This is a genomic window from Candidatus Methanoperedens nitratireducens (assembly GCF_900196725.1).
In the GTDB taxonomy this organism is placed as follows: Archaea; Halobacteriota; Methanosarcinia; order Methanosarcinales; family Methanoperedenaceae; genus Methanoperedens; species Methanoperedens nitroreducens_A.
In genome coordinates this window covers 1-52,072 of record NZ_FZMP01000084.1, presented here as the reverse complement: position 1 = coordinate 52,072, position 52,072 = coordinate 1, and the positions used below count along the sequence as shown (strand labels likewise).

Below are 52,072 nucleotides of genomic sequence, written 5' to 3'. Positions count from 1 at the left end.
ATAAAGACCTGACAGGAAGTTTAATGGCGTCGGCTTTCGGAACTGAAACTTTTCTTATCCTTACAGATGTAGAAAAGGCAGCGCTGAATTACGGAAAAGAAAACCAGATAGACCTTGATGAAATAACTGTCTCAGAAGCGGAACGATATTTAAAAGAAGGACATTTCGGAAAAGGCAGCATGGAGCCAAAGGTGCTCTCAGCGATCAAATTCATAAGATCAGGCGGAAAAACAGCGATCATCTCAAGCCTTGAAAAGGCTGTGCCTGCGCTTGAAGGCGGAACAGGCACCAGGATCGTTGCGTGATGTATTTACTTTTTCCTGGATGAGGCGACTTTGTTCAGGTCGTCTACAAGAGCATCAACGTTAATCCCATGCGCCAATGCGCCTTCTTCGATAGTTTCAAATGCTGATATGTGGCATCCGACGCAATGCAGCCCGTGTCTTATGAACACATTTGTGGTACCTTCATACTTGGCGACTACTTCCTCTATTGTCATATCTTTTGTTATGGTCATAATACCTCTGATTATTCGTATATTTACGAACAGTAATAAAGCTTTCTAAAACTCTAAAGTAAAATTGTTTTCTCTGCACTTAAAATGTTCCTCTCAATGGTGCGTCCCTTCCACGACCTTCACGCCTTTTTTAAGGATCATCTGCTTGATTTCATCGATATGGGGGCATCTGGGATAACCCGTGTCCATCAGCATGCATGAGCTCAGGTGGATCGCATCAATACCGTGCTTCTGGAGGCTATCCACAAGCCTGAAAACCCTCCTTCCCGGGCATCCGCCGCAGGTGAAAAAACCAATGATCTCGGTATTCTTGCCGTACTCGCCAAAACACACCTTCCTTTTATTGAACGCTTTAAAGCACGCAACTCCGGGACAGGTCTCGCTTACGATATCGCACCTGACGACCGCGATCTTCGTGGTCTTTTCGTCTTTTTCCATCAGGGCGCCAACGCGCTCTACCGCTTCTTTAACATCCTCTGCAGTAACGGTGCTCCTGCCTTTTTTCTCTACTGATGTCTCTATACCCATTTTCGCCATTTTGCGAACACTATCCGGTATTTTTTCAAGTTCCTTTGCAGCTTCAGGTTTCCAGTCCATTATTATCACATTCATTTTGTAGAAATGGCATAAAGGTACCATACGAATCCGTCAGGGATTCAAGATTTCATTAAGGGTTCACACACTTTTCACAAATTTGTATATATGATAGTGTTTTCCTTTATTGATATATATTACTTATGTTCAGGGTACTAAAGGCTTTGGTTATAATCATATTAAAAAATATAACCCTGCAGCGGGGGCTGTATTGTCTGGCATTTCTTGCTTTCGGCATAGGTGATGGGATGGTGATGTTTAAGCTCTGGATCACTTTTATGATGCTGCTTGCGATATATGTAAAATCCTATAGCAACGGGTACTGGACCGTAAACGGCGTTCTTTTTGCTATCATAGCAGGCGGGTTTATGGGAATTTATTCCAATATGAGCGTTATTAACGGTGCCGTACCTCCGGAGCCGGGTGGAATACTTTTGATATTGCTTGCAAACATTGAGGCGTTAGGTGTATTATAGCATTTATAGCGCTACTTGAACCCGTATGTTGTAGCCTTCATGTCCGCATCCACAAGATAGTCAAAATCTATCAACTTATCCCATCCTGCTTTCTGGAAAACCCCACCAACGCAGACCCCAAGTATCTGCCTGTCGGAATGCCTGTCAGCTATTTCATCGATCAATCTTATCAAACCGTTCACATCCACTTCCATCTTAGGCATTGCAAGACCCCCGAGCAGTACGATCGTATCCGAGGCGGGGTCGGCTTTTCCACCAAGCTGCATCCCGTATTCTGTCATTTCGACCTTTGCAGCCAGCTCCTTTCTCAGGTTGGGGATAAAGACCATTTCCTTTCCTGCATCGCGCAGAACATAGCCCAGAAGCTCGGCAAACGGGTTGCACCAGCCGGGACAGCCGATGAAGGTTATCTTTTTCCTGCCGCGCGCAAGCTTGCGAAATGCGGTGAGCAAGCCGCCTATGCCTTCTGATGTTTCTATCGGTTTCATGGGATCACTGGGGTATGGATTGGCGGAAGGGGGATATAAGGGTTTATTATTTGGATGCTATGGTAGAGTTTTATCCTGTCAAATACATTTTTGCCGGTTCCTTTAACCTGGATCGCCATGGCAAATTTTAATCACAGGTTGCAGATTTGCTACAGGCTATTATAGATTACTATATCTAACTATAGCTGCACGGCATATCATAGCGAATTTAAATAATAGATATGAAATCACCAATTTTATTTAGTCTTATCTGACTCAATTCTGACCACATCACGGCTCAGGATTGATCGCTTTCGCTAATGCGCGAAACAGCCGTATCCAGGTTCCTGCGTATCTCCAGCCCGGGTCTGGGACTTTTCGGGATGGAACTACTTATCTTCTTAGGAACAGGTATTACTTTTTTAACAGGCTTGCGTTCTGCAAGGCGTGCATTAAGCTCGTCCAGGAGCTTGATAAGCCTTTTAACCATAGCGTCGCCCTTGTTTATTTTATACAGCCTGGCATTTCCGACCTGCCGCGTCATTGTGACCATGCCCAGCCTCTCAAGTAAAGGCAGCGCCTTCATGAGAGAGGTGTAATGGATGCCAGCCTTGTTCGCTATTTCCGTGAGCGTGAGGTCCGTCTTCTGGTTCTCCCAGAGGACATCTATTATTTTGGCGGTTGCAGAGCCGGTGAAGAGTTTTTCAAGTGGCATATCAGTTCCTAAGTTAAGATTTTGGTCTATTTGTTCGCTGCATTGTATTTTGACATACTTGTTATTACTCTATAGTATATATATATTTATTCATTAAATCAATGGATTTATAGTTTTAAAACTATAGATCAAAGGGAGAGGATCAAAATCTACCTCCTGATAACTTCTTCACCTTTTTCTCTATAGATTCTATGCTGACCTGCCGGAGTGGGCAGGTTTTCAATATTCCCAAAAAACAAAACTAATAAAACATATCAGAACAGTATAGGTATTATATAAAACATAGTTAAAGATACCGGGTGATACAAGATGATATTTAACGAAGCTGATGAATCCCAGAAGCTTTTAGTTTCAGTCAGCCAACTTCGCAGGATTAAAGGCTCTGAGTCTCTTGAATCTATGGTTGATATGATAGATACGGCACTTAATATATGCATAAGCTCAGTTAAATCAGAGCATCCGGGGATATCAGAAAAAGAACTGATTAAAAGTATTAAAAAAATATACGGAATTAGATTATGAGAAAATTCGAAGAAATAATAGAATTAACCGCCGATTTCTTAAACTTAGAAAAAATTCCGTATATGTTTGTCGGTGCGATAGCCATAGGCTACTATGGCATACCCAGAACAACTCAAGATATTGATGTTGTTATCGTGATTCCGCAGGATAAGATACAGAAATTTGCCGAGTACTTTAAGTCTAAAGATTTCTTTTGTCCTGCTGAGGATATTATAGCGGCTTTCAATGAAAAGAGCCATTTCGGGGTTTTTGATGACCAGTCGCCTTTCAGAATAGATGTTAAGGGGATTTATAATGAGTTCGATCAACAGTCTTTCTTAAGACGGACACAAGTTGAATTTTTTAATAGAAAAATCTGGTTATGTACGCCAGAAGATTCTATAATCTCAAAGCTTGCATATGGCAGTCCAAAGGATATTTTGGACGCAAAAGGGATCTTATTGAGGCAAAAAGAAAAACTGGATTATAATTATTTAACGAAGCATTCTAAAGTTTATAAAGTTAATGAGAGCTACAAGAAGGTCATAAAAGAAGTATCTAAAATTTGAAATTAAATTAAACAAGGATTTAAGAAAATATATAAAATCATGCTCACTTCAAACATTATCAATATCGCTCACCTCTCCACAGTCTACCATACATCCTTCATTTTAATGGGCACCGACTGGTTGGAAAAAGCAGGCATCCATGCAGACTGGAAGCTATTCGCATCCGGTCCCGATATCGTAAAAGCTTTCGCGAACAAGGAAACCGACATCGGATACATAGGTCTTCCCCCAGCTATCATCGGCATCGACCGCGGCGTTCCGATCATATGCGTAGCAGGCGGGCACGTTGAAGGAACGGTGCTGATAGCCCAAAAAGAGTATAGTACGCTTGATGAACTCGGAGACATTAAAGCCGTGCTGGCCCAGTTCAAGGGTGAGGTTATCGGCTCACCTCCCAGGGGCTCTATCCATGATGTCATCATCAACGACGCTATTTTGAAGGCAGGGCTTAGAATTAAAGTTAAGAACTTCGCCTGGACAGACTTTGTGCTGGAGGCGCTGGCGGACGGTGAGATCAGCGCTGCAGTCGGGACTCCAGCGCTTGCGGTGGCAGCTGCACGGGCATGCGGGGCAAAAATAATCGTTCCGCCGCACTCCCTGTGGCAGAACAACCCGAGCTACGGGATTGTTATCAGGGAGGAATTGATGCAGTACCCGGACGTTATCCTGGATTTCCTTGCGATGCACGAGAGAGCCAGCAATTTCATACGCACAAGACCGGAGGACGCGGCAGGGATAGTCTCAAGGCTGACGGGTATAGTGGATAAAGATTTTGTCCTGGATGCATACAGGGTCTCACCGAAATACTGTGCTGCATTATCCCCGGAGTTTATTGGCTCCACGATGGCTTTTGTGCCTGTGCTTCACAGGTTAGGGTATATCTCAAGGGACTTATCCGAAAACGAGATATTCAAGCGAAAGTTTATCGATGAGACCCATAAAGAACCGCCTCACTACAATCCAAGATTGTAGATTATCATGTTCTTTCTATCTCCATCAGCTGCCGGATAATCCGGATGGCGGCTGCCAGGGCTTCTCTCTCAAGCGGAGTGATATCTTTCTTCTCTGCCAGGTTGCTCAATAACACAACAGCTGAACTATAATCCAGACTGCCTGCTTCTCTGATAACAAATGAATCACATCCATTCGTATCCTGTACATATCTGCAATCCCTGGTCAATTCTGTTCTTTCAAATGTCAATTCCATAATTCACGCTCCTGTAGTACGGAAGATGATACCCTCTTATATATGGTTCATGCGAGCGGGGTGAAACTAAACAACAAGAACTCAGGTACAGAAGCTATTCGTTTAGAAAGCATTATTACTACATCCACATTTTAAGAGGATGAGGAAACCCTTTGAAAGCAACCACATTTACTATTGAGGATATCCCCCTGATCAAACCCGGAGACGATATCGGACGCATGATAGTTGAAAGAGCGGAATTGGAGGAGCACGACATTATCGTTATTTCTTCAACCATCGTATCAAAATCCGAGGACAGGATACTTTCGCTGGATAAAGTGAAAGTGAGCAGGAGAGCCGAAGCGATCGCAAAGAGTAACGACAATGACCCCAGGTTCGTGCAATCTGTTCTCGATCAGAGCAGCGAGGTACTTATCGAATCGCCCTTCCTGCTTGTGCGCATAAAGAGCGGCAGCATATGCGTTAACGCAGGCATAGACCGCTCGAACGTAAGCGGCTCCAGAAATGTTCTTTTACTCCCGGAATTCCCTGACGAGAGTGCAAAAAGAGTAAAAGATACAGTATTTAAACTGACCGGAAAAAAAGTGAGTGTTATCATCACCGACACCAATGGCAGGGCTTTCAGGATGGGGCAAACCGGTGCTGCCATCGGCATTGCAGGGATAATGCCCACGAGGGACTGGCGGGGCACAAAAGACCTTTTCGGAAGAGTCCTTGAGGTAAAAAACGAAGCTATTATAGATGAGTTCGCAGGATTTGCGAATATCCTGATGGGTGAGGGGAACGGCGGGACGCCTATTGTAATAATCCGGGGTTTGGACTTTTATCAGGAACCATGCAGCATAAAAGAGCTGTACAGACCCGAAGAAGAAGATATGGTACGACGGGCGCTCATATCTCGGTCAGTTTGAACTGCTTTACATCCTTTTTCACTTCAAAAAATTCCCTCGCAGCTTTGCCTACCTTTTCCCTGTATTCGGCAGGCGTGAAAACCCCGATGCGCCAATTATCAAGCTGCGCTTTCTCCAGCGTAGCTACAAGGCTTGAGGCTTTATCTATCGGTGTCATCTTACCGTTTATCATGACCCTTGCTTTCATTTCAATAATCCGGGGTTTTTCCGGGATATCAACAATTACATACTCCGGTTCCACACCGGCATTTTCGGCTATCTCATTCTCAACCCTTTTGATCTTTTTCCTGTGTTTTAATATATCCGTCTCAAAAGACTCAAAACCAGTATAGAGCGCCCTTTTGAACAACTTCCTTTCATCAAGCCGTTTTGCAATATCAGCCGGAAACCCCTTTGAGTTCCGTAACTCCATCATAAAAGTTACATCATCCATTCTCAGGAGCAATCCGGGTTTTAGCCCTTCATTCTCTATCATATACCCGGCTGCATGTGTGCACATCGACTCCGCAATCCTGCTGACATGGTGGAAGTAAACAGTAGGGTGCATCAGGAACCGCGAAACGAGCAGCGATTCGGCAGCCTGCAATCCCCCGACGCCCAGGACAAGTTTATTCTCATTGAACCTCAATTCGTGGATCAACCGTACGTGATCTATGAGACCGAAAGCCACACCTGTATAATGGGCATCGCGTACGAGGTAGTCCATCCTGTCCACATCTATTTCACTGTTAATTATCTGACCCGGGTATGTCTCGCCCTTTATGTGCTTCGCAATCGATGACGGAGATAATGAATGCTCGCTGAGCACATCGGCAACAGCTCCTTTTTTTAATAATCCACCTACTTCATCATGGCCTTTTTTTGTATATCGTTCAATCAGGTTTTCAGTCGCATGCGAGAAAGGCCCATGCCCGACATCATGGAGCAGTGCAGCAGCCTGCAGTTCATTTTGCTGGTGTTCGTCCACCTGTTTTGTTAAAGATATCGCAAGGTGATAGACGCCCAGCGAATGCTCAAACCGCGTGTGGTTCGCTCCCGGATAAACAAGGTTGGAGAAACCCAGCTGCCGTATTCTTCGAAGCCTCTGGACAAGAGGGGTATCTATCAGGGAGAGCGCCAGCTCGTCAAGCTCAATGTAATCATGTATAGGGTCTCTAATGACTTTCATGAATATTTCTCTTTATAAGCAAATATATTATAAAGAACTATTCTATTAGAGCAGCATGGATATTAAAATCAGAAAGGCGACTTCATCGGATATTAAGGACATAAAGAGAATCCTTTCTTTTTATTGCCTGGATACCGGAAGTGTAGAAAAAAACCTCCCTGAATTTATAGTGGCTGTCCAGGAAGAAAAGATCGTCGGCTGTGCCTGCCTGGATATAAGTGATATTGTGGAGCTGCGGTCGATTGCAGTATTGCCGAATTATCGCAATAAGGGCATCGGGTCAAAACTTGTTGATTCCATATTAACCCGCGCTGCCGAACTGACCGGAACGGTCTATCTACGTACGACATCGCCGGTCTTTTTGAAAAAAGGGGTTCCGGAGACTTAAGGATGATGAGAAAAAATCTATCTGGAAGGACTGCGCTGAGTGCGACAGGTTCGATATATGTAAACAGACATTGATGAGACATATAATTCCGAAGAAAAATCATAGTGGGCAGGTTGGATAGGAGGGATAAAAATAGTTTTACAAGCCCACTATTGGTTCGTATATACGCGAACAAAATACTTAAAGCTTACGGGTCTGTATTTTATCAGAGCAAAGAATTATGATGTATGAAACAAGATTGATATTTATGAATAAAGGGCGTGAGTGATTGTTCAGAAGATTTTTGGAAGCTTATGTCGATGTCTGTAATAATGTCGTAACGAATGCAGCGAACGCTGTTCTGATGTTCGAAGCCGGAGAGCAGGCTGCAATGGATATTAAAACATCAAAAATTGAGGATATCCAGCAGGAATTCGAGAAAGACGGGGTAAAAGTAACTTTCGAGATATCTGAAAAAAAATCCTGTTCAAGGTAAAAGGGCTGCCGTTAAAAGGGAAAAAATGCACGTACTGTGATATATTAAGAGGGTTTTTCGGAGGGATTGCCAGAAAACATATTGATAACAGGTTCTATTGTAAAAAAGGTGCGGAATGCGTCCTGGAAGGAGTTGAAGAATGCACTTTCGTTGCGGAGCTGATAGAATGAATCCAGGCATGGAAAACAGAAATCCGGGGCATTAGAATCCTCCCAGCGGTGAGCGATTATCTTTCGTTAAAGGTGTGAAATGCCAAAAAATCTGACTGTGACCCTCAGTGACATGGAATATGAGATCCTTAAACAGATAAAAGTCGTTGAGGGCGAGGATGGTGATAAGTTAAGGAATCTTCTGAGGCTCTATATATCCACTATCCCCGGATTAAAATCATCTGAGTATGCTTTGAAAAGGGTAGAAAATAAGGAGGAGATCGATAGCCTCCTGAGGGACGTCTGGGCAGCATATGAGCTTACGGATAATCCGACTGAAACCTGGAAAGAAGATAAAATCGATAAACTGACGAGCGATCTTGTTGAAATCAACGTTCTTGTAAAAACAGGAGAGAAACAGTTCATTCCCACCTCCAAGTTCAGGAACCTTTACAAAATGCTGCTTCATGATATTGCGACCGAATCAAAGGAGATGGATGAGTACAGTGCAGCATGCATCGCAACTATCCAGTTGCTGAAGGAGTTCAGCGGCGGTACGCTCGAAAAAGAGACGATAAGGGACGGGACTATTTTGCTTAACGAGGGATGGCTGTTCGCTTATGCCACAGCGATGAAGAAAGCCAGGGAATTCATGAGAACAAAAAAGTTGTTCCCGGAACCTGAAGAAGCAGCCGCTGAGATCTCATAGGAATGCCAGAACACCATTGGCATGGCATAACAGGGGGTCGGGAGCCAGTATCCCTTTATACTGCTTCGCCCTGAAGCGGCACCCTCCCCTGCAGTCTTTGATAACTTTGCAATTGTGGCAGTCCAGTTCATCAAGCTTCCAGAGATAATTTTTACAGAGTTTTGCCCAGGCTGCCTCAAGGTCAATTACATCCCCAACCGGCTCATCATCAAAAAACCCGCACTTACTTACTGCGCCATCGGGTGATACCGCGCACAGGTGAGAACCGCACGTATAATCGCCGGTGCTTTCATGCGCCCCGGCGCCGAAGCCATAATTTAAGAGCGGGGCTGCCTCTTCCAGGGAAAGCATATAGTCCTTGCTGGATCTCATGTTCCCGGCGGTGCACGGCACATCCACGCTCCACGAAAGTACTCCCAGCCCGGAGAAAAGCTTTTTCATAGCCCCGAACTCACCGGCGTTATATCTGTGCACCATTGTGGCAACAGAGACCGGAACACCCGAACCCCGGAGGGCAGAGATCCCTCGTATAGCCTTATCGTATGAACCTTTCCCGCGTAAAAGGTCATGCGACTTAATGCCATCGATACTGACCTGGACTTCATCGACGTACTTTGATAGTTTTTCCGCTTCTTTTTTATGTATCAGTGTCCCGTTAGACAAAACCACCATCCGAAGCTCGTAGGAAGGCAGGATATCCAGCAGTTCCCGGAATTTTGAATGAAGAAGAGGTTCGCCTCCCGAGATCATAAGCTTTAAACCGCCCATATCCTCGAATTGCGAAACTGCTTTTTCGAATGACCTTATTCCGACCTCTTTATCTCCTGATTCTCCAAGATAGCAGTGTTTGCATTTAAGATTACATTTGTTCGTTATATTCACCAAAAGATAGCGAAGCGATGGAACAGGTGAATGCAGCGCTTTGATTTTTCTCGAAGCTGCTTTTTCCTGCCGCCGGATTATACCTTCGTCCAGCATGTATTCGATTGATTCCCGGCTGTCTTCGCCAGTGTCCGGAACCAGGCTGGAAGAAGGAGTTGTTCCGTTGCATTTCTTTAAGAACTCAAACGCTTCATCGTCCAGCTCATATAACTGGTCATCGGATATATTATAGACATACGGTTTCTCAAGCTTACGGAGCACAAAATCGGGTGACAGTGCAGGAAAGAACTCAACCGAGGACATCTTTTATCTCTTCCGGCGTAATAACGCCTCTCTGGAGCATGCTTTTTAAGACCTTGAACGCAGCGCATTCAAGGTCTATATCGTCTTCCTTGAAGAACTCGCAATGTGTGCAGATAAGGGCTATGTATGGATCTTTTTTTGTCACGATACCACGTATTTAACATACCTTTGTTATTTTATAAGCCTTCTGGGGGGGGTAATTTTATTCAGCGCAGCAGCTCATCCTGCTGATATCTCTCCTGAATGACTGCGCCGCCAGCTTAACCGCTTCTGTCATTGTGGGGAAAACATGCACTGTGTCTATAATATCATCAATAGTCATACCAAATTTTACAGCAAGAACCCCTTCATGGATCATATCAGCAGCCAGTGAAGCCAGTATATGCACGCCGAGTATGCGTTCAGTTTCCGCATCAATCACCATTTTAACAAGCCCGCGCGTATCCTTTGCCAGCACAGCTTTTGGAACAGCCTCCATCGGAATGGTGCTGCATCTGCAGATAATGCCTTTTTCTTCTGCTTTCTTCTCAGTCAAGCCTACGCTGGCTACCTGCGGTATGGTGAATATTGCATGGGGCACTGCTGAGAAATCCATCTTTTTCCCTCTGCCAGTTAAGGCGTTATCGGCTGCGATTGAGCCTTCTTTACCTGCAACAGTCTCAAGCATCGGTTCCCCAAGAACATCGCCTGCTGCCCAGATATCAGGTGATGTGGTTCTAAATTCCCCATCTATGACTACTGCACCATTTTCATCGGTCTTAACACCTGCTTTTTCCAGGTGCAGATCCCTTGTATTGGGTTTCCTGCCTGTCGCCATCAATAGTTTTTCAGCCTTAAATTCTCTTTTTTCTTCTCCAAAAAGTGCGGTTACAACGACATTACCGTTCTCTTTCCTGACACTTCTCACGCCTGCCCCGGTCTGGATATTAATTCCTTCTTCTTCAAGATAGGCTTTGAGATAATCTGAGATCATGCTTTCCTCTTCAGGTATTATCCCGGGACTTCTCTGGAGTACGGTTACTTTTGTTCCAAAATGAGCGAACATCTGCGCAAATTCCAGACCAAGAGCTCTTCCACCCAGAACTATCATCGATTCGGGGAGTTCGGATAACTCCATGGCCTCTATGTTGGTCAGGTAATCTACACTGTCTATACCTTCTATTGGAAGGATATGTGAGGAAGAACCAGTGGCTATAACGAACTTATCGGCATGTAGAGTCCTGCCGTTCACCTTTACTTCGTTTTTGGAATCAAAAACAGCCTGCCCTCTTACCAGAGTTATCCCTAAAGCATCGATCACATCGATGTACCTGCCCTTCCTCAACCCTTCTACAATTTCTCTTTTATCGTTTATTGTGCCAGCAAAGTCAAGGGAAGAGGTAATGTCCAATCCGGTGTAACCATGATTTTTATAATAGCTGATTTCCCCGACCCTTAGCAGGTGCTTGCTTGGCACGCAACCGACATTAACGCAGGTGCCTCCGATCGTACCTTTCTCGATCATAGCCACCTTTGCTCCCAATTCCACTGCTTTTATCGCTGCCCCGAAAGCAGCAGAGCCGCTGCCGAGGATTATTAGATCATATTTATCCATACTCATACCTTACTTTTTCCCTGTATATTCGTTTATTTTTAATACTTCTGAGAATACATGAAAATGATTGAAGAGCAGAAACTATCCTGGTTCCTGCCCTTTACTTAAGAGGGCTTGAGAATATGTAATCGTTATCTTTTCTCTGCCCATGGCAGTTGATACAGTCTTCTACCCTTCCTTCTGCCTGCACCGTACCGTCGGGACCGTACTTTGCCCAGAACCAGTCATTGTTCAGCGGATCATAGCCTTTTTCCTTGTACATAACTGTAAGTGCCATGAGCGTCCTGTTAGAATCGTAGTTCTCTTTTACTACTATGCTCTCTTCAGGAAGTGTCCCTTTTTTGCCCTGGATTGCGGAAAAAGCATTACCTGATACATAGGTCGTAAGTAAATCACTGTGAGCGCTTCCCGGGCTTCTTGGATAAAACTCGCCCAGACCGGGCCACTTGTTCCAATTTTTATAGTTATTGCCTGCGGTTATGTAGTCGTAGAGTGCCTTACCTTCTGCCCTGGGTTCTAATCCTGCCTCTCTTTGACCAACACAGCCTAAAAGAACCGATACAAGGAATATAGCCAATATTGTATATACAACATTTTTTATTTTTACCATTCTTTAGCCTCCACTCTGGATACAACTGTTTGTATGTTGGTATATATAATTTTTTCAGTTGAACACAGAGATTAAAGTTAAGGTAGCTTTTGTTCCTCAGCCTCCGTGCGACTCGTTTATACGCTCAATATGCTCAGGTCGTATCAGATGTTGGAATTATTGTATGGTCTCGCGGTGAACAATAGAGATATATGCCATAACATGCAAAACATCAATACATGGGTATCGAGATGAAATTATCCGGCAAATTTTTACTGCTGGCTGGGATTGTTTTTATAGGCGGATGCATAGATCAGCAACCTGCCCAGACAACAACTCCTGTCGTGCCGGCAGGAGATGCTAAAGAATTCACAATAAGAGAAACTAATTTCAAATTAAGCCCGGCGAACATAACCGTGAATAAAGGAGATACTGTAAGGATAACTGTAATAAACGACCAGGGGACGCACAACCTGTTCATTGAAGGATATGATCAAAGAGTCAGGGTAGTATCCTCCGGAACTACCCAGGTTATGGAATTCGTTGCCGACAGAACAGGAATATTTAATATGTGGTGTGAGGTGCCAGGTCACAGGGACGCGGGTATGGAGGGACAATTCATAGTTAGGTGATCTGCACCTGCCCGAGAACTATGATGAGGGTCGCTCAGACTGATTTAAGATGTATAATAATTATTATAAAACAGGATCCCCAGGACCAGTGCCAGCGCCCATAAAAGAAAAACCGTCCTCATAGGGGCTTTAGTCTTTTTTATCAGCCTGTCAAATGCTAATAACACGCCCGCGAACAGTGCCACCGATCCAGTAATCACATGGGAAACAAGCAGAACCTCGACAGTGCCGAGAATTTGTAAATAGGATATCAGGGAATAGCCCATCCATATAAAAGATAAAACCCCTAAAAAGACGGTAATCCTTGTCATTCTGAAATGTTTTAAAAAATCCCTCCTTTTGACATATATAATGCCAGAAAGCAGTACAATAAAACCGATTGTTTGAATAATCAAGACTGTATCTGCAAACGAACTTGCGGCTGTTCCGAGAAAACCCATTTCAATTTCCCTCCTTGTTATACATCTAAATGGCGCCATGCCAAATCATATTACTTTATAACCTTATATATAGCATAACCTTACATTATTGCGTCTGTTGCCGACTGCACAACAGAGCGGAACTTGATGTCCGATTCTTGTAGAGCTTTTTCCAGTTTTGTCTTATCTGTTATTTTTGCTTTCCTCATATATTTGTATAAATTCAGGGGGAATTCTTTTAATACCCCATATTAATCCCAGTATCATTAGAATAAAACTGGCAGGTATTAGAAATTGCCTTACTTCAATAAAGAGAACTGTAAAGCTTGCCAGGGCGGGCCCCAGAGTGATCAGAAATGTCGGAACGCAGCATGTAAGACCGCTAAAGAGACTCGGTATAAAACCGAGTATTCCTTTATATCCGGGGCGGAGCTGGCACACTCTTGAGAGGGAATAGCTGTACACAGCAACAGCGATATTTAAGAGAACAAGGGAAGCGAGGAGAAATGCCAGTATAAGGTTAGGAACGGAAAGAAAGATCGTTAATCCCCTGTATACATAAAGAACCGCAATCGCTTCCCAGAGAAACGGGGCAATTGGTTTGAATATTTTATCCTGCCAGTCCTCAATGACCCTAAAAGACAGCATTTCGGGCATCTCTATAATGGTGATATTGCCTATACTGTACAGGTAAAAAAGGAAATAAATAATTCCCACCAGCAGACCTATCCTTTTTGCCTTTTTATCTTTCAATATTACGAAGATTTTTTCCATATTTACCTATCCGTAGAGTTCGGTTTGAGGGTAAAAAGAGAACCAGGCAAACCACATCACGTCAAATGAATTAATCGGTCTCAATTTAGTTCCCCGCATCTCTCCGCCTGTAGATTCGCCAAGCACTGACCACTCCGAATTGCTCTCCCTGTCAAATATTTTTCCACCTCTTGTTTCGAAATTCAAAATATCTGTCCCGATATGCCCCGAATAGATCCTAACTGTGTCCAAAGATTCGTCATAGAACGCAACGATGGACCTGTTATCCATACGTAAATTAGCGACCCTGGATTCTACAAGTTTATTTTTAACTATGGCAAGCGCAGAGTTATTTATCCTTATACCGATAACAACCTCTTTTGCAGCAAGCCTGCTGTCGGTCACCATAACAGGGAAAAACGGATCTCCGGAATCATAATATGTTCCTTTTTCCTGATAAGAGCCGTAAGGGTCCGTACCATACTGTCTGAGAAATCCCGTATCTGCAGATAAAACCAGGGCACCGGGGTATTTTGCTTTTGCCCTATCCCACGTTGTCCAGATAACAGGGAACTCTTCTAATGTTTTCCCCTTCTGGCTGCCTTTCACAGCCATACCGAGGATCTGAGGAAAGTAGCTGTCTGTGGCTCTGTCGTACATCACCAGGTTGCTGTTCAGTAATTTTCCCGATGTTCCAAAAGTGGTCTCGTTGCTGTCGAATTTACCCTTGAAACCTACAGTTGATCCCGTCAATGGACAGTACGTTATTGAAACCCTTTCTCCACCTATTACATCATTTACGATCTCATGCCAGACAAGTATCTTCTGGGGGTAGATTTTTTCCGTATCGATGTTCTCAACTACAAAAACCACATCCTTCTCATCCAGGAAGTTATCCGCATCCTGCACAGGAACATATTTTGGTCTGTCTACTGGAGGTATGCCGTCTTTCGGAGGTCCCCCGCTGACAATATTTTTTGCGAATTCGTTCAATCTGGATTCAAGCTCTTTATCCTTCAGTTCAGGCTCAATAACCTCCTTTTCCTGGACAAAATTCGAAAATACAAATAAGAGACTGATCAAAACAAGCAATGCAATACCCCAGGTTATCTTGCTTACCATACCGCTCCGCAAGTAATTATTTCGGTTTCGCCTTAATAAACCTTTGTCAATAATGCCGTCTCAATTTAATTTCGCCGCCTGCTGTGGAGAAACCCGCAGGTGAGTTCTCCTGGAATCAATCAGGGATAAACAACATTTTAATTTCATTCTCCCTCCAGAAGCAATGCGAAAATAACAACGAACTCAATACGAACTCGTACGAACTTCGAGGCAAGAGTTCGTTTCAGTTCGTACCAGTTCGTTGTTAATTTAAATGGCTACGCCATACTGTTTCTTTTACTTTCCCGATTGATCAGATAAAAACCCGCAGGTGCTCAAGAGGTTCACGAGATAATTTTTTATAGGGGTTTTAATAAACATGTCTATCGGGTTAGATGTGTTTTCACAGGGACTGCTTTAAATAATGCGGCAGAACCCATTTTGATGGCATCCTTCTAACCTTTTGATAAAAAGTGGAAGGTGAAAGATAGGGTCAGTAAACTAACATGCACTGTAGCAGTATTAATGGTGGCAGCTTTGGGCTCTACTCTTGTGTCTGCCGCCCCGGAAGACAAAAAAGTACCTGCGGGATTCGTCCACGGTATTGTAATCAATGTGGACGGAGTGGACTATTATCTTGAAGGTCCTCCGGATGGACCGGGAGGAGCCAGGGATATTCCCGGGCACTACTGGGTGATAGCGGGTCAAGACAGGATGGTAGGACGGCACTATAATACCGGACCTTTCGGTGCACCGAACTGGTGGTCATCGGATGCCGGAGACGGTGAGCTTATCTATATTGTGCAGGCGGTTATCGACACATGGTCGCAAGAAAAGGCTGAGACGTACGCTTTAAGGGGATATGTCCACTATCACGAACTGGTTTCGGCTGACAGCGGAACGCTGCACCCCAGTAAGGTGGTGTGGCTCAAGCACATCGCAAGGACGAGTTTTACACTGGATGGAGGTCCGCATCCTGAATTTGCCCACGATGTTACGCCGGGGATAGATTACGAGTTCATCCCGAACGGTTTGACTCCTTATCCCTCTGGTGGATAGTAAGCTTTCAGAGAATAAGGTCCTGCCTGCGGGCAGGATTTTTATTTTTGAGTTCAGCATGTGCCTCTAATGCAGGTGCTCCTCCAGAACATGATGATAGTGTGCAGGCTCCATTAGTGAACCGAACGCCTTCTCTACAACCTCACTCAGTGCAGGATGAATATGCATCCCCCGACTGATAGGAGTTGCGCTCTGCTCAGGCGTGTACATGAGATTTATTACCTCCTGGATGAGAACCGAGGCGCTGGGACCGATTATGTGCGCACCCAGAATCCTATTGGTACCATTTTCTACGATTACCTTTACAAAACCATCCTTCGCTCCTATTGCCTGACCTTTGGCAGTATCCTGATATCTATAGAAGCCTATCAACACGTTCTTTTCCCCATATTTCTCAATGGCTTCCTTTTCCCTCAATCCCACACCGGCTATCTCAGGGTGTGAAAAGACCGCATGCGGGATAGCATGGTAATCAGATCTGATCTTTTTATTCTGGAATGCATTGTAGTAAACAATCCGGGCTTCATAGTTTGCCACGTGTTTGAAAAGGAATTTTCCATGAGCATCTCCAAAAGCCCAGATATCTGGCTGTGAAGTTTCAAAATATTCATTTACAACAATCCAGCCTTTCTTATCGGTTTTTATTCCGCTCTTCTCAGGATGCAGTATATCGGTATTGGAAGCCCTGCCTGTAGCAACAAGGATCTCCTCTACGACGATATCGGTCTTTTTACCATTAATCCTATCCATTGCAATAACCTTTTTCTTTCCACCGCCGGCGCTTTGCACTTCAACAACCTCGTGGTTTGTGATAATATCCATGTGCTTTGACATCTCTTTCTTAGCCAGCTCTGAGACCTCTGGTTCCTCATCAGGCAATAACCGGGGATTTCTGCCAATGATAGTTACCTTTGTGCCCATGGCTGAGAAGAAATGGGCATATTCTGCCGAAATGAACCCACCACCCATAATCGCCATGCTCTCCGGAAGTTCGGTCATTTTTAATAACGTATCGCTTGTTTGGTAATCCACATCATTCAGCCCTTTTACCGGCGGTATCATTGGCTTTGAACCGGTACCGAGGAATATCATTTTTGAGGTTATGGTCTCATTACCTACCTTCATCGTATAAGGGGCAATAAATTCCGCAACTTCACGGTAATAATCTATGTTCGGGCTGCTGGATAGTCCCTCACGAATATTATTTATATGCGCAGAGATTATGCCCCTCATCCTCTCCATTATCTTTTTGAAATCAACTCTTTTTAATTCAATATCAATACCAAATTTCCCTATGCTCTCCACCAGCCTCACAAGATCTGCCGGGTAGATAAGTAGTTTAGAGGGTATACAGGCTCTTGTCAGGCATATCCCTCCCGGCTCGTCTTTATCAATAATCGCGATCTTCGTTTCCGGGTTCTTATCCGCTATCGGACTAACAAAGCCCATTGCTGAACCTGTACCTATTATAATAACATCGTACTCTTTCATTTTATAACCCCTTAAGAAGGAAAGTATCTTATCAATACATCATTTATCATTTCTACCATATTCTGATCTTGAGTACTTATCAGGCGGTCACACGGGACGGAAGATGCCGGATTGCTGCAACAGACGCTGCAACATACCCGGCTAATATATTCCTTCCATACCACCATAGCCAATATCTTATCACTGGCTACGCATTTCACTTTGAGATTTTTTTTGCATTTCTTTCGCATGCTCTTTCTTTGAGTGCTCCTCCAGTTCTGATTGAGAACCGAATGTTGCACCACACATTGGGCATTTGTATTGCTGAGCCATATCCTCTTTCACCCCCTATTAAAGGCAATTTACCCTTAACCGATATACCTTTTAAACCATATTATCTATAATACATAGCTTTCGATTTCTACTTCGATAAAGCAGGATACCCTACCGCAGGTAAGGTACCTTACTTGTTCTCCCTGTCCCTTTCTACCCCTCATGAGCTGAGAACTGCAGGTCTTCGCATGTATTCGGTCCGGGCTTGCCTGTATCAGGCGGAGCGTTGTTACATCCGCCGCCGAATGTGCTTATCTGTTCATCCAGCATATCCGGAATAATCGGACCGTGGTCGCGGACAATGAGATGTATATCCGCCCCCTTCGGATCAGTCAGTCCTTGGCTGCACGGCAGACCGGTCTGGCATCCTTCTGTGTCGCCCACCGAGAGATGCGAGCCGAAAGTAGCTTTACCATTAGCACTGCTGATACTGCCTGCTGCAAACATTACAGACGCCTGTACATCAGGGTTTCCAAGATCTCCTTCACCGCAGCGGAGCGGAGCCTGACCTTCGGTGCAATTTTCAGGCTTATTGAAGATAACCCACCAGGTCGTAACTGCGTTCTTGGCTGGCAGCTCTGATGTATGGAGTTCCATTGTTACTCCCTCATCGGTTCTTATGAGCTTGGATCCGGCACCGGGTATAACTGAGCCATCTGAAATCGTGCGTACATCGCTGCTGCTTATACTGATGAAATCACTGGCACTTAAACTTACATCACCGGTACTTTGTTGGACAGTGCTTGAAGCGATCGCAGTCTGGCTTGAGAATACAACCGCTACCAGCAAGGTAAATGTGGCAAGCAATTTAAAACATATAGTTAGATTCTTTCTTTGCGTTCTTACCATTTTCTCACCCCCCTTATTTATAACACTAACAGCATAGAAAAAGCACCACGCTATGACAAAAGATGCAATCATCCGCATAACTCTGAATATCTGTCAGATACTGAAAGCTAATGCAGCTAAGATTATCATGTAAGCATAATGCTCCCCTAAACATAATTTGGCTGGGCATTATATTTAAACTTAACCCCTGCCACTTCTGTTAACCAGGGCCAATTATCTGGCAAATAATCCATCTGGAATAAAAGATGTAGATAGGGATGTAATAATAGTCTCCTGCTACATACTCCTGCTATTCTCCCATGTCTCCAGCATCAAATTAAATAAGTGCCTCTTTTGTTTTTAATTTACCCAGCTCCCTGAAAAGGGCTCTGGAAATCGAATCCACCTTGTCCCAGCCGCACTGCTGACCTACATATTCTAAAAAAAATCCATAGAACCCTGCTGTAACATTCGAAAGTGACAGGGTTAACTCAAGCTCAAAGCCTTGATGCTGAATGTGCCTTTATCCATTCAATAATCTTTGGCCAGTTCTCCATAAGAGGCACTTTAGCCATAACAAGTCCGATATGTCCTCCATTAGCTATATCCTTTACAATCTCGCTCTTACTGGTCCCAAGGCGTTCTTCAGCGTTGAATACCTGCTCTTTCGGGGCTAAAACGTCTCTCTCCCCGGCAAGAAGATATACAGGGCATTTTATGTTACCCAGGCTTAATTTTTTCCCGAGCCCAACAAACTCACCTTTAAAAAACCTGTTTTCCCTGAAGATCTCTTTAACTACCTGAAGGTACCACTTACCCGGCAGGTCGATGGTATGCTCATACCATCTCTCAAAAATCTCAAACATTCTAATGCATGGTGGTTTATTGATATTCTCGTACAGGCTCACGTACTTATTCAAGTATTGTACATTCGGGTAAATGCTCTTATAGCCGGCAAGCACAAAATCACCCCTCATAATTCCCCCTCCTGCAGCCACAAGCCCGTCAAAGAACTCCATAGGATATTTATTAGCATAGTCCTTAATTTTAGTTTCTCCGGCATCCGTATCTATAGGAGCTCCTGCTATAGTAAGTGTATTTACTTTATTCGGAAATCTTGCAGCATACATGGCAATAAGCCATCCGCTCTGGCTCATCCCGGCAAGGTTTACCCTGCCGCCTAATTCATCGATGCAGATATCTAATTCACTAAGATAATTATCTATATCGTAGTATTTCGTATACTCGGTTGCGCTCTTCCAGTCTATGGAACATACTTTATTAATTCCGTTCTCAAGAAGAGTTATAACCAGGCTCTGTTCAGGAGCGAAATCAACTATTGTTGAGGTATGACCCGAATAGGGAGGCACCAGGAGTGTGTAGATTCCATCTCCTCCTTTCGAAAAATCCCTCAATTTCAATGTATTCAAATCTAATATTACTCTATTTTCTGTTACCCATGCTGGCATCTCGGTCTGTGTCCTTTCAAGTACTTCTAAAAATTCAAGATAATCACTGAAAGCTTTTCCGCTCTCGTTCACAGCTCCTATGATTTTCTCCATATTTTCTATATTAAATTCATATGGCAGTAGAAACGGATTCCTAATTTCAGAGCTCTTAACCATACTGACATCCCCTCTATTTTTAAATCTCTCATTTTCTTCCATAAGGCTATCTTTCAGATACCCAGAGACGTTCCCCTCATTACCTGATATAAGCCGCCATCCTTTCCAGAGTATCATTCTTACTCTATCTCTACAAATATGCCCCTTCCACAAACACCGCACGAAGTACATACCCAGTCCGCCGGTAGAGTTTCAAAGGCGGTCCTTGGTTTAATTTTACGGGGCTCCTCTGTTTCTGTATCGAATATAAAATTGCAGATCGTGCATTGATATTTTGTCATCTCCCCACCCCTTTAAGTTTATGCCTTTAGGGTAAGCATCTCTCCAGAATATTATGATATTGTACAGGAATTATAGTTTTTTAACCCCGGAGATACAGCTTTACCCCATTGTTCCACCATCGCTCAGGTGCTATATCCTCTGTCCCCTTCCTTTTAGTGGTAATTATTCTCTATCTCCTGGCTTTTGAAATCTCATTGAATAAGTTATTCATACATATGTTACATGTCCTTGCATGGTCAGCAATGTCAGCAGCCGATACTATTCCCATCAGCCTTTCACCCTGTACAACAGGAACCCTTCTGATGCCATTCTCCCCGATGATCCGTGAAGCATCCTCCATTTCCATATCAGGGCTGGCTGTAACAGGGCTCTTTGTCATGATTTCGCTCACCCTGGTTCCGGCAGGATCCTTTCCGGTAGATACTAACTTTGTAGCAATCTGCCTATCAGTTACTAAGCCTCTCAGACGATCCCCTTCTGCAACAAGTACTGTTCCCAGATTCTCTTTTTTCATAATTTCAGCAACATCTTTAGCCGTAGCTGATGGCTCTACGGTAATCGGGTTTGTTATCATTCTTTCACTAACTTTCATATTATCACTCCTCACCAGAAAGTTAGATTAAGCGGGATAAATAGCTTTCGATGATGATGCGCAACGTATTGTTTGGACAGCTTAAGAACGGCAGATGCATCTATCAAGCTATTCTCGGTCAGGAGCTACGACTTATGTAGGAGTATAAAATGAAAAGAATGGCAGCGCCCCTTGCTGCAGTTTTGTTAGTGGTTTTTATTGAATTTGCCAATCCGTCCGGTCAGGTCTGTCAAAAGCCGGCACATCTTCTCTTGTTGCTTTTACTTGCGTCCATTTCAGGGATACTGTGGGTTGAAGTTACTCACTTTTTATTCCGCCGGATGCAATTTGACTTTCCTCCTGCCGCAGCGATATCATTGTTACCAACAATTATTCCCAAAGAAATGAACGAAAAGGATGCAGCAATCAGGCATAAACTTCCTGTTGTACGGCACAAGAAGAACCTAAAATGTAATTATCTGGTAACCCTCTGATATCAAATCCCTGAAGCTTGGGTGTCCCTCATATTCTTCCATGAGTGGAATGCTGGATGCCAGTGCCCTCTCTTTGATACCAAAAGCCCCTGCGCAAAAGCTGCAAACTAAAGTGGATTTACCCTTTAATAAATCAAACAATTCATGGAACATATGGTCCGGCTTGGAAAGTTCTCTGATCCACTTGGTTCCAGCCCCGTCAAAGATGAGCTTGAATTCATCTTTTGCGTCTTTGAACTCTTTAGCTGCAAGAAGCGCATTGTGAACTCTTGCCAGATCCTCATGCGTTTCTGTGTCCGCTAGAACTACGATTGCTACCTTTAGCATGTTACATGCTCATTATTTAGCTTTTTTTCCTGCCTCTCCCAGTTTCCTGCCCATCTCTCTGGCTCTTGCTTTATCTGTATCATTAGGCGCTCCCTGCACAGCTACGCCCGGTTTAACCAGGTTGGGATTGAATATGCCCACGACCTTCTCTATTGATGCCAGAACCGAACTCTGCCCTCCCTGCCCTGTGGTGAAAAGCAATACAGGTTTACCCACAAGTTTATCCTTTACAGGATAAAGATCTTCAAATAGGCTTTTAAGTTCGCCTGCCATATATTCGAAAGCCGAATAGGACCCAAATGCGAAGGCAGCAGCATCAGCGTCAGACGGTTTAGTATCCCTTGCTCTCTTCAACTCCACCCTCATCCCTCCAGCACTCTTTGCTCCTTCAGCGATAGCATTTGCAAGTTTTTCCGTGTTACCTGTTCTCGATGCATATATTATTAATATTTTTGGCTCCGTCATATTTTATCTCCGAATAATGTTTATTTCGCGTTTGTTAGTGTATTGTTTAACAGTTTGTCGGCATATACTTAGTCGTTATAAAAATATAGTTAGTCTATTTTTATGTATAGACTTTAAAAAAAACCCTGATCGCTTGTGCTTATTTTACTCACTACCTCCAGAGAGTTATCATATAAGAAAGTATATACCATCAAAGCTACAATCAATCATTTAGGAGTGAATTATTTTATGACTGCAAGAGAGGAGTTAGAAAAGTTAGCAAAGGAATGTGAAGAATGCGCAGGCAAAGACAAAGAGTCTTATGAAGAACATTTTGAAAAGTGCCCGGCTTGCCAGGAACGCAAAGCGAAAGCTGAAAAGCTAACTCAGATAATGGAAATGATGCAAATGCTGGCATCAAAACCTGAAGAAGACAGGCGTCAGATATTGGCTGCGCGGATGGATGCATTCTCTACCATGCCGGAAGACAAAAGAATTGCCGCCATAACCGACATGCTCGATGGCATAGCGGAACTATCAGAAGAAGACAGGATCAAGGTTGTTAAAACAAGGACCGACATTATGACGAAACTTCCAAAAGATAAAAGAGAAATTCTGATGGGATCTTTGAAGAAAATAATGTCTGCCTGGCCAGAAGACAGGAAGATGATGGAAAAACGTGCAGTGATGGCTGCTACGCAGGATTATTTTATACTTAAGAGAATGATGGTCAGGAATATGTTCAAGAAAATGCTAATGTGATTAGCTTATTTATTCATTTTTGCGGAGGTATAAAATGCCGGTAGATGATACAAAAGAGAATCTGAGTATCTGCATGAATTACTGCGGAACCTGTCCAAGCCTGCCGTATCCCCCACAGCCAATGCTGTTCTGCGCAAGGGGTAAATCACCTGAAAAAATAGTAAGAAAAGGCTGCAAATGTCCGGTCTGTCTGGTCTATGCCAGATATAATCTGAAGGACATGTACTTCTGTGACACTGGGAAAGCACCATGAAAAAAGGATTTAATGCAAACCTGCGTTAAATTTCAGTGAGGGAATAAATGATTACATTGAAAAGCGACTATTAATAAAGGGAGGTTACAAAGATATGGCTGAAGAAAAGCAATACAAGTGTCATATATGTGGTATATGTGGTGCAACATTTAAGTCTCAATCATCGCCACCTTTGCTCCCATATTAACTGCTTTTATTGCAGCTCCAAAAGCAGCAGAGCCGCTGCCAAGGACTAATAAAAGAAGTTGATAAATGGACATAGAGCCTCTACTGTACATACGCCTCTTTCCCGGTTGCTCACAAATTCTATTATCCCGTCAGGATTACAGGAATCGATTTTGTCGCCTTTAACCACGATTCTAATCTCTTTTTCGCATCCGGGGCATCTTGACAGGATGGTTATGTCCTTTTCCAGCATAAAATGGATGCCCAGGGCATCCGCAGCGCACAGGGCGTAAACCTCATGCCCGTCTTCAAAAACTACTTTATGGCGCGTCTTCGCGGCAGAAAATGGATAAGCAGAGGCTATCTTGTCTCCCTTCCTCGACAGGATATCGGCTTTCTCCAATTTTTCGATACTCTGGTTGACTGCGTCTAAAGAAGACAGCCTTAACCTCTTCATAATCTCTTCGGGAAAGGGAGGTTTCCCATTCCTCGCAAACTCCTTTAGTATATATTTTCGTATTTCATCCTCTAAAGGACTTAATTTTGCCCTGGATATCCGATCTTTCACGGTTTCTTCAATAAATTTGTCTTCCTTACTCTTTTCTTTTGTTTTTACCATATAGTTCCAGCCCTTTTTTAACCGTTTTATTAACATTACCAAGGCAGCATCTTCCGGAAGGATTTTTTATCTCGCATTCGCATTCCCCGGCTTTTACTCTGGCACTGATTTCCCGGACAGCGGTACTATTCCCCGGTTGCTTAATCTGTTCGAAAATCCTCTCCTTCGTCCATCCAAAACAATAACATACAGGGATAGGGCTTTCTGTTTCTTTTATGCCAACTCTGATTTTCAAATCTTCTTTATGCAAGTAGACCTGTTGCTCATTGTTGAAATAAACAACCCCGCAGGTGGGTGTTTCGCAATAATAGAATCCATTCAGACTCTCAATAGCTTCAAGCACTGGTTCTTTGACAAGACTTTTCAGTGTTATTTCACCGACAGATTTCCCTTTGCCGCCGCATTCTTTGCAAATGGCGGTATCTTCACTCACTTTGATATCGCAACAAGCAACATCATCAATTTCACAGCAACTATCTTTCATTTCCCTGCGCTCACTATTTCAACATTGCTGGATTTGCAGGCAGGACAGATAACGCTATTTCCAAGTCCCTTAAATTTGTTTTCGCAGTCCAGGCAAACGTATTCTTTTAAGTCCATTTCTATTTTTTCTATATCGAATCCAGGTATGTCTGCTACCATGCACATATATTTCACCTCAATTTCATGTGTATATCTGTTAGCGTCCATCTCTCATACCACGGCAGTGATTTTAATATTTCGTCTATGTTCTTTCCAAGTTTTGAAGCATAATTGCCTGCCCTGTGTATATATTGGTACGACATGCCGAGGAAACCTTTGGATTCATGCTTCTGGGCTTCTTGTAATGCCTCTTCAAGACCTTTTTCATATGCAGGCATGAACTTCAAAAGTTCCCCTGAAATATCAATACCAGCGCACGCTGCGTATTTCACTACTTTTTCTACATAAACATCCATTCCGTATATTTGTCCATCCTGCGCATATCTTTCAGCATCTTTCAGCATTTCAGAGATGCCTTTTTCATATGCCGGCTTAAGTTTTTCAAGCTCGCCGCTTATATCCTTATTGAGTTTTGTTGCAATCTCTTTTGCCTTAGACGTATAAAAATCGATATCGCACAAATTCCCATGCTCTGCACACTGCTTTGCTCTTTCAAGATACCTGCCGAGGTCGTTATTTCTGTCTTCAGGAGTCTTTTCCCGTTCCGGTTTTTCGCTTTTGATATCGTCAAGTACCGAACCAATATCACCCATTGCCGTGATTTTGCCAAGATTCATGTGCACAGCCCGGTCGCACACGTTCCCGACAAACTCCATGTCATGAGAAACTATAACGAACGTCGTCCCTGTTTCTTTTCTTGCTGTCAGGATTGAGTTTGCGACCTCGTTCTTAGTGATCGGGTCCATTGTCCCCGTAGGTTCATCAAAGATAACAACCCTCGGCTCTCTGGTCAGAACCTGTGCCATTGTCACCCTCTGGCGTTCTCCCACGCTGAGTTCGTATGATGTCTTCTCCAGAACCTCATGCGCTGTGTTTTCATCAAAGCCCACTGCTCTTAACGTGTTTATTGATTTTGTTCTTGCAAGTCCGGGCTCAAGCTTTAAACCTATCGATTCTGTGAGGTTATACAATACATTCCTGTGAGGGTAAAGCGAATATTCCTGATGCAGGTAGCCAATGTGCGGTTTTGCGCGTCCCCTGAAATCTGTTCCCCTCTCGGTCATATCAACCCATATATCCCCTATCCTCACATCCACTTTCCCGCTGTCTCTTTCCATAATGCCTGCTATGATTTTGGAGAGCGTTGTCTTTCCTGCTCCGCTTATACCTATTACCCCGAATATCTCACCTTCATTGACCTCGAAGTTCACGCCGTTAACCGCAGGAATCGTACCTTTAGAGTAGGAGTAATATTTCTTCTTCACATCTTTAAGATTAATAATCGGTTTGCCCTCCTCTACATTCCTCTCACCTATCACTCCTGTCGTTGCGCAAAACTTTTCAATAATCTCATCCGGCTTTCCTGTCTCAATGATCTCTCCCCTGTCCAGGAGAATCGCCCTATTTGTCAGGTCATGCAGAACGTTAGGCAGGTGCGAGGTAACAAGCATGGTTATGTTGTGTTCCTGCTTTGCTTTTAATATGCTCTCATGCACCAGTTTCGCAGTTCTTGGATCAAGGGTTCCGGTGGGCTCATCTGCAAGTAAAAGCATAGGGTATTTTGCAAGCTGGCGTGCAAGAACCACTCTTTGTTTTTCTCCTCCGCTCAGCTCTTTTCCTGTGTACATCATTCTGTGGCTGAGCTTCACTTTTTCGATAAGTTCCGCTGCAATGTAGGGACGCTTCTCCTTAGGAATATCGGAATATTCGAAGCTGTGCAGGATGTTTTCCAGAACCGTTTCGTCGCTGTATAATCCAAAGGTTCGCTGCATCATGATAGCAGTTCTATCCATGATTTTCCTGTGCATGCCGTTTGAGTTCAGGTAATTCACCTTCTGGAGTTCAGTCCTTATATTGCATTTTGAGCATACACTGCCTGCACTGCTCGGAGGGCTTACTTTATCGCATTCAGGACAGTAAGATATGTTGAAGATTATCTCGCCAGTAATATTCTCAAATTCCTCAAAGCCGCGGAGCAAATGAAGAAGTGTACTTTTCCCTGCACCGCTTTTTCCAATTATACCTATGCTATCCCCTTCATTTATGTCAAGATTTATATTCTTGAGAATCTGTTTACCGTTAACATTTATGTTCAAATTCCGTATCTCGATTAAAGCCACCATTTTTAACCCTTCTTCTTGCTGTTGACAAACTCGCAGGAAAGGATTCCTTCAAGCATTTCCCTGACATGCCTGTCCGAAAGGTCAAGGATTTCCGAAATAGCTTCGTTCTTTATAGAGTAAACCACAAATTTCCCTTTTTTCTCAGTGTTGACAAGCCCGCAATTCCGGAGACATGCCATGTGGTGTGAGACAAGACTCTGGTCTTTTCCTGTTACCTCGCAGATATCACTCACGCACATGCTGCCGTTCTCTTTAAGGGCATAGAGTATAGATAGCCTGGTCTCATCGCTTAACGCGCTGAAGAAATACTTTTTTGCTGTAGTCAAATCTCCATTTAACATATGTACATATGTTCATACATTCTATTATAAATAAATTTTGGTTGAACAAAATTTCCATTTCTGTGAAAAAAGGATATAGAGCGGAGAATGTCCTTCACTCTTGCTGAACCTCTACTTTAGAGGACCTGAAAATGTGTAGTCATTTTCTTTTTGCTTGACATGGCAGTCAATACATCCATTCACTTTACCTTCAACCTGTACCGAGCCATCTGTACCGTACTTTGCCCAGAACCAGTCGTTATTTCCCGGATCGTAGCCATCTTCCTTGTACATAACTGTAAGCGCCGCAAGCGTCTTGTTAGCATCGTAGTTCTCTTTTACTATTATGCTTTCATCAGGCAGGCTTCCTTTTTTACTCTGGATCGCAGAGAAGGCATTGTCCGATACGTATGTCGTGAGGAAATCACCGTGCGGGCTTCCAGGGCTTCTGGAATATAATTCACCCGTACCTGGCCACTTATTCCAGCTCTTGTAGTTATTTCCTTTCGTTATGTAGTCGTAAAGAGGTTTACCCTCGGCTTTGGGCTCTAATTTAGTTTCTCTTGTACCAACACAGCCCAAAAGGACTGACACAAGAAATATAACCAATACTGTGTACGCAAGATTTTTTACCTTTACCATTTTTTAACCTCCACAGTTATATTACTGTTAGTCCTTTTTTATATATATATCTTTTTCAGTTGTACCGGATTGCGGGATAAACCTGTTAATAAACCAAATGGAGTTTGCTCGAACTGAACTGAGACAAGACCCTGCCGGAGCGAACAATAAGCCGGGTGTACACCAGTAACCCTTTTTAGATACAAAGATAGTTTAGTATCATGGCTGCCGGATTCATCGATATCTCATCTCTTATTTTTTCATACGTCGGCGCAACCATCATACTTTACGGTGGAGCGGTGACCGTAATCAGAACCTTAAAGCAGGAGGTTAGAACGCCTGCAAGCATCAATAATCATGATATCCGCAGGTATTTCACAAACAAGATAGTATTCGGTCTGGACTTTCTTGTTGCCAGTGATATCCTGAGGACGATTGTTGCCCCGGGTCAGCAAGAGATACTCTTTCTCGGTATGACCGTCGGCATAAGGATAGCAATGGGATACTTTTTATCTAAAGAGGCAAGCGAGTCCTCCTGACTATCTGTCTGATCTTGAATGAACAATCTATTAATCGTAAGAAGTCTTTAGATGAATGGTAAAATGCCAAAAGTTTGCGCAGATCTCAGCGAGATTGAATATGGTATACTTAAAAAGCTGACTATAGTCGAGGGAGATGATGGAGAGAAGCTGAAAAACCTTTTGAGGTTTTATATCCATACCCTGCCTGAGTTAAAGTCCTCGGAATATGCTCTGAGGAGGATTGAGAACAAGAAAGAGATAGAGGAGAACCTGCAAAACGTGTGGGATGTGTATGAATATACGGATTATCCCACAGAGAACTGGGGAGAAGATATGATCGATAAGCTGGCTGGCGACCTTATTGAGATTAATGTTCTTGTAAAAACAGGTGAAAGACAATTCTTGCCTTCGAACAAATTCAGAAGCCTGTTCAAAATGCTGCTCCACGACGTTGCGACTGAAAATAAGGATATCGATGAATACAGTGCAGCGTGCATTGCCACGATCCAGTTGCTTATGGAGTCCGGTATGGGAACCCTCAGCAAAGAAACAATAAGGGACGGAACTATATTCATTAATGAGGGATGGATGTTCGAATACGCGATAAAACTTAAGGAAGCAAGGGAATTTATGAGAACCAGAAGGCTGTTTCCAGGGATCGAAGTGCCAAAGACTGCTACCGCTTAATCATTTCCGTGTGATCTCGTGAACGTCGGTTACAACAATGATTCCCTCTTCAGTCTCAAGCGGGCCCATGTTAATCTCCACAGGGAATTCGCTGCCATCCTTACGCTTTGCCAGCGCGCCGAGGTGAAGAGCCATAATCTTCATGGCAGGCATGGCAAAATAATCCCTGCAGTATTTGGCATGCGCATCTCTGAAGCGTTCCGGTATCAGGACATCGTAAGGTCTGCCAAGCAATTCTTTTCTTGTATAGCCGAATATTTTCTCAGTCCGGGCGTTTACCAGGAGAATATTGAAATCGCTATCTACCGCTATAATGGCATCGGGTATGCACTCTATAAGTTCCTGGAAATTCTTCTCAGCCCGCTTGCGGTTGGTTATGTCCATCCACATCCCCTGCAAGCCCGTGATCTTGCCGCCGGGATCGCGCAGTGAGTGGGCATTCATCAAAACCCATATCTTATCGCCGTCTTTACGGAGAAACTGAGCTTCAAAATCAGTCACCGTGTCACTTTTACGGAGCGAGTGAAAAAGCTGCAGGCGGCGGCCGGGCTCGATGAAGAGTTGGCGGAAATCGGTAACAGAAGCCGTAAGTTCCTCTGGCGATTCGTATCCCAGCATTCTTGCAAGTGCCGGGTTCGCAGCGAGTATGCTTCCCTCGATTGAGATCTGAAAGATACCCACAACAGCGCTTTCAAAAATGCCTCTGTATTTCATCTCACTTGCGCGCAGTGCCTCTTCAGCCCGTTTCCGTTCTGTTATGTCGCGTATGATGCCGCCGTAGAATACCCTCTCCCCTACCTTCCAGGTGGTACGGGAAAGTTCCAGAGGAAATTCGCTGCCGTCTTTTCTCAGCCCGTGCAGTTCACTTATTTTTCCGATATAACTGCTCTTACCGGTGCGGCGCACACGCTCAAGTCCCTTTAGATGAGCATCCCTGTATCGCTCAGGCATCAAAATTGTGAGCGGTTTCCCCCGGACTTCTTCTTCCGCATAGCCGAATATGGTTTGAGCACCCCTGTTCCACAAAATAATGTTCCCCTCGCTGTCTGCTATGATAATTGCATCTATCGCCGACCGCACTACAGAGCTGAATCTGATCTCCGACTCTCGCAGCGCTTCTTCCAGCCGCCTGTGTTCGGTGATATTTTTGATCTGCCGTAATTCTGCCAGTTCGTCTATAAGTTGCTCTTTTGTCTTATCTTCATCTCTCATACTTCTCTTATAATATTCAGCCTACCCTTTAATATAACCTGCCGGACTGCGTATAAAGATTCCAAAACCTGTGCACAGTTTTTTATTATCTACTTTTCCTTTATAATCCTGTCATACACATCGCTCCATGACAACTGGGAACCGGCAGCCACGAACATAGCGCACGCAACCGTTTCTGCTATCTGCTCATCGGTCGCGCCGTGCTTTTTTGCGCGCTCCGCATGGATCTCAGTGCAGCGTTCGCATCTCATAGACAGAATTTCTCATCTCTGCGAAGGCTTTTGCCACTTCCGGTGTTTTTTCGCTAAACCATGACAATTTTTTATTCCTCCTGTTTCCCTGGATTTGTTGTAGATACAATGCTTTTTGCTCTTATCGGCAAACCGTTCTTATCAAACCATATAGTCCCCGCCTTTCTTGCTACATGGACCAGCCCCAGCATTACAGGCACCTCGATGAGAGGTCCGACTACGGCAGCAAATGCCTGACCAGAGCCGATACCGAATACCGCGATAGCAACAGCGATCGCCAGTTCAAAGTTATTGCTTGCTGCCGTAAATGCAAGTGTCGTGGATTGGTCGTATGAAAAACCAAGCCTGTAGGACATAATGAACGACAGGGCGAACATTATAATGAAATAAGCCAGAAGCGGGACTGCTATCCTGAACACATCCATGGGAAGAGCTACGATGTTCTCTCCCTTCAGCGAGAACATGACAATAATTGTGAAGAGCAGACCGACAAGCGCTGTGGGACCGAGCTTTTTCATAAATACACCATCATACCATTCCTTCCCTCTTTTTTTCAGCAGCACATACCTCGTAACCATGCCGCCGATAAAGGGGATGCCAAGATAAATGAAAACAGCTTTTGCGACCTGCCAGATCGATATATCCACGACAGCGCCTGCTCCTGCGCCGCCTATCCATGTCGATATTACGGTTATGAACGCATACGCCAGGACAGAGTAAAGAGCTACCTGGAAAATGGAATTCATCGCAACAAGAACCGCGCACAGGTCATTATCCCCGTCAGCCAGTTTATTCCAGACAAGTACCATTGCGATACATCGTGCAAGACCGATCAGGATCAAACCTATGCGATATTCGGGAAGGTCAGGAAGGAAAATCCATGCGAGTGCGAACATGAGAACAGGACCTATCAGCCAGTTCTGGATGATAGATGCGCCAAGGGCTTTTCCCTGATTCTTTATTTTAGAGAGTTCCTCATACTTTACGCCTGCAAGCGGCGGGTACATCATCCAGATAAGACCTATGGCAATAGGGAGAGAGACCTGCTCTATACGCACAGCATCCAGGATGCCGGCTATCTCCGGATACACAGCGCCAAGGATAATACCGCCAGCCATCGCCAGGAGAATCCACAGGGTCAGGAGCCTGCTCAGAATACCCAGACCGCCTTTACCTGTTCCACCGCAGCATCCTGATATTTCCTCCAAGAGATCACCGTTCCAATGTACTTTTATATTATTTAATTCTGTGTTAATTTCGTCTGCTATAAAAGTTATACTTGAATATCAATAAATTTTGATATGATGCTCCTGTAATCCAGTTTTGCCTTGCATCATACCTGTTCTTTAATCAATGCTTTCTGCGCCGACATGGCAAGTATGGAATTGACAAGTCTCTTCCCCTCCTCAATATCGCCCACTTCCCTGATAGTAACTTTTCCGCTTGCAAAAAAATTGACCTCACGCCTGCCGAGGCGCACCATTACAATACCTAGGCTTTCGGAATAACGCGCACCAGGGGTTTCCGCAAGTTCCTTAAGAGGCGGCGGGCTATTCAGATGGGCGATTATGCGGAGTTTCCAGGGGTCAGAGAGGCAGGGGAGCACCTGCTCAATTCTTTCAACGTACATCCTAACACATTGATAAAATGCAACTGGATGAAATAAGCATACAATCCCAATATCAAGAAAAATTGATATGATTTCAAGCTGTAAAGTAATCCATGAAGTGCTGCCCCAAGGATAAGGATATTAACAGGGAATGGATAACCAGTCTTGAGAGCGAGTCAAGCGACATACCAAAAGATAGGGTAATCGAGATATGTAATTTCTGTAAGGTTTTCAGTAACCCTTTACGGGTAAATATCGCACTCTTACTGAGCAAAAGAGACCTCTGCGTATGTGAGATTGTTTCGATACTGAAAGAGAAACAGAACCTCGTATCGCATCACCTTTCTATAATGAAACGATACGGCGTTATCGGTTCTTATAACCAGTCGAAATACAAGTATTACAGGGTTGAGAGGGCAGCGGCGGACTTTTTAGGAACTTTTAAGGGAAACTTTAACAAATAACAATGAACCGGAAGATTTAGCAAGAATTTTTAGCCACCCTGAACTTTTCCAGGTATCTCTCGCACACAGCCAGCTCCGCCTGCGTATTAACATTCAGAGCCAGCACCTCATAATCAAGGATAAAATTATAATCCTCCTGCTCCACCCGTATCCTGTCCGCATCAAGGATATTTATCCCGCACGGGACGATGAAACCGCCGTTCTTGTGAAAAACAGTATCCGGGCGGATGCCAAGCCTTGTGAACACTTCAAGCTTCATGTGGACAGAAAGCGCAGGCTTGTTAACATTGCCGTATTTTTCTATTATCCTGTCTAACAGTTGCGGGGTAATAAGCGGCAGGTCAGCCATCGTTATGAGCACACACCCTTTTATTCCCGCCTCTTCTACTGCTGAAGCCATATCATTTACAAACCCCTCTCCTTTTGTCTGGATGACATACACGTTTTATGTGCCTTCACATATTCCGAAAGCCACTGGTTTGTTTTTTTAACCCGGGGAGAGGTCGCAACGGTGATGTGATTGATATTTTTCGAACCAAGAAGTGCAGAAAGTACATAAGATATCATCGGCTTTCCGCAGAGCGCAGTGAGAGGCTTCTCCTCTGCCCCCAGGCGCCTTCCCATCCCGCCTGCCATCACTACGGCATCCATGCGAGCCCTCCGATAAAGAGCAATGCTGCCAGGCGCCCTATCTCGTTGGAGGCGCCCACGACATCCCCGCTCACTCCGCCGAAGTGGCGATTCGCCGTGTTAAGGACGAGGAGACCTGCTAACTGGGATATTATTAATGCTTCAATGCCGTAGACGCCCAGGGAAAGATAACAGACTATCCCTGAAAAAATCATCCCGGTTATAAAATCTGATTTCCTGGTGTTATCAACCGTTATCGCCCCGAAGCCCTGGTGAAGCCTTCTGCCGAAAGCAGCTACCGTGACCATAGCCTGTTTAGCGCTGGTTTCCGCAACGATCAGCGCCGGAGGAAGAATATAAGGAAGGAACGACCTGTTTTCAGCTATAGAAAAGAGCGATGAGAATAGACCGATGATGGCTACGATACAAAATAATATCCCGCCTGTCCCGACCGCAGTATCGCGCATGGCTGCTATCTTTTTTTCTTTTGTGCCGTGCGCCGCCACGCCGTCGCCAAAATCAGCAAGACCATCGATATGGTTGAACCCGGTAAGGTAATAGATCGCTATAATGATAACAACCGATACAATAATCGGGGGGAACAGAATCGAGAATCCGTAAGCTATGGCAGCAAGGATTATACCAAGAACCGCGCCGATGACCGGGAAAAGATAGATGTGTTTCATCAGCCTTTCGATACCTTCCATGGTTATGCCCACAGGTATGGTCGTTAGAAAACCAAAACCCGAGCGCAAGGCTGATAGGAATTCACTCATCCCGCAATCCCGATTTTATTTTTTCTTGGAAAGGTCTTTTTTTCCTTTGCCTCTGCTGCTTTTCCGCCGTCACTCTTCCCTCTTGAGTACATGTTGGCTGATACCCCTCCTATAAGTCCTGCTATCACATCATCCATGAAAGGCCCGAGTTCTGACAGTATGCCCGGTTTTAATTTGTCAAATCTCACGTATTCAAAAATACCCTTGTCGCCGCTGATATATTTCGCTATGCTCATGCCAAGCACTTCATCCACTATAAGGCAGGTCAGGTCTTTTTTGAATGTCTCTTTGCTCATTCCCGGAAGCTCGCCCTTCTCTCCTTCTTTTTCAAGGAGGAGCCCTGCGTATAGCAATATGCATAGATTGGGGTCTGAAAGAGCGAGTTTCAGCTCTCTTTCAAATACCTGCTGAGCTATATCTTTGTTCTCTACGCCTGGATGGGGAACGTAGAGCTCCAGGGCTGCAGAGACCAGCAGTTCCCCGGAGATGCCTGCCTCTTCAAGTACAGACATTATGTTTTTGGCATCCTTATCATTGACTTCTTTCGGCTGGTTCTTTTTTCTTTTTTCCTTTTATGGATGATAATTTCATTTGTTCCTCTTTAAAATCCAACTAAAGGCACCTTCCCTATCAAAAAGATTCCTGCAATCACAAGAAACGATGAGAATCCCACGAGCTTGACAGCCTTATTGATATGAAATGGTCGCGGGTTATTATATTCTGCCCCCAGCACATGATATCCTACCTTCTCAAGCCTGATTTCAAGCGCGCCTGCTACCGCAGCCATCGACCACCCTGAATTTGGCGAGGCTGTCTTATCATGGTCGTGGATGCAGGTTTTGATCGCTTCCAGAGGTTTACCGGAGAAAACCGAAACTATGGAAATAAACACCAGCGACAGCCGCGCAGGCACCCAGTTAGCCATGTCATCGAGCCGCGCAGAGGCGTAACCGATATCGATGAACGGCTCTTTTTTGTAGCCGACCATAGAATCCAGAGTGTTTATCATGCGAAAAGCCAGCGCGCCCGGAAGACCGAACAGGAGGAAATAAAAAAGCGGCGATAGGATGCCGTCAACAAAGCTTTCAGCTACAGATTCTATGACCGCTGAAGCTGACTGGTGTTCATTTAGCTTTGAGGTATCCCTGCCCACGAAGGTTTTCAGGTCGCTTCTAACCTTCTTAATCCTTCCTCCATCAAGGTCTTTTCGTATCCCGCGCGCCGAGATAAGGAGCATACGTATCGAGAAAGTTGATTTTAAGAGAAAGGCTGCAATGATCAAACCCAAAAGATTTTCTCCAAGCGAAATTACTAACAATCCCACCAGTGCCGCAACTCCCACGCAAAAAACGACCATGAAAAGCCCATATAACTTTCTATGACGAGCCGGTGCGCGGCGCACGAATAAACCTGTCAGTTTGCCCATCCAGACTACAGGATGTATAAATACAGGCGGCTCCCCGGACAGGACATCTAACAGCACTGCAAGAATCAGCACCTGGAACCAGAAATCCATAATTATCACAGAGCAGGCTCCATTACTAACTCCCAAACTTCCCTGATTTTTTTGCCTTTCATCAGTGCTTTCAGCACTTTATCCGCTATCTCCCCTTCATGTACCAGCCTGCACCCGGCACAGCTCCACACGGTCCCGCCTGTGGATCTCTGGATGAGTTCCCCGCCCGTTCTTTTATCTTCGCACGGGTAGAACGGGCAGAAACAGAATGTGCAGTCCTGCCCTTCAAAATGGCACGGGTAGTATTCGCAATCTATCCTGCTTCTGGCAGCAACTCCCCTTTCTAAGGCTTTTCCTATCTCTTTTTCCGCGAGTTCGCTGCCCCACTCTGATATTACGGAGGAAACCGCCTTTATCAATTTGCGGTTCTCGCTTCTTTTCCTGATTGCTATCCTTATGTGGTTTTCAAGACCAAAAGAAGTGCAGTCGCGGATAATGATGCCGTGACTTAAAATCCGTTCTTCCAGTTCCGCAGAGTTAATCGCGAAGTCTCTGATATCAACAAGAATGAAGTTCGTGTCGCTCGGGTATGGTTTAAAGCCCCGTATAGCTCCGAGCTGAGATTCCAGCCATTGCCGCTCTTTTTTGATCAGTTCAAGCGACCTGTCTAAATAGTTTTTATTGTTTTTAAGAAGATGATCCCCAACTTCAAGCGCATAAGAGTTGAGGTTCCAGGGAAGGCGGATATTGTTCAAAAGACATGAGAAATCACGCGAGGCTACAGCAAAACCGATTCTCAGCCCGGGGACTGCGTATGTCTTGGTAAGCGAGCGGAGCACAATTACAAAATCATTCGATGCCGCATATGCGGTGATACTTTGCTCCGGGTCTGATAGCTCGATGAATGCTTCATCTACGAACAGGAAGACCTCTAAGCCGGCGCACTTCTCAGCCAATTGCAGGACTTCTTCCCGTTTTAGGAGTTTACCAGTCGGATTGTTCGGGTTACAGAGGAATACAGCCTTGCAGTTATCATCAGGCTCAAGCTCGGTTATGCTGCTATAATCCACCTGTTCAATCTCTGCCCCGAATAACCTGCACTGGAATTCATACTCACTGAATGTCGGGAATGGTATTAGAACCCTATCCCCGGGCTCGATAACAGCTTCTGCAAAGAGCCTGATCAATTCCGATGAGCCGTTCCCGGGCACTATGTTCTCAGGCGCAACTTTAAGATACTCCGCCGCCGCTTTTTTAAAACCCGGATACCTGTTATCAGGATAGCTGCTTATGGATTCGCAGGCGTTTGCAAGGATTTTTTTTAATTTTGGAGGTCCAAGAGGATTCAGGTTGACGCTGAAGTCTATCAGTTCCTCGGGCTTTTTCCCGGACTCTTCTGCGCTTTCTGCAATCCTTGCGCCGTGGGTGCAGGGTGTGAGTTCAACTGCTGTTTTCCTGACTCTGTCTTTTAAAGGCACATGCTCTGTTTTGTTTGAGGGTAATATTAAGTTGCTGTAGAATACATTAATAAGAACATGGGGTTTTATACCGACGCTGAAGCCTCAAAAATCATCTCCGCAAGATGCTCAATTATTTCTTTGTTCTCAAGCCCGTTTATCCACCTTTCCGGAAATGCCTCAACCCCATGCCGCGCCCCGCACAGCGCGCCTGTGATACAGGCGATTGAATCCGTATCCCCGCCGGCATTGACAGCCTCGATCATCGCCTCCTCCGGTTCTTCAAAGTGTCTTGAGAAACAATAAAAGGCTGATGGGACCGTTTCATATACGAGGTACGAAGTCCCCAGTTCGGCGAACACTTTATCCGGCTCTGCATCTCGTTTCACGAACGACAGCTCGATATTCTCTGCAATACCTTTATCATATTTCGATGCCCTGATGCCAGTCTCTTTTATTATATCAGAGCAATCCATATCCTCCAGCGCACACCGTACCCCGATAGCTACAGCCACAGCGCCCGCAATTGCCATTTTACTGTTATGCGTCGGAAGCGATGATAATGCTGCGTTCGATTCTACATCATCCAGCTTCTTATAAAAAAGCCCGATAGGCGCAACCCTCATGGCAGAGCCGCATGATGGGATGTCGCTCCCTGATTCCTTCCAGCTTACGCCTGAGTTCAATTGAGCTATAGCGACTGAGCTTGAAGGTCCGATAAGGGATTTTCTGACAGGGTCTAATTGTGCTTCAGCGCCCCACCGCGCTATCCTGCCCGCGAAGTCATCTACATCGAGCCTGCCGCATTCGATCAGAGATTGCGACAGGATAACCATCTGTTCAGTATCATCAGTATATTGCCCCGCCCTGAGTTTTCCGCCCGGCCTTCTTTCAGGGGTTTTTCCGTAATCCGTCACCCTGTGGGGGATTTCCTTCCTGCTGAGACCTTCATTCTGCTTGCCAAGGGCATCTCCGATGGCGGCGCCAAGCATACAGCCGGTGTATTTGTTTTTCGATTTTTTTACATACATAAATTCATAATTAAGGATTCAGCCTCCATATAGAAAAATTGAGAATCGCAGCAAAACTTACCCAGAGTATATAAGGAAGAAGAAGCAAGCCCGCTGTCCTGGAAATCTTGAAAAAATTCACGATCGTAAGCACGATTGCTGCCCAGAGTATAATTATCTCCAAAAAGGCGTAAAACGGAGAATGCAGCCCGAAGAACAGGAACGACCACAGTACATTCAACACTAGCTGTACGCCAAATATGAACAGGGAAATCTTTACTTTTTTATCTTGCAGCCCTTTATTCCAGACCAGATACAGGGATATACCCATCAGAATAAAGAGAATCGTCCAGACCGGGGCAAAAATCCAGTAAGGCGGATTAAATAATGGTTTTGTCAGAGCAGCATACCAGGTTGGGATAGAGGGGAATGTGAAAACCGAACCAATAAAACCTGCGAACAGGCAAACGATTACGCTTATTACTAACTTCAGGATGTTATTAATTTTGCTTTGTTTCATCTCATCACTCCTTATACTCAATTTATCATTCATCTGCTATATGCTTAAGTCCGTTTTTGATGCTGTGGAGTCCCATACCATTGTATCATAAATTGTACGTTATTAAATATAATTCTATTTTTATCTCTATTTCTTGCTGATCAAATGATTAAGCCCAAGCCCTTTCAGTATATCTTTCATATCTTTTTCATTAGGAACTATAAGGTTAGCAAGTTCAGAAAAAGGTATATTCGAAGCTCCAGACTCATCTTTTATGAGATAGCCTGCCCTGATTTTTTCTCTCTTTTCTGCGGATATCTTATTCGCCTTAATCCTTGATTTTTTAATGATTTTTTCTTTAACTTTTAACTTCTCTACGGCATATGCAGCCTCAGAACGCAGATTGCTATCTATATGGTTAAGGTGCATATCCTCCAGAACATCATATGTATCCTCTACTATTTTCGGGTCTCTCTCAGCGATTTTCTTTATTAGTCTGCATGCGTAGATCCTCTCATCTATGTTAAGACCGTTGAGAACTCGAACCAGTTCTTTTGAGTGACCCCTGAATACCTCAGGTCTCATAATTGCCAGGAGGGCTAGAAGGAAATAAGACTTCTCCCTGACAGCCGTGCTTATGTTTTCAAGGCACATAATCAGATCGGGTACCGCAATGCCCATCCTCTCAGGACATTTTTGAGAGATTTTAATCAGAATATCAAGCGAGTCCAGAATCCAGTCATCGGGGAATTCTTTTTCCCCTCTCCGTATGCAGCCCATAATCGCATCCAGGTAGCCGGCTACCAGTTCAGGCTCTTTTTCAGCTATTATACTTAAACCCGTAATAGCTGCATTGTATGCGTCTGTATTTTCCCTTTTTAAAATATCAGCAAGCACCTCTATAACCTCAGGTACTGCGGACGGTTGCTTACCGAGTAATTCCATGAGGGACGCCATATCAGCCTCACTTACTCGACCCTTTCCGATTTTTATCAGAATATCTTGGATTTTTTTCTTCGGATTACGAAGCCAGACCATATCTATCTAATATTAAACAAGTGGTAGATGTTATCCCTCTGGAGATATAAGGTTTTCCATGATATTATGATGATTATGAGATAGAAAATCGACAATTCCAGGGGCGCACTGCGTGCCGTGCTTGAGGGGCGGGTGGCGGGGCGGCTGTCGGCAATACTGCTTATTCAACGAGCAGGAAGTAAAGGATTTAATAACAGGATGTTATAATTATATTATGGAGTGAACCCCCAAAAAGTGTACACTTTGAACATAGAAGAAATCGTTTAAAAATACGCTGAAAATGGAACCTCTATCCGAAAAAACACTGGAATGCCCAAATTGTAAAAGAATACTGGACAAAAAGTATTTCGTAAAACATCATCTTGTTCCAAGACAGAAAGGTGGAACTCACATAGAGGACAATACAATATTCCTGTGCAGAATGGGCAGGCAAAAGAGGCGTTATCAAAATAAAACATACAAACAAGGGAGGTTTCTACAGGTAGGAGCATATAAAGCATTGATAAATTAAATGCCTTATTTCGTTAACTGTCAAAAAACGGCTGGCATAAGTTAAGCTCTTTGATGGTTCAGATTACAAATGGAAAGCAGGACAAGGGCTTAGTCGGTAAAACAGCCACCACTGATAAATTTAAACAAAACTATGGAAGACATGGTAGCATCCGCACTTATCCCCTGCTTTCGCAATGCCTCTACCCGAAAAAGGTAGAAACTTTTAAATACCAGCAGTGATAACATATAATTGTCTAAAAATAGACGAGTCTTGTTTATTTTAGATAGGGGAGCAGGTTGGGGAGTGGGGAATCATCGGGGGAAAATTTACTTCCCCTCCTCGTTACTTTTATATAGATTAAGATTGTACTATCTACTTATGGGCAGGGAAAAACTTTTTTTAATACACTCCAACCCCACTCCCAACTGCCCATATTTACATTCTTTCTTGGTTTAAAATTTTCAAAATCTTTGGTGTTAGTACCGTTGCAGTCAATATTTACAGTTTCATTTATCTGTCAGAAAAATAAGCGACGAGAGGGGGACTTGAACCCCCGAGTTCCTTGTGGGAACACAGGGTTAGCAACCCTGCGCCATACCGGGCTTGGCTATCTCGTCAGCGATTACAGGATCATCGGCATCCAAAAAATAGCTTTTGGGGTATTTCCTTATTTCCTGTTTGCTATATAACACTTTTTACTTATCCGGTAGATGCGTACTGGTGGTTTATCAGCATCTGCTATAAATTATTGGTAACTTAAAAGAAAAGAAAAATAAAAAGGAAAATGAAAAGGAAAATGAAAAGGAAAATGAAAATTGAAAACTACTTCTCTGCCATTTTCGCTTTCAAATATTCCTTCATCCGGCTTACTTCTTTCTCGAAAGTTTCGTAGTTATAATGCTGTGCATGAATAGCTGCACTCCATCCCGCAGTGTCTTTTGCTAAATATGCAAGTTCTGCAAGCTCTTCATCTGTGGCTCCGCTCATCTTCGCAGCTTCTTTATGGAATAACTGGCAATATGGACATTTTATTGCTGCTGCAACTGCCAGTCCTATGAGATCCTTGTATTTAGCAGGTATCTTTGTCTCTCCAAGATTATATTTTTTAAATACTGGCCATTCATGGACTAATACATCCGGCGGTATGCCCCTCATAAATCCTGGAACTGTTCCCATTGTATTTTCTATATCTTTTATTGTTTCTTCATATGATGTCATATTCTGCCCCCCTTTATCTATTTATTTTCACCCACTATAGAATGAATAACTTATGTCATATAAAGTTTTGCTGGCACGATTTTAGTTTCATGTTATTTCATATGAAGGAACAGCCACATACGATATTCTATCAGCCGGAATATAAGATGAAAAGTAGCGGGCACGCCTCGGGTCGTAGCTTCTTCCATTGCCCAGTGGTTCGCAGCTTCGCCTCCGCCCCGCGCCCCCGTGAGCGATGGTTGTTCACGGGCGGTGTGCTCCCTTCCGGGCCTGGACCTTTGTCCATGATTAAGATACAAAAACCTTCCTTCAGAAAAGCCTCTGTACCGACGCCAGCCCCACAGGACGGGGTTTCACAGTAGAATTGCGGGTTGGACAACAGTTAAAACTTCTTCCCTTGGCTTCGCCCCCCGCTATCGACGGTTTCGGGTTACAGGTAACGCCGAGTTACCCGGGCTAGTCCGCCGCGGTTATATTGCACTCAGATGCAATAAAGTTATCTCAATTGAGGTCGTTATAATATCTATGGAAGAACTAATAGGGTTTGTTACAAGCAACAATAAATCGAACAAGATACTTTCCGTACTGGACTCAAAAGGTCCCATGGATAGCGCGACCATAGCCAAAACGACCCGTATTGTCGGCACAGACAAGAGCATAAAAGAACTTGTGGAGAAAAAGCTGCTGGCACACGAAGGTGAAAAATACTCACTGACCGAACTGGGGAAACAGGTCTGCCATGCAGTCAGGGGCGTAAGATAACCCGAAAGCTCAAGAGGTTAACCTCTTTGCAGGTTCTTTGCAGGCTTTTCACTCGTTCGCTGCTTTTTCTTCCTCTTTCAGGTTGAGGATGGCTTTCACAGTACCGTCACCCGGGAATTCAAGGTTAAACCCCATATCCTTCATAAGCCCGATAGCTCTGTAGTTATCCTGCAGCATTACCGCATGGATCGTTTCAAGATTTTTATCTTTACTTATCTCAATTATATAGTCCACGAGTTTCAATCCCAGTCCCTGCCCCTGCCAGGGATCGGCGACAGCAAAAACTATTTCGCCTGTCTTCCCGTCCGGTTCAACAAAAAGCCTTACTGCGCCCAGCATCTTCCTTTGTACATCCTCTTCCAGTTCTGCCACTATTGCTATCTCCCTGTCATAATCAATATTAGTGTAACGGGCGCTGAACTCATGCGCCAGAGGTACCTTGATCGTTTCAAAGAACCTGTAACGTATGGTCTCTTCGGAGGCATTCCTGAGCATTTCAAGCCACAGGGGTTCATCCTCAGGTTTGATCGGTCGCAGGAGAACAGTCCGCCCGTTACGCAGCTTCCAGAAAGTCTTGTACTTTTCAGGATACGGGCTTATCACCAGATGCGCATACGGCTCAAATTTCGCAAATACGCGACCCTTATCTATCACAGCGCGGGCATCAAGAGCAAAAGCCTCTTTCTGGTCTATCAGCAGCGGGTTTATCTCGATCTCTTTAAGCTGCGGGAAATCAACCAGCATCTGCGAAAAGCGCACCATTATTTCCTCAAGGAGCACTATATTCGCCGGCGGCAGGTCCCTGTAACCTTTTAAGAGCTGGTAAACTTTTGTATCCTCCATCATTCTCCTGACTAATGTCTGGTTCAGCGGCGGGAGCCCGATAGAAACATCCCTGTAAAGCTCAACGTCGATGCCGCCCCTCCCGAACATGACCACCGGACCGAAAAGCGGGTCTGTCCTTGCGCCCAGAATAAGTTCATAACCCTTCGCCCTTATCATACGCTGCACGGTAACACCCTGGATTTGCGCCCCGGGATTATATTCCTTGACGCGGCGGATGATCGTATCAAAAGCTTCCCTGACGCCGGTCTCGGAATTTATGCCAAGTGCTACCCCTCCTGCATCTGTTTTATGAATGACCTGGGGCGAGAGGATTTTAAGGACTACAGGATAGCCTATCTGCAAGGCATGGATAACAGCTTCATCAGCGGTCCTTGCGATCATTGTTTTAACGACCGGGATATTGTAATGGTCAAGGATTTGCTTGGTTTCGGCTTCGGTCAATATTTCGCGGTTTTCCCTTGCGGCGTTTCTAATGGTCATTGTTACGGGACGCTTGGGCGGAACACTATCGACAGGCAGTTCTGCAGGTGTCTCGTAGAGCAATTCGAGGTTGCGCTTGTACTGGTACATATACATGAACGTCGCGACCGCCTGCTCCGGTGTGTAGTAGGTGGGAATGCCGTTTTGAGTAAAAATGTAGTTAGCCTCTTCCACATCCTCATAACCCATGAATGACGTCAGGTATGTCTTGCAGAATCCCTCAGCCCTGCACATATCCACTATGCTTTCTGCAATCTCAGCCGGGATAGACCCGCCCTGGGGGGTGTATATTATCAAAATACCGTCGACATTCTCATCCCTGAAGCACGCTTCCACAGCAGCCCGGTACCTGTCGGCTTTTGCATCCCCTAGTATGTCTATCGGATTGCTCCGGCTCCAGTAGGGAGGCAAAATCGCATTAAGCGTTTCTATTGTTATGGAGCTTAATCTTGCCAGCTTTCCCCCTCTGGCTATAGTTGCATCTGCCGCCATTACACCGGGACCACCTGCGTTAGTGATTATTGCGAGGTTCGGTCCCCTCGGAAGCGGCTGCCTGCCAAGGGCTTCAGCGCAGTTGAACAGGTCTCCTATTTCTTCGACACGTACCGCCCCTGCACGTTTAAAGGCTGCATCATAAACCATGTCCTCCCCGGTAAGTGCGCCCGTATGCGAGGCTGCTGCTTTTGCGCTTTCGATGAACCTGCCCGCCTTTATAACTATGATAGGTTTCGTTCTTGCAAAATGCCTTGCAGCGCTGATGAATTTCCTGGCGCTGGTTATCCCTTCGATATACATCAGTATGCTCATCGTTTTCGGGTCTGTGCCGAAGTAATCTATCAGGTCCCCGAAATCAACATCGATCATGGAACCTACGGAAACGAAGTTGCTAAAGCCGATGTTCTCATGGGTAGCTATGTCCAGGATTGCCGAGCCCAGTGCGCCGCTCTGGGAAATAAAAGCGATACTGCCGGATTTTATTGTCTTGGGTATAAAAGTTGCATTAAGGTTGATATCCGGATGGATTATGCCCAGGCAGTTGGGTCCTATGATCTGCAAAGCATATTTTTTCTTTATCTCAATAATCCTGTCCTCTAATGCTTTGCCTGGAGGTCCTATCTCTTTAAAGCCGGCCGATATAATGATAATTCCTGCAATTGCGGCTTTTCCACACTGCTCTAACACATCAGGAACAGTTTTAGCCGGGGTGGCTATAATAGCAAGGTCAACGACTTCCGGAATCTGCTCTACTGAAGGGTATGCTTTAATTCCAAGCACTTCAGATTTATGAATATTTACGGGATAAACACCCCCCTTATACCCCAGTTCTGTAAGATTTTTCATTAATATGTACCCGACGGTGCCTTCCTCATTGCTGGCTCCGACTACGGCAATACTTTTGGGATTAAAAATTTTGTCAAGTGTTAACGTAACCATAATACAGTCCCCATTATGAAGGTATGTATTCACCGTGAAATAAAACTTTGTGTTTTAAAGTCCTGGTTTAAATGGATAGTCCAACCTATACCGATTATATCCAGAACATCGGTCAGAACGCTACAGGATTTCAATCCCAAACGTCTTATTGGCCCACTAACTTTTGTATATCAAGCAGTGGTATGTGATATTCGCTGGATATATCAAGTTCAGCCTTTATCAGGGCTTCATATTCATTGATACCCGTACGCATAAGTATTATCTTTCTTTTGATGATTGCTGTCAGTACTTCAAATATATCCATTTATTCATGCCCCCTTCATCCTGTACTTACGTTCGCATGCATATTAAAGCTATTCGGAACGAAATAAGCATGCAGGGCTACGGTTTTGATAGCTTGTATAACAGAACATTTAGATGGCTGCTTTATATAGACAGGAGCCTATTCCATCCGCCAGCGCATACGCAAGGCTGAAAGTTCAATGTCCGAAGCCTACGGATGGGGCAAGCTACTGTTCATACCGCTATTTTTATGCCATGAGCGACCAGATAGGAGCGAGCGTCTCAGGCTTGTTATTTCTCCGGAAAAAAGAAGGTTCATGGCTAAAAGCTGTCAAACAATATACACGCCATCCGGTGATGCTGGCAAGCCTGCAAATCATTCTGATTGCCCCTGCAGGATTGCTTGGGGCCCGGTTGCTGGGGTTCAGTCCCACGACGCAGATATACACGGCGCTTGAGACCATCGCTGTGAATCTCTGCTGGGTGCCGCCACTTGTGGGCTGGTTGAGGGAGAGGAAAACGAGAGAGTAAATTTAAACACCGTTAAGGATTAACCATGCTGCGGTATTTTTTTATATCATCATGCCATTTCCGAATGCAGGATTGTTATGATGGATTTATCAAAAACAAAACAAGGCATCCATAAATCAAGAGGCGGGCTTATCAGGTCATTTGTGACGATGGAGAATGGCATTGTTAAAGATATTACGATATCAGGAGATTTTTTCCTGTTCCCCGAGGAGGCTATCTTCAAAGTGAGCGAGCGGTTAAAAGGTGTTCCTGCAAACCGCGAAGATCTCCGGAAAAATATCGAAGAGACCTATAAAACAGAGAAGATACAATCGCCAGGCACATCCCCGGCTGATTTTACAGAGTCTATAATGAAAGCACTGGAGGGATAATATGGAAGAATGGCGGTTCATAGATTTCGGGCTTGTGGACATACGCGACATGATGGCGATGGACGAAGCCGTATTGAAGGGGGATGAAGGAAATACCTTCTTTTTCTGGACGCCGAAAAAATCCATAATCCTGGGGTTTTTCCAGAAGGCGGATGTGGAATTGAACCTTGCCATGTGTAAGGATTACACCATAACGCGGCGGATAAGCGGGGGCGGGATAGCGTTCTCTGATGACAGGTGCAGGCAGATAAATTACGGAGTTGTCGGGACGATAGACAATGACCTTTTCCCGCTTGATATTATCGAATCGTACAAACAGATATGCGGCGTACTTATAGATACTCTCATCCACTACGGCTTGAACGCTGCGTTCCGCCCGATCAATGATGTTGTTGTGGATAACAAGAAAATATCGGGCAATGCCCAGACGCGCTGGGAAGGAAAGCTGCTCCAGAACGGGACATTGCTTCTTGATTTTGATATTGAGGAGATGCTTCGGATATCGAATATACCCAGGGAGAAGTTCATGGATAAAAAGATAGCATCGGTCAAGGAAGGGCTTACATGGCTTGATCGCGAGCTTGGGGAGCAGCGTGATATGGAGGAGGTCAGGGATATCATGAAAAGAAAATTCGAGGAGCGCTTCCATGTCCGGTTAAAACCGGGGAACCTCAGCAGGAAAGAAAAAGAATTCACTGACAGCCTCAAGCCGAAGTATTACTCTCCAGAATGGGTTTATCGCTGATGGAATACGATGTTATTGTCGTTGGCGCCGGACCTGCCGGTTCTGTTACCGCGGCAGCAGTGGCGCATGCCGGATATCGCATACTGACACTGGAAAAGAACGCATCGTGCAGGTCGCCGTGTGCAGGATACATCAGCAATACGATTAATACGGACTTACCCGATGACTCTGTTATCCAGTCAAAGATTACAAAAATGCGTACTTATTTTCCCGACCTTTCTTTCCACGATTTTGAGCTGAACGGCTTCGTGGTGGACAGGCCGCGGTTTGATATGTCCCTTGCTTTGGAAGCAAAAGCGTCCGGCGCGGAGATTAAATGGAATTCGCCATTGGAGAGGAATTTTCCAGACGGGGTTAAGTTCCGTGATGAAACTACAGATGGAAAAATAATCGTTGGTGCAGATGGCGTTTTCTCAAAAACGGCGTCGCTTCTGGGATTGCAGCAGCAGAGGTTCGCGGTCTGTGCGCAGTACCACTTAAAAGGGATAGAGCTTATACCCGGGATGTGCGAGATATTTTTTAATGCCGATTACGCGCCCGGCGGGTATGTATGGATTTACCCCACAGGGGGGGGCTCAGCGAAAGTGGGTGTTGGTATCACGAAAGGAAAATCCCCTCGTTCATATCTGGATGATTTTATCGATAATTCGCCAGTTGCAAAGCGGCTTGGCGGCACGAAAACAGAGTATATTACAGGCGCCCTGCCGGTTGGCGGGCTGCGCGAGCGACTTTGCTTCGGGAACACGCTGCTTGTCGGCGACAGTGCGGGTATGGCTGACCCGGTCACGGGCGCGGGTATCAATAACGCGATGCTCGCGGGGGAGATGGCGGGTAAGGCGATTATAAAAGCGCTTGAAAATGATGATCTCGGGCATCTTGCGGATTACGAAGTAAGAATTAAAAAGCTTCTCGGAAGACCGCTGTCCCGGTCTCTTGAAAAAAGAAAAAAGCTTGAGGCATGCGCCTCGAACGAGTTATTGCAGGAGCAACTGCCAGAGCTGTGGGTGACTTTTAAGCAGTACTGGGAATAAGCACCGCGTTCACGCTGCCTTCCTGCCCAGGCCTGTTTGTGATGCGGGCGCTCCCGAGCTCTGTTTTGATTATCGCACCTTTTGTCAGGATATTTCGCCTGATGTAGTGTATGTTGGCAGGATTTCCCGATACGGTCTGTATCTTTACAGTCTTTGAGATTTTTGTCTTAGGGTCTGTAACTATTGCTGTGTTCGCCTTTAAAAGCCGTACTTTCTTACATCCGCCCATGATTTTTGCTGTCTTCCTGTTAGTTTCGCCAAGAAGGGTATTTGTATCCTCACCGCCGAGTTCAAATCGCTTTTTGGCTCTTGAGCGTATTATCCTGCCGCCTGTATATTTGCGTCCTGGTTTGCCTTGCCATCTCATATTAATCCTCTTTGATCATAAGTTATTAAAAGGTTTTCTTCTTAATGCAGTTCTGTAATAAAAGCTTTCGCTTTCATAAGATATTGTAAAAAATCAAAAATTGATATTCTTTGCCATGAAATTGTTATTTACCGAATCCCCGCCGACAGCCAGCGAGATTATATAAATGGAAGAGCCGGTTGGTACAAAGCCTTCATTAAGTCTCTCGCTAATTGTGTATCTTCCTGCAGGAATATTTTGGAACTTATAGAATCCTGCGGTATCGGTGAGCATCTCTTTTTTGATGTACGTGCCTTCTTTACTTGTGCCGGTCAATTTGATGGTCCATCCTTGCAGACCTTTTTCTCCCGTATCCCATTTTCCATTCCCGTTGATATCGTTGATACTATACCCGGAGATACTGCCGGCTGCCGGTATGGGGGTTGGACTCGGGGTTAAAGTTGGAATCGGGGTCGGGGCTGGAGTTGGCGTTGGAGCCGGCGCAGGTGTCTGAGTTGGAGATGGGGTAGGAGTCGGTGTCGGATTGTAAGGCTTCACGATCTTGCTCCCAAAATCTGTCACCCATGCGCAATTGCCGCCGCTGCAGCCGCGTGAGATCCCTATTGCTACGTAGGAACTGCCGAGCATGTTTGCATTATGACCGGGGCTGTTCTTCCAGAGATTAAATACCTGCTGCGCTGTAGTCGCTCCGCCGTTATATCCCCAGGCTAAGTTCTCCCCTGCAGAGGCGGTTGTGCCTGCAGGATAACCGAAGTCCCTGAGACGCTGGTCGAACGTGCGCCCGGTCGAATCCGTATGAGAGCAGGTATACCTTCCGGCGATGCAACTTGTGAGCATATCATTGCTCATCCAGTTTGCGCTATCCTGGAGCGCAGCATCGATACTGAGAGGTCCAAGATTATTCTGTGCACGGTAGTTATTGATAATGCCGAGAAAGGATTGTGCTTCGCTATCATACAGCGCACTTGCATTTCCTGCCAGTAATAATACCAGCATAGTTATTCCTATTGCTCTTCCAGGGGCTTTCCCTCTGTAAAAGATATTGCAGGTTTTTGTTTTCATATCTCCACCGATATATTGATGAAATATTAATAGTTAGATAATATAAAAATAGCGAGAGTTTTTCTGGTTTAATTCAGTTTACTAGGATTTATTAAATTTAATTTTAGTTTTTACTGTTTATAACAGGCTTCTCATAGATACGGGCATGGCAGAGCTTTTAATACTATCATGAACCTATTTTGAATGGTGAGTGGTATGATATTAAAATATTCCATCAGGTTTTTCGTTACTTTGATTATTATTTTATTTGCATATTCATTAGCAGCGAGCGCCTCAGAATTCAGGGCAGGGGAGAGACTGGTAATCACAAAAGACCAGGTAATAAACGATGACCTTTACTTGGCAGGAAGTTCAATAATCGTGGAAGGTACTATTAATGGAGACCTCGTCGCTGCTGCAGGTGAAATAAGAGTAAATGGGACCGTGAACGGAAGTCTTGCGGCTTTCGGAGGTTCGGTTTTGGTCAATGGCAATATCGCAAATGATATAAGGATAGCAGGCGGCACTATTTCACTTGACGGGAATGTCGGGGATAATGCTCTTGTCTTTGGCGGCGACCTCGTATTAGGGAGAGGCGCAAGAGTAAATAGGGATCTGACCATAGGCGCCGGCAATGCAGCCATTGAGGGAATGGTAAACGGGAACATCAACGGCGGCGCCTCGAATATGGAAATGAAGGGTACAACGGCAGGCAATGTGACGGTGAATATCAGTAATGAACTGAGAATCCTGCCCGGCGCAAAAATAGGCGGGAATCTTGAATATACAGCCCCGGGACCTGCGCAGATCTCTGGAACTATTTCCGGGAAGACTATCCACAAAGAGACGCCTGAGTCAGAGAGGAAAGGTTTCTTATCAGGAATAGTCGGCATAATACTATCGTATTTCTGGCTTTTATTGACAGGGATAGTGCTCCTGACCATAGCTCCGCAGATAACCCGGAAGATTTCTGATAACGTCTCTATTAAGCCATTAAAAAATATCTTATGGGGAATCCTGTTCCTGATCATAGCGCCTATAGTTGCTGTGATACTCCTGATAACTATTATCGGGATACCTCTGGGTTTGGTATTGATAGTAATATGGATTATTGCAGTATATGTGAGCAGGATTTTTGTTGGGCTCTGGATAGGACGGTACGTACTGGGAAGACTGAAAAAAGAGACATGGCATAAGGCTCTGATACTTGCTATCGGGCTATTGATAGTAGTTATCGGGATTAACCTGCCGATCCTGGGGATATTAATACATCTCGTAATTATTTTGCTCGGTCTTGGGGCTATTGTCCTGACTGGCTATGAGGCTTACCTGAAGTTGAGAGGGAAAAGATAGCGTGGTTCCGAAACCTATATATGAGTTAACACCGTTAACTGCTGTGGTGACTACCAAATGAGGGATCGTCTTTGCCACCGCGAAAAGCGGCTCTAAAAAAGAAAGTGTACCGATTGTGAACATAGATATCAGGATCGAGAACCTCCCTCCCTCAGCAAAACTTGTTTTTAAGATACTTGAGAAGGGCGGACTATTGACGCAGAAAGATATCACAAGGGAAAGCTATTTGCCACCCAGGACCGTCAGATATGCGCTGGACAGGTTAAAGAAGAAAGATATCCTTGAGGAGCGGTTTTACTTCAAGGATGCGCGACAGAGCCTGTATGGTATAAAGAACTTCCAGGACGCAAAGGAGGGGGATCTGCACGTGTAGCACTTTGAGCTTTTATTTTTCAAGAATGAACGCGCCTGTGTATCCGCAGTTCTTGCACCTGTACTGGTAGCCAAGTTCTCCCCCGATATAGTACACAACATCGGTTGAATTGCATACAGGACATACAAGGACATTTTTCGCAGGGCTTTTTTTCTCCTCTTCCTTTATCATCTCATCAATTTTTTCTAAATCTTCATTATCCCCCATAATTAGATATATTGTTGCGCTCTTACTTATTGTTTTCTAACTGAATTTTTTACCCACGCCTTTTAAAAAAACCAGCCATCTTTTTGCATCATCAATCTTCTGCCTGACCCCCTCGCCGGACTCTTTCAATTTTACCTTTCCGGCTTCACATTCCCTCAAGTCCATAATAGCCCGGATAAGGGCAGCGGATTCATGGTATAATCTCTTTGCCTCCTCGTGTGTGAGATTGGCTCTTTGCAGGACTTCCTCATCGTGTTTTTCTTTTGTCTCAAGCAGGCGTACAAGCTCCATCAGGCGCTCTTTCTCCTGCCCGGAAAGCTCTGCTTTATGTATGCAGCGCCAGATGAGTTCATGGAGTTTTATAGTCTCCCCGTTTACTTCAACTTCATCAGGCAGCGGTTCGCCAACCCATACAAGGAACCGGTGCAGCTCTGAGAGAAAATGCTCCCTTTCATCTAAAGAGATATAGTCATCGAGTTTAAGTTGCTTTTGTTCCACCATCATTATCTAATTCAGGTTAGTTGTAAAAATAGTCTTTGGCATCAGCAGTACTTCCGAATAGCTCTACTTCCGAGTGAATGAAATATCAGCACATCTATTTTAAAGTGAATCATCCTCAGATGATGTTTTTAAGCGGTTGATATTTGAGGTCATGATCATGAATATACAACCTCTTGATATAATGGCCATGACCTCAGAGTTATTGAGTAAAACAAACATAATAAAATTACCTGAAGGTACAACGTATAGTTTTCAAGACACACTGAATGTGATTCTGCACGCAGCCACATCAGTTACCAACTCGTTAGAATCAGCAAGCATAGATCTCAGACTGAAGAATCCAGATAAAAATGTGCCATCTGGCGACTCC

72 protein-coding genes, 1 tRNA gene, 1 other RNA gene and 1 pseudogene (1 of these 75 cut by a window edge) are annotated in these 52,072 nt (G+C 44.6%); 26 read left to right on the top strand and 49 right to left on the bottom strand.

Annotated elements, in window-relative coordinates:
- Positions 1-305, top strand: partial view of a carbamate kinase gene (gene arcC / locus MNV_RS06610; protein ID WP_096204641.1) — the end only. It extends 619 nt beyond the left edge of the window; the window shows 305 of its 924 coding nt (coding positions 620-924); its start codon lies off the left edge, out of view; its stop codon occupies positions 303-305.
- A 5-nt stretch (positions 306-310) separates the two neighbouring features.
- Here arcC and MNV_RS06605 read toward each other — a convergent pair whose 3' ends face one another.
- Both MNV_RS06605 and MNV_RS06600 read right to left on the bottom strand, forming a co-directional pair.
- Positions 311-517, bottom strand: coding sequence for a DUF1858 domain-containing protein (locus MNV_RS06605; RefSeq protein WP_096204640.1), 207 nt, complete (start codon positions 515-517; stop codon positions 311-313).
- Positions 518-610: 93 nt separating this feature from the next.
- The gene (locus MNV_RS06600) at positions 611-1,114 is read right to left on the bottom strand and encodes a CGGC domain-containing protein (RefSeq protein WP_096204652.1); all 504 of its coding nucleotides are present in this window, start codon (positions 1,112-1,114) and stop codon (positions 611-613) included.
- Between the two features lie 161 nt (positions 1,115-1,275).
- Between MNV_RS06600 and MNV_RS06595 the strand changes: the two genes are divergently transcribed.
- Positions 1,276-1,587, top strand: coding sequence for a hypothetical protein (locus tag MNV_RS06595; protein WP_096204638.1), 312 nt, complete (start codon positions 1,276-1,278; stop codon positions 1,585-1,587).
- Positions 1,588-1,598: 11 nt separating this feature from the next.
- On the opposite strand, the gene MNV_RS06590 is transcribed toward MNV_RS06595, so the two are convergent.
- Together MNV_RS06590 and MNV_RS06585 are read right to left on the bottom strand one after the other, a co-directional pair.
- Positions 1,599-2,075, bottom strand: coding sequence for a DUF2124 family protein (locus tag MNV_RS06590; protein ID WP_096204637.1), 477 nt, complete (start codon positions 2,073-2,075; stop codon positions 1,599-1,601).
- A 277-nt stretch (positions 2,076-2,352) separates the two neighbouring features.
- Positions 2,353-2,769: a hypothetical protein gene (locus MNV_RS06585; RefSeq protein ID WP_096204635.1), complete on the bottom strand. Its 417-nt coding sequence runs from the start codon at positions 2,767-2,769 to the stop codon at positions 2,353-2,355.
- A 309-nt stretch (positions 2,770-3,078) separates the two neighbouring features.
- On the opposite strand from MNV_RS06585, the gene MNV_RS06580 reads away from it, so the two are divergent.
- The 3 genes from MNV_RS06580 to MNV_RS06570 are packed head-to-tail and all read left to right on the top strand — an operon-like array spanning position 3,079 to position 4,811.
- A complete protein-coding gene (locus tag MNV_RS06580) occupies positions 3,079-3,291 on the top strand; it encodes a hypothetical protein (RefSeq protein WP_096204634.1) in 213 nt (70 codons plus the stop codon).
- Positions 3,288-3,839, top strand: a complete 552-nt coding sequence (locus MNV_RS06575; protein ID WP_096204633.1) for a DUF6036 family nucleotidyltransferase — start codon at positions 3,288-3,290, stop codon at positions 3,837-3,839. The genes MNV_RS06580 and MNV_RS06575 overlap by 4 nt, the downstream gene beginning before the upstream one ends.
- Positions 3,840-3,878: 39 nt before the next feature.
- Positions 3,879-4,811, top strand: a complete 933-nt coding sequence (locus tag MNV_RS06570) for an ABC transporter substrate-binding protein (protein ID WP_096204632.1) — start codon at positions 3,879-3,881, stop codon at positions 4,809-4,811.
- A gap of 4 nt (positions 4,812-4,815) precedes the next feature.
- Here the strand turns inward: MNV_RS06570 and MNV_RS06565 are convergent, their stop codons facing one another.
- A complete protein-coding gene (locus MNV_RS06565; protein ID WP_096204630.1) occupies positions 4,816-5,046 on the bottom strand; it encodes a hypothetical protein in 231 nt (76 codons plus the stop codon).
- A gap of 152 nt (positions 5,047-5,198) precedes the next feature.
- Here MNV_RS06565 and MNV_RS06560 point away from each other — a divergent pair, with 152 nt between their 5' ends.
- Complete coding sequence (locus tag MNV_RS06560; protein WP_096204628.1) at positions 5,199-5,957, top strand: coenzyme F420-0:L-glutamate ligase; 759 nt, start codon at positions 5,199-5,201, stop codon at positions 5,955-5,957.
- On the opposite strand, the gene MNV_RS06555 is transcribed toward MNV_RS06560, so the two are convergent.
- Positions 5,938-7,125, bottom strand: a complete 1,188-nt coding sequence (locus MNV_RS06555) for an HD domain-containing protein (protein ID WP_096204626.1) — start codon at positions 7,123-7,125, stop codon at positions 5,938-5,940. The two genes, MNV_RS06560 and MNV_RS06555, sit on opposite strands and share 20 nt — an antisense overlap.
- Positions 7,126-7,180: 55 nt before the next feature.
- On the opposite strand from MNV_RS06555, the gene MNV_RS06550 reads away from it, so the two are divergent.
- From MNV_RS06550 to MNV_RS06540, 3 genes are all read left to right on the top strand, one after another.
- Positions 7,181-7,513: a GNAT family N-acetyltransferase gene (locus MNV_RS06550; protein ID WP_096204624.1), complete on the top strand. Its 333-nt coding sequence runs from the start codon at positions 7,181-7,183 to the stop codon at positions 7,511-7,513.
- A gap of 268 nt (positions 7,514-7,781) precedes the next feature.
- Positions 7,782-7,988: a hypothetical protein gene (locus MNV_RS06545; protein ID WP_143311671.1), complete on the top strand. Its 207-nt coding sequence runs from the start codon at positions 7,782-7,784 to the stop codon at positions 7,986-7,988.
- A gap of 249 nt (positions 7,989-8,237) precedes the next feature.
- Positions 8,238-8,846, top strand: coding sequence for a hypothetical protein (locus MNV_RS06540; protein WP_096204620.1), 609 nt, complete (start codon positions 8,238-8,240; stop codon positions 8,844-8,846).
- Here the strand turns inward: MNV_RS06540 and MNV_RS06535 are convergent.
- From MNV_RS06535 to MNV_RS06525, 4 genes are all read right to left on the bottom strand, one after another.
- On the bottom strand, positions 8,841-10,031 hold the full coding sequence (locus tag MNV_RS06535) for a radical SAM/SPASM domain-containing protein (RefSeq protein ID WP_096204618.1): 1,191 nt from the start codon (positions 10,029-10,031) through the stop codon (positions 8,841-8,843). The genes MNV_RS06540 and MNV_RS06535 overlap by 6 nt on opposite strands.
- Positions 10,018-10,176, bottom strand: coding sequence for a hypothetical protein (locus tag MNV_RS19440; protein WP_179293839.1), 159 nt, complete (start codon positions 10,174-10,176; stop codon positions 10,018-10,020). Before MNV_RS19440 ends, MNV_RS06535 begins: the two co-directional genes overlap by 14 nt.
- 57 nt (positions 10,177-10,233) lie before the next feature.
- On the bottom strand, positions 10,234-11,625 hold the full coding sequence (gene merA / locus MNV_RS06530; RefSeq protein WP_218837924.1) for a mercury(II) reductase: 1,392 nt from the start codon (positions 11,623-11,625) through the stop codon (positions 10,234-10,236).
- A 100-nt stretch (positions 11,626-11,725) separates the two neighbouring features.
- The gene (locus MNV_RS06525) at positions 11,726-12,235 is read right to left on the bottom strand and encodes a cytochrome P460 family protein (RefSeq protein WP_096204614.1); all 510 of its coding nucleotides are present in this window, start codon (positions 12,233-12,235) and stop codon (positions 11,726-11,728) included.
- 218 nt (positions 12,236-12,453) lie between these two features.
- Here MNV_RS06525 and MNV_RS06520 point away from each other — a divergent pair, with 218 nt between their 5' ends.
- Positions 12,454-12,846, top strand: coding sequence for a multicopper oxidase domain-containing protein (locus MNV_RS06520; protein ID WP_096204612.1), 393 nt, complete (start codon positions 12,454-12,456; stop codon positions 12,844-12,846).
- 44 nt (positions 12,847-12,890) lie between these two features.
- Here MNV_RS06520 and MNV_RS06515 read toward each other — a convergent pair whose 3' ends face one another.
- The 3 genes from MNV_RS06515 to MNV_RS06505 form a co-directional block, all read right to left on the bottom strand.
- A complete protein-coding gene (locus tag MNV_RS06515) occupies positions 12,891-13,286 on the bottom strand; it encodes a hypothetical protein (protein ID WP_096204611.1) in 396 nt (131 codons plus the stop codon).
- 162 nt (positions 13,287-13,448) lie between these two features.
- The gene (locus MNV_RS06510; protein ID WP_096204609.1) at positions 13,449-14,039 is read right to left on the bottom strand and encodes a hypothetical protein; all 591 of its coding nucleotides are present in this window, start codon (positions 14,037-14,039) and stop codon (positions 13,449-13,451) included.
- A gap of 6 nt (positions 14,040-14,045) precedes the next feature.
- On the bottom strand, positions 14,046-15,140 hold the full coding sequence (locus tag MNV_RS06505) for a DUF3179 domain-containing protein (protein WP_096204607.1): 1,095 nt from the start codon (positions 15,138-15,140) through the stop codon (positions 14,046-14,048).
- 504 nt (positions 15,141-15,644) lie between these two features.
- Here MNV_RS06505 and MNV_RS06500 point away from each other — a divergent pair.
- Positions 15,645-16,178 (top strand): hypothetical protein, encoded by a 534-nt coding sequence (locus tag MNV_RS06500; RefSeq protein ID WP_096204606.1) that lies wholly within the window; start codon positions 15,645-15,647, stop codon positions 16,176-16,178.
- 66 nt (positions 16,179-16,244) lie between these two features.
- Here MNV_RS06500 and MNV_RS06495 read toward each other — a convergent pair whose 3' ends face one another.
- From MNV_RS06495 to MNV_RS06475, 6 genes are all read right to left on the bottom strand, one after another.
- Complete coding sequence (locus tag MNV_RS06495) at positions 16,245-17,669, bottom strand: dihydrolipoyl dehydrogenase (protein ID WP_096204604.1); 1,425 nt, start codon at positions 17,667-17,669, stop codon at positions 16,245-16,247.
- A 180-nt stretch (positions 17,670-17,849) separates the two neighbouring features.
- Positions 17,850-17,981 carry a C2H2-type zinc finger protein gene (locus MNV_RS21190; RefSeq protein WP_143311670.1) on the bottom strand — a complete coding sequence of 44 codons (132 nt, stop codon included), beginning with the start codon at positions 17,979-17,981 and terminating at the stop codon, positions 17,850-17,852.
- A 153-nt stretch (positions 17,982-18,134) separates the two neighbouring features.
- Positions 18,135-18,830 carry a hypothetical protein gene (locus MNV_RS06490; protein ID WP_143311669.1) on the bottom strand — a complete coding sequence of 232 codons (696 nt, stop codon included), beginning with the start codon at positions 18,828-18,830 and terminating at the stop codon, positions 18,135-18,137.
- Positions 18,831-19,306: 476 nt separating this feature from the next.
- Complete coding sequence (locus MNV_RS06485) at positions 19,307-20,551, bottom strand: alpha/beta fold hydrolase (protein ID WP_179293838.1); 1,245 nt, start codon at positions 20,549-20,551, stop codon at positions 19,307-19,309.
- A 2-nt stretch (positions 20,552-20,553) separates the two neighbouring features.
- Positions 20,554-20,715 (bottom strand): rubredoxin, encoded by a 162-nt coding sequence (locus tag MNV_RS06480; protein ID WP_096204600.1) that lies wholly within the window; start codon positions 20,713-20,715, stop codon positions 20,554-20,556.
- A gap of 170 nt (positions 20,716-20,885) precedes the next feature.
- A complete protein-coding gene (locus MNV_RS06475) occupies positions 20,886-21,308 on the bottom strand; it encodes a CBS domain-containing protein (RefSeq protein WP_096204598.1) in 423 nt (140 codons plus the stop codon).
- A gap of 149 nt (positions 21,309-21,457) precedes the next feature.
- On the opposite strand from MNV_RS06475, the gene MNV_RS06470 reads away from it, so the two are divergent.
- Entirely contained in the window at positions 21,458-21,781 is a 324-nt protein-coding gene (locus tag MNV_RS06470; protein ID WP_096204597.1) for a hypothetical protein, read from the top strand.
- On the opposite strand, the gene MNV_RS06465 is transcribed toward MNV_RS06470, so the two are convergent.
- Complete coding sequence (locus tag MNV_RS06465; RefSeq protein ID WP_096204595.1) at positions 21,752-22,108, bottom strand: DsrE family protein; 357 nt, start codon at positions 22,106-22,108, stop codon at positions 21,752-21,754. The genes MNV_RS06470 and MNV_RS06465 overlap by 30 nt on opposite strands.
- A 12-nt stretch (positions 22,109-22,120) precedes the next feature.
- Positions 22,121-22,573 (bottom strand): flavodoxin family protein, encoded by a 453-nt coding sequence (locus tag MNV_RS06460; RefSeq protein WP_096204594.1) that lies wholly within the window; start codon positions 22,571-22,573, stop codon positions 22,121-22,123.
- 228 nt (positions 22,574-22,801) lie between these two features.
- On the opposite strand from MNV_RS06460, the gene MNV_RS06455 reads away from it, so the two are divergent.
- Positions 22,802-23,314, top strand: a complete 513-nt coding sequence (locus MNV_RS06455; protein WP_096204592.1) for a hypothetical protein — start codon at positions 22,802-22,804, stop codon at positions 23,312-23,314.
- A 34-nt stretch (positions 23,315-23,348) separates the two neighbouring features.
- Complete coding sequence (locus MNV_RS06450; protein WP_096204590.1) at positions 23,349-23,567, top strand: DUF2769 domain-containing protein; 219 nt, start codon at positions 23,349-23,351, stop codon at positions 23,565-23,567.
- Positions 23,568-23,799: 232 nt separating this feature from the next.
- Here MNV_RS06450 and merB read toward each other — a convergent pair whose 3' ends face one another.
- The 6 genes from merB to MNV_RS06425 form a co-directional block, all read right to left on the bottom strand.
- Positions 23,800-24,351, bottom strand: a complete 552-nt coding sequence (gene merB, locus MNV_RS06445) for an organomercurial lyase (RefSeq protein ID WP_179293837.1) — start codon at positions 24,349-24,351, stop codon at positions 23,800-23,802.
- On the bottom strand, positions 24,326-24,835 hold the full coding sequence (locus MNV_RS06440) for a putative iron-sulfur cluster-binding metallochaperone (protein WP_096204587.1): 510 nt from the start codon (positions 24,833-24,835) through the stop codon (positions 24,326-24,328). The genes merB and MNV_RS06440 overlap by 26 nt, the downstream gene beginning before the upstream one ends.
- Positions 24,832-24,993 (bottom strand): hydrogenase maturation nickel metallochaperone HypA, encoded by a 162-nt coding sequence (locus MNV_RS18965; RefSeq protein ID WP_143311668.1) that lies wholly within the window; start codon positions 24,991-24,993, stop codon positions 24,832-24,834. Before MNV_RS18965 ends, MNV_RS06440 begins: the two co-directional genes overlap by 4 nt.
- An 11-nt stretch (positions 24,994-25,004) precedes the next feature.
- On the bottom strand, positions 25,005-27,116 hold the full coding sequence (atwA, locus tag MNV_RS06435) for a methyl coenzyme M reductase system, component A2 (RefSeq protein ID WP_096204585.1): 2,112 nt from the start codon (positions 27,114-27,116) through the stop codon (positions 25,005-25,007).
- A gap of 2 nt (positions 27,117-27,118) precedes the next feature.
- Complete coding sequence (locus MNV_RS06430; RefSeq protein ID WP_096204583.1) at positions 27,119-27,457, bottom strand: ArsR/SmtB family transcription factor; 339 nt, start codon at positions 27,455-27,457, stop codon at positions 27,119-27,121.
- 111 nt (positions 27,458-27,568) lie between these two features.
- On the bottom strand, positions 27,569-28,078 hold the full coding sequence (locus MNV_RS06425; RefSeq protein WP_096204581.1) for a cytochrome P460 family protein: 510 nt from the start codon (positions 28,076-28,078) through the stop codon (positions 27,569-27,571).
- A gap of 200 nt (positions 28,079-28,278) precedes the next feature.
- On the opposite strand from MNV_RS06425, the gene MNV_RS06420 reads away from it, so the two are divergent.
- Positions 28,279-28,596 carry a DUF1622 domain-containing protein gene (locus MNV_RS06420; RefSeq protein WP_096204579.1) on the top strand — a complete coding sequence of 106 codons (318 nt, stop codon included), beginning with the start codon at positions 28,279-28,281 and terminating at the stop codon, positions 28,594-28,596.
- 63 nt (positions 28,597-28,659) lie between these two features.
- A complete protein-coding gene (locus MNV_RS06415; protein ID WP_143311667.1) occupies positions 28,660-29,265 on the top strand; it encodes a hypothetical protein in 606 nt (201 codons plus the stop codon).
- Here MNV_RS06415 and MNV_RS06410 read toward each other — a convergent pair whose 3' ends face one another.
- From MNV_RS06410 to MNV_RS06395, 4 genes are all read right to left on the bottom strand, one after another.
- Positions 29,266-30,477: a PAS domain-containing protein gene (locus tag MNV_RS06410; RefSeq protein WP_096204575.1), complete on the bottom strand. Its 1,212-nt coding sequence runs from the start codon at positions 30,475-30,477 to the stop codon at positions 29,266-29,268.
- A gap of 89 nt (positions 30,478-30,566) precedes the next feature.
- The gene (locus MNV_RS06405; protein ID WP_256999974.1) at positions 30,567-30,728 is read right to left on the bottom strand and encodes a carboxymuconolactone decarboxylase family protein; all 162 of its coding nucleotides are present in this window, start codon (positions 30,726-30,728) and stop codon (positions 30,567-30,569) included.
- Positions 30,729-30,799: 71 nt separating this feature from the next.
- A complete protein-coding gene (gene arsB / locus MNV_RS06400; protein WP_306453627.1) occupies positions 30,800-31,936 on the bottom strand; it encodes an ACR3 family arsenite efflux transporter in 1,137 nt (378 codons plus the stop codon).
- A gap of 125 nt (positions 31,937-32,061) precedes the next feature.
- On the bottom strand, positions 32,062-32,358 hold the full coding sequence (locus tag MNV_RS06395) for a hypothetical protein (RefSeq protein WP_096204573.1): 297 nt from the start codon (positions 32,356-32,358) through the stop codon (positions 32,062-32,064).
- A gap of 92 nt (positions 32,359-32,450) precedes the next feature.
- Between MNV_RS06395 and MNV_RS06390 the strand changes: the two genes are divergently transcribed.
- Positions 32,451-32,801 carry an ArsR/SmtB family transcription factor gene (locus MNV_RS06390; protein ID WP_096204571.1) on the top strand — a complete coding sequence of 117 codons (351 nt, stop codon included), beginning with the start codon at positions 32,451-32,453 and terminating at the stop codon, positions 32,799-32,801.
- A 16-nt stretch (positions 32,802-32,817) separates the two neighbouring features.
- On the opposite strand, the gene MNV_RS20585 is transcribed toward MNV_RS06390, so the two are convergent.
- The 9 genes from MNV_RS20585 to MNV_RS06350 all read right to left on the bottom strand — a co-directional run bounded on the left by MNV_RS20585 (position 32,818) and on the right by MNV_RS06350 (position 39,586).
- Positions 32,818-33,201: a hypothetical protein gene (locus tag MNV_RS20585; protein ID WP_256999973.1), complete on the bottom strand. Its 384-nt coding sequence runs from the start codon at positions 33,199-33,201 to the stop codon at positions 32,818-32,820.
- A 5-nt stretch (positions 33,202-33,206) separates the two neighbouring features.
- Positions 33,207-33,452: an NTP transferase domain-containing protein gene (locus MNV_RS20580; protein WP_256999972.1), complete on the bottom strand. Its 246-nt coding sequence runs from the start codon at positions 33,450-33,452 to the stop codon at positions 33,207-33,209.
- A complete protein-coding gene (cobS, locus tag MNV_RS06380; RefSeq protein ID WP_096204570.1) occupies positions 33,440-34,207 on the bottom strand; it encodes an adenosylcobinamide-GDP ribazoletransferase in 768 nt (255 codons plus the stop codon). The genes MNV_RS20580 and cobS overlap by 13 nt, the downstream gene beginning before the upstream one ends.
- Positions 34,204-34,719: an alpha-ribazole phosphatase CobZ gene (gene cobZ / locus MNV_RS06375; protein WP_179293836.1), complete on the bottom strand. Its 516-nt coding sequence runs from the start codon at positions 34,717-34,719 to the stop codon at positions 34,204-34,206. Before cobZ ends, cobS begins: the two co-directional genes overlap by 4 nt.
- Before the next feature lie 89 nt (positions 34,720-34,808).
- A complete protein-coding gene (locus MNV_RS06370) occupies positions 34,809-35,723 on the bottom strand; it encodes a cobalamin biosynthesis protein (RefSeq protein WP_096204568.1) in 915 nt (304 codons plus the stop codon).
- A gap of 5 nt (positions 35,724-35,728) precedes the next feature.
- Positions 35,729-37,141 (bottom strand): threonine-phosphate decarboxylase CobD, encoded by a 1,413-nt coding sequence (gene cobD / locus MNV_RS06365; RefSeq protein WP_096204566.1) that lies wholly within the window; start codon positions 37,139-37,141, stop codon positions 35,729-35,731.
- 65 nt (positions 37,142-37,206) lie between these two features.
- Complete coding sequence (locus tag MNV_RS06360; RefSeq protein WP_096204564.1) at positions 37,207-38,151, bottom strand: ADP-ribosylglycohydrolase family protein; 945 nt, start codon at positions 38,149-38,151, stop codon at positions 37,207-37,209.
- Between the two features lie 10 nt (positions 38,152-38,161).
- Positions 38,162-38,650 (bottom strand): TspO/MBR family protein, encoded by a 489-nt coding sequence (locus tag MNV_RS06355; protein ID WP_096204649.1) that lies wholly within the window; start codon positions 38,648-38,650, stop codon positions 38,162-38,164.
- Positions 38,651-38,776: 126 nt separating this feature from the next.
- The gene (locus tag MNV_RS06350; protein WP_143311666.1) at positions 38,777-39,586 is read right to left on the bottom strand and encodes a hypothetical protein; all 810 of its coding nucleotides are present in this window, start codon (positions 39,584-39,586) and stop codon (positions 38,777-38,779) included.
- A 361-nt stretch (positions 39,587-39,947) separates the two neighbouring features.
- Between MNV_RS06350 and MNV_RS06345 the strand changes: the two genes are divergently transcribed.
- Positions 39,948-40,178: an HNH endonuclease gene (locus MNV_RS06345; RefSeq protein ID WP_096204561.1), complete on the top strand. Its 231-nt coding sequence runs from the start codon at positions 39,948-39,950 to the stop codon at positions 40,176-40,178.
- Between the two features lie 512 nt (positions 40,179-40,690).
- Here the strand turns inward: MNV_RS06345 and MNV_RS06340 are convergent.
- The 3 genes from MNV_RS06340 to ffs all read right to left on the bottom strand — a co-directional run bounded on the left by MNV_RS06340 (position 40,691) and on the right by ffs (position 41,845).
- A tRNA-Ser gene (locus tag MNV_RS06340) sits at positions 40,691-40,777 on the bottom strand.
- Positions 40,778-40,982: 205 nt separating this feature from the next.
- Positions 40,983-41,378 (bottom strand): carboxymuconolactone decarboxylase family protein, encoded by a 396-nt coding sequence (locus MNV_RS06335; RefSeq protein WP_096204559.1) that lies wholly within the window; start codon positions 41,376-41,378, stop codon positions 40,983-40,985.
- A gap of 154 nt (positions 41,379-41,532) precedes the next feature.
- An RNA gene (gene ffs, locus MNV_RS06330) (signal recognition particle sRNA) lies at positions 41,533-41,845 on the bottom strand.
- Between the two features lie 58 nt (positions 41,846-41,903).
- Here ffs and MNV_RS06325 point away from each other — a divergent pair.
- Positions 41,904-42,140 carry a transcriptional regulator gene (locus tag MNV_RS06325; protein WP_096204647.1) on the top strand — a complete coding sequence of 79 codons (237 nt, stop codon included), beginning with the start codon at positions 41,904-41,906 and terminating at the stop codon, positions 42,138-42,140.
- Positions 42,141-42,188: 48 nt separating this feature from the next.
- Here MNV_RS06325 and MNV_RS06320 read toward each other — a convergent pair whose 3' ends face one another.
- Both MNV_RS06320 and MNV_RS19435 read right to left on the bottom strand, forming a co-directional pair.
- Complete coding sequence (locus MNV_RS06320) at positions 42,189-44,900, bottom strand: bifunctional acetate--CoA ligase family protein/GNAT family N-acetyltransferase (RefSeq protein WP_096204557.1); 2,712 nt, start codon at positions 44,898-44,900, stop codon at positions 42,189-42,191.
- Positions 44,901-45,045: 145 nt separating this feature from the next.
- The gene (locus MNV_RS19435) at positions 45,046-45,204 is read right to left on the bottom strand and encodes a hypothetical protein (protein ID WP_179293835.1); all 159 of its coding nucleotides are present in this window, start codon (positions 45,202-45,204) and stop codon (positions 45,046-45,048) included.
- Between the two features lie 113 nt (positions 45,205-45,317).
- On the opposite strand from MNV_RS19435, the gene MNV_RS06315 reads away from it, so the two are divergent.
- The 4 genes from MNV_RS06315 to MNV_RS06300 all read left to right on the top strand — a co-directional run bounded on the left by MNV_RS06315 (position 45,318) and on the right by MNV_RS06300 (position 47,860).
- Complete coding sequence (locus MNV_RS06315) at positions 45,318-45,713, top strand: hypothetical protein (protein WP_256999971.1); 396 nt, start codon at positions 45,318-45,320, stop codon at positions 45,711-45,713.
- Positions 45,714-45,790: 77 nt separating this feature from the next.
- The gene (locus tag MNV_RS06310) at positions 45,791-46,084 is read left to right on the top strand and encodes a lipoate protein ligase C-terminal domain-containing protein (RefSeq protein WP_096204556.1); all 294 of its coding nucleotides are present in this window, start codon (positions 45,791-45,793) and stop codon (positions 46,082-46,084) included.
- Between the two features lies 1 nt (position 46,085).
- Entirely contained in the window at positions 46,086-46,829 is a 744-nt protein-coding gene (locus MNV_RS06305) for a lipoate--protein ligase family protein (protein ID WP_096204555.1), read from the top strand.
- Positions 46,814-47,860: a geranylgeranyl reductase family protein gene (locus MNV_RS06300; protein WP_096204554.1), complete on the top strand. Its 1,047-nt coding sequence runs from the start codon at positions 46,814-46,816 to the stop codon at positions 47,858-47,860. Before MNV_RS06305 ends, MNV_RS06300 begins: the two co-directional genes overlap by 16 nt.
- Here MNV_RS06300 and MNV_RS06295 read toward each other — a convergent pair.
- Positions 47,841-48,227 carry a 30S ribosomal protein S8e gene (locus MNV_RS06295; protein WP_096204553.1) on the bottom strand — a complete coding sequence of 129 codons (387 nt, stop codon included), beginning with the start codon at positions 48,225-48,227 and terminating at the stop codon, positions 47,841-47,843. The genes MNV_RS06300 and MNV_RS06295 overlap by 20 nt on opposite strands.
- A 93-nt stretch (positions 48,228-48,320) precedes the next feature.
- Positions 48,321-49,289, bottom strand: a complete 969-nt coding sequence (locus MNV_RS06290) for a CAP domain-containing protein (protein WP_096204551.1) — start codon at positions 49,287-49,289, stop codon at positions 48,321-48,323.
- 195 nt (positions 49,290-49,484) lie between these two features.
- On the opposite strand from MNV_RS06290, the gene MNV_RS06285 reads away from it, so the two are divergent.
- On the top strand, positions 49,485-50,621 hold the full coding sequence (locus MNV_RS06285) for a bactofilin family protein (RefSeq protein WP_096204549.1): 1,137 nt from the start codon (positions 49,485-49,487) through the stop codon (positions 50,619-50,621).
- 115 nt (positions 50,622-50,736) lie between these two features.
- Positions 50,737-50,994, top strand: coding sequence for a MarR family transcriptional regulator (locus MNV_RS06280; protein ID WP_143311665.1), 258 nt, complete (start codon positions 50,737-50,739; stop codon positions 50,992-50,994).
- Positions 50,995-51,006: 12 nt separating this feature from the next.
- Here MNV_RS06280 and MNV_RS06275 read toward each other — a convergent pair whose 3' ends face one another.
- Positions 51,007-51,201 carry a hypothetical protein gene (locus MNV_RS06275; protein WP_096204545.1) on the bottom strand — a complete coding sequence of 65 codons (195 nt, stop codon included), beginning with the start codon at positions 51,199-51,201 and terminating at the stop codon, positions 51,007-51,009.
- 36 nt (positions 51,202-51,237) lie between these two features.
- A complete protein-coding gene (locus MNV_RS06270; protein WP_096204543.1) occupies positions 51,238-51,705 on the bottom strand; it encodes a DUF5788 family protein in 468 nt (155 codons plus the stop codon).
- A gap of 154 nt (positions 51,706-51,859) precedes the next feature.
- On the opposite strand from MNV_RS06270, the pseudogene MNV_RS20115 reads away from it, so the two are divergent.
- A pseudogene (locus MNV_RS20115) lies at positions 51,860-52,072 on the top strand (ISH3-like element ISMba14 family transposase); the annotation flags it as partial.

Excerpts from the sequence above, each read along its gene's own strand:
- MNV_RS06520 (WP_096204612.1), top strand. The coding sequence starts at position 12,454 with ATGGGTATCGAGATGAAATTATCCGGCAAATTTTTACTGCTGGCTGGG.
- MNV_RS06355 (WP_096204649.1), bottom strand. The coding sequence starts at position 38,650 with ATGAAACAAAGCAAAATTAATAACATCCTGAAGTTAGTAATAAGCGTA.
- MNV_RS06295 (WP_096204553.1), bottom strand. The coding sequence starts at position 48,227 with ATGAGATGGCAAGGCAAACCAGGACGCAAATATACAGGCGGCAGGATA.
- MNV_RS06275 (WP_096204545.1), bottom strand. The coding sequence starts at position 51,201 with ATGGGGGATAATGAAGATTTAGAAAAAATTGATGAGATGATAAAGGAA.
- MNV_RS06485 (WP_179293838.1), bottom strand. The coding sequence starts at position 20,551 with ATGATACTCTGGAAAGGATGGCGGCTTATATCAGGTAATGAGGGGAAC.
- MNV_RS18965 (WP_143311668.1), bottom strand. The coding sequence starts at position 24,993 with ATGGTAGCAGACATACCTGGATTCGATATAGAAAAAATAGAAATGGAC.
- MNV_RS06285 (WP_096204549.1), top strand. The coding sequence starts at position 49,485 with ATGATATTAAAATATTCCATCAGGTTTTTCGTTACTTTGATTATTATT.
- MNV_RS06410 (WP_096204575.1), bottom strand. The coding sequence starts at position 30,477 with ATGAGAGATGAAGATAAGACAAAAGAGCAACTTATAGACGAACTGGCA.
- MNV_RS06580 (WP_096204634.1), top strand. The coding sequence starts at position 3,079 with ATGATATTTAACGAAGCTGATGAATCCCAGAAGCTTTTAGTTTCAGTC.
- MNV_RS06585 (WP_096204635.1), bottom strand. The coding sequence starts at position 2,769 with ATGCCACTTGAAAAACTCTTCACCGGCTCTGCAACCGCCAAAATAATA.
- MNV_RS06575 (WP_096204633.1), top strand. The coding sequence starts at position 3,288 with ATGAGAAAATTCGAAGAAATAATAGAATTAACCGCCGATTTCTTAAAC.
- MNV_RS06350 (WP_143311666.1), bottom strand. The coding sequence starts at position 39,586 with ATGGCGTCCCTCATGGAATTACTCGGTAAGCAACCGTCCGCAGTACCT.
- MNV_RS06315 (WP_256999971.1), top strand. The coding sequence starts at position 45,318 with ATGGCTGCTTTATATAGACAGGAGCCTATTCCATCCGCCAGCGCATAC.
- MNV_RS06325 (WP_096204647.1), top strand. The coding sequence starts at position 41,904 with ATGGAAGAACTAATAGGGTTTGTTACAAGCAACAATAAATCGAACAAG.
- merB (WP_179293837.1), bottom strand. The coding sequence starts at position 24,351 with ATGGTAAAAACAAAAGAAAAGAGTAAGGAAGACAAATTTATTGAAGAA.
- MNV_RS06570 (WP_096204632.1), top strand. The coding sequence starts at position 3,879 with ATGCTCACTTCAAACATTATCAATATCGCTCACCTCTCCACAGTCTAC.
- MNV_RS06590 (WP_096204637.1), bottom strand. The coding sequence starts at position 2,075 with ATGAAACCGATAGAAACATCAGAAGGCATAGGCGGCTTGCTCACCGCA.
- MNV_RS06565 (WP_096204630.1), bottom strand. The coding sequence starts at position 5,046 with ATGGAATTGACATTTGAAAGAACAGAATTGACCAGGGATTGCAGATAT.
- MNV_RS06390 (WP_096204571.1), top strand. The coding sequence starts at position 32,451 with ATGAAGTGCTGCCCCAAGGATAAGGATATTAACAGGGAATGGATAACC.
- MNV_RS06320 (WP_096204557.1), bottom strand. The coding sequence starts at position 44,900 with ATGGTTACGTTAACACTTGACAAAATTTTTAATCCCAAAAGTATTGCC.
- MNV_RS06370 (WP_096204568.1), bottom strand. The coding sequence starts at position 35,723 with ATGGATTTCTGGTTCCAGGTGCTGATTCTTGCAGTGCTGTTAGATGTC.
- MNV_RS06510 (WP_096204609.1), bottom strand. The coding sequence starts at position 14,039 with ATGGAAAAAATCTTCGTAATATTGAAAGATAAAAAGGCAAAAAGGATA.
- MNV_RS06460 (WP_096204594.1), bottom strand. The coding sequence starts at position 22,573 with ATGACGGAGCCAAAAATATTAATAATATATGCATCGAGAACAGGTAAC.
- MNV_RS06300 (WP_096204554.1), top strand. The coding sequence starts at position 46,814 with ATGGGTTTATCGCTGATGGAATACGATGTTATTGTCGTTGGCGCCGGA.
- MNV_RS06430 (WP_096204583.1), bottom strand. The coding sequence starts at position 27,457 with ATGTTAAATGGAGATTTGACTACAGCAAAAAAGTATTTCTTCAGCGCG.
- MNV_RS06405 (WP_256999974.1), bottom strand. The coding sequence starts at position 30,728 with ATGAGATGCGAACGCTGCACTGAGATCCATGCGGAGCGCGCAAAAAAG.
- MNV_RS06490 (WP_143311669.1), bottom strand. The coding sequence starts at position 18,830 with ATGGTAAGAACGCAAAGAAAGAATCTAACTATATGTTTTAAATTGCTT.
- MNV_RS06415 (WP_143311667.1), top strand. The coding sequence starts at position 28,660 with ATGCCAAAAGTTTGCGCAGATCTCAGCGAGATTGAATATGGTATACTT.
- MNV_RS06500 (WP_096204606.1), top strand. The coding sequence starts at position 15,645 with ATGGTGGCAGCTTTGGGCTCTACTCTTGTGTCTGCCGCCCCGGAAGAC.
- MNV_RS06600 (WP_096204652.1), bottom strand. The coding sequence starts at position 1,114 with ATGGACTGGAAACCTGAAGCTGCAAAGGAACTTGAAAAAATACCGGAT.
- MNV_RS06480 (WP_096204600.1), bottom strand. The coding sequence starts at position 20,715 with ATGACAAAATATCAATGCACGATCTGCAATTTTATATTCGATACAGAA.
- MNV_RS06345 (WP_096204561.1), top strand. The coding sequence starts at position 39,948 with ATGGAACCTCTATCCGAAAAAACACTGGAATGCCCAAATTGTAAAAGA.
- MNV_RS06475 (WP_096204598.1), bottom strand. The coding sequence starts at position 21,308 with ATGAAAGTTAGTGAAAGAATGATAACAAACCCGATTACCGTAGAGCCA.
- MNV_RS06525 (WP_096204614.1), bottom strand. The coding sequence starts at position 12,235 with ATGGTAAAAATAAAAAATGTTGTATATACAATATTGGCTATATTCCTT.
- MNV_RS06535 (WP_096204618.1), bottom strand. The coding sequence starts at position 10,031 with ATGTCCTCGGTTGAGTTCTTTCCTGCACTGTCACCCGATTTTGTGCTC.
- atwA (WP_096204585.1), bottom strand. The coding sequence starts at position 27,116 with ATGGTGGCTTTAATCGAGATACGGAATTTGAACATAAATGTTAACGGT.
- MNV_RS06440 (WP_096204587.1), bottom strand. The coding sequence starts at position 24,835 with ATGAAAGATAGTTGCTGTGAAATTGATGATGTTGCTTGTTGCGATATC.
- MNV_RS06270 (WP_096204543.1), bottom strand. The coding sequence starts at position 51,705 with ATGATGGTGGAACAAAAGCAACTTAAACTCGATGACTATATCTCTTTA.
- MNV_RS06555 (WP_096204626.1), bottom strand. The coding sequence starts at position 7,125 with ATGAAAGTCATTAGAGACCCTATACATGATTACATTGAGCTTGACGAG.
- MNV_RS20585 (WP_256999973.1), bottom strand. The coding sequence starts at position 33,201 with ATGGCTTCAGCAGTAGAAGAGGCGGGAATAAAAGGGTGTGTGCTCATA.
- MNV_RS06310 (WP_096204556.1), top strand. The coding sequence starts at position 45,791 with ATGATGGATTTATCAAAAACAAAACAAGGCATCCATAAATCAAGAGGC.
- MNV_RS06465 (WP_096204595.1), bottom strand. The coding sequence starts at position 22,108 with ATGCTAAAGGTAGCAATCGTAGTTCTAGCGGACACAGAAACGCATGAG.
- MNV_RS06450 (WP_096204590.1), top strand. The coding sequence starts at position 23,349 with ATGCCGGTAGATGATACAAAAGAGAATCTGAGTATCTGCATGAATTAC.
- MNV_RS19435 (WP_179293835.1), bottom strand. The coding sequence starts at position 45,204 with ATGGATATATTTGAAGTACTGACAGCAATCATCAAAAGAAAGATAATA.
- cobZ (WP_179293836.1), bottom strand. The coding sequence starts at position 34,719 with ATGTCTGTACTTGAAGAGGCAGGCATCTCCGGGGAACTGCTGGTCTCT.
- MNV_RS06505 (WP_096204607.1), bottom strand. The coding sequence starts at position 15,140 with ATGGTAAGCAAGATAACCTGGGGTATTGCATTGCTTGTTTTGATCAGT.
- cobS (WP_096204570.1), bottom strand. The coding sequence starts at position 34,207 with ATGAGTGAATTCCTATCAGCCTTGCGCTCGGGTTTTGGTTTTCTAACG.
- MNV_RS06335 (WP_096204559.1), bottom strand. The coding sequence starts at position 41,378 with ATGACATCATATGAAGAAACAATAAAAGATATAGAAAATACAATGGGA.
- MNV_RS06515 (WP_096204611.1), bottom strand. The coding sequence starts at position 13,286 with ATGGGTTTTCTCGGAACAGCCGCAAGTTCGTTTGCAGATACAGTCTTG.
- MNV_RS06420 (WP_096204579.1), top strand. The coding sequence starts at position 28,279 with ATGGCTGCCGGATTCATCGATATCTCATCTCTTATTTTTTCATACGTC.
- MNV_RS06455 (WP_096204592.1), top strand. The coding sequence starts at position 22,802 with ATGACTGCAAGAGAGGAGTTAGAAAAGTTAGCAAAGGAATGTGAAGAA.
- MNV_RS06540 (WP_096204620.1), top strand. The coding sequence starts at position 8,238 with ATGCCAAAAAATCTGACTGTGACCCTCAGTGACATGGAATATGAGATC.
- MNV_RS06305 (WP_096204555.1), top strand. The coding sequence starts at position 46,086 with ATGGAAGAATGGCGGTTCATAGATTTCGGGCTTGTGGACATACGCGAC.
- MNV_RS21190 (WP_143311670.1), bottom strand. The coding sequence starts at position 17,981 with ATGGCTCAGCAATACAAATGCCCAATGTGTGGTGCAACATTCGGTTCT.
- MNV_RS06395 (WP_096204573.1), bottom strand. The coding sequence starts at position 32,358 with ATGTACGTTGAAAGAATTGAGCAGGTGCTCCCCTGCCTCTCTGACCCC.
- MNV_RS06470 (WP_096204597.1), top strand. The coding sequence starts at position 21,458 with ATGAAAAGAATGGCAGCGCCCCTTGCTGCAGTTTTGTTAGTGGTTTTT.
- MNV_RS06360 (WP_096204564.1), bottom strand. The coding sequence starts at position 38,151 with ATGTATGTAAAAAAATCGAAAAACAAATACACCGGCTGTATGCTTGGC.
- MNV_RS20580 (WP_256999972.1), bottom strand. The coding sequence starts at position 33,452 with ATGGATGCCGTAGTGATGGCAGGCGGGATGGGAAGGCGCCTGGGGGCA.
- merA (WP_218837924.1), bottom strand. The coding sequence starts at position 11,625 with ATGGATAAATATGATCTAATAATCCTCGGCAGCGGCTCTGCTGCTTTC.
- MNV_RS06605 (WP_096204640.1), bottom strand. The coding sequence starts at position 517 with ATGACCATAACAAAAGATATGACAATAGAGGAAGTAGTCGCCAAGTAT.
- MNV_RS06290 (WP_096204551.1), bottom strand. The coding sequence starts at position 49,289 with ATGAAAACAAAAACCTGCAATATCTTTTACAGAGGGAAAGCCCCTGGA.
- MNV_RS06495 (WP_096204604.1), bottom strand. The coding sequence starts at position 17,669 with ATGAAAGAGTACGATGTTATTATAATAGGTACAGGTTCAGCAATGGGC.
- MNV_RS06550 (WP_096204624.1), top strand. The coding sequence starts at position 7,181 with ATGGATATTAAAATCAGAAAGGCGACTTCATCGGATATTAAGGACATA.
- MNV_RS06425 (WP_096204581.1), bottom strand. The coding sequence starts at position 28,078 with ATGGTAAAGGTAAAAAATCTTGCGTACACAGTATTGGTTATATTTCTT.